General features: G+C 62.1%; 58 protein-coding genes (2 of these 58 only partly in view). 7 read left to right on the top strand and 51 right to left on the bottom strand.

Features of this window, described 5'->3' with window-relative positions:
• The 3 genes from KQI17_RS00435 to KQI17_RS00425 all read left to right on the top strand — a co-directional run.
• Window positions 1-386: the end of a transketolase family protein gene (locus KQI17_RS00435; protein ID WP_216494248.1), read on the top strand. It extends 547 nt beyond the left edge of the window; only the last 386 of its 933 coding nucleotides appear in the window; its start codon lies beyond the left edge, outside the window; the stop codon is at window positions 384-386.
• A gap of 153 nt (window positions 387-539) precedes the next feature.
• Window positions 540-1,508 (top strand): class II fructose-1,6-bisphosphate aldolase, encoded by a 969-nt coding sequence (gene fba, locus KQI17_RS00430; protein WP_022018194.1) that lies wholly within the window; start codon window positions 540-542, stop codon window positions 1,506-1,508.
• Window positions 1,509-1,528: 20 nt separating this feature from the next.
• A complete protein-coding gene (locus tag KQI17_RS00425) occupies window positions 1,529-2,767 on the top strand; it encodes a 6-phosphofructokinase (RefSeq protein ID WP_216494247.1) in 1,239 nt (412 codons plus the stop codon).
• A 69-nt stretch (window positions 2,768-2,836) separates the two neighbouring features.
• Here the strand turns inward: KQI17_RS00425 and KQI17_RS00420 are convergent, their stop codons facing one another.
• The 31 genes from KQI17_RS00420 to KQI17_RS00270 all read right to left on the bottom strand — a co-directional run bounded on the left by KQI17_RS00420 (window position 2,837) and on the right by KQI17_RS00270 (window position 32,626).
• Entirely contained in the window at window positions 2,837-4,021 is a 1,185-nt protein-coding gene (locus tag KQI17_RS00420) for a hypothetical protein (protein WP_216494246.1), read from the bottom strand.
• A 131-nt stretch (window positions 4,022-4,152) separates the two neighbouring features.
• Complete coding sequence (gene spoIVA / locus KQI17_RS00415; RefSeq protein ID WP_216494245.1) at window positions 4,153-5,634, bottom strand: stage IV sporulation protein A; 1,482 nt, start codon at window positions 5,632-5,634, stop codon at window positions 4,153-4,155.
• Between the two features lie 112 nt (window positions 5,635-5,746).
• Window positions 5,747-7,282 (bottom strand): DUF3794 domain-containing protein, encoded by a 1,536-nt coding sequence (locus tag KQI17_RS00410; protein WP_216494244.1) that lies wholly within the window; start codon window positions 7,280-7,282, stop codon window positions 5,747-5,749.
• Window positions 7,283-7,427: 145 nt separating this feature from the next.
• Window positions 7,428-7,580 (bottom strand): hypothetical protein, encoded by a 153-nt coding sequence (locus KQI17_RS00405; RefSeq protein ID WP_022019027.1) that lies wholly within the window; start codon window positions 7,578-7,580, stop codon window positions 7,428-7,430.
• A 111-nt stretch (window positions 7,581-7,691) separates the two neighbouring features.
• Complete coding sequence (rsgA, locus tag KQI17_RS00400) at window positions 7,692-8,567, bottom strand: ribosome small subunit-dependent GTPase A (RefSeq protein WP_216494243.1); 876 nt, start codon at window positions 8,565-8,567, stop codon at window positions 7,692-7,694.
• A complete protein-coding gene (gene pknB, locus KQI17_RS00395; protein ID WP_216494242.1) occupies window positions 8,564-10,294 on the bottom strand; it encodes a Stk1 family PASTA domain-containing Ser/Thr kinase in 1,731 nt (576 codons plus the stop codon). Before pknB ends, rsgA begins: the two co-directional genes overlap by 4 nt.
• Window positions 10,295-10,311: 17 nt before the next feature.
• Window positions 10,312-11,049 carry a Stp1/IreP family PP2C-type Ser/Thr phosphatase gene (locus KQI17_RS00390; RefSeq protein ID WP_216494241.1) on the bottom strand — a complete coding sequence of 246 codons (738 nt, stop codon included), beginning with the start codon at window positions 11,047-11,049 and terminating at the stop codon, window positions 10,312-10,314.
• On the bottom strand, window positions 11,046-12,080 hold the full coding sequence (gene rlmN / locus KQI17_RS00385; protein WP_216494240.1) for a 23S rRNA (adenine(2503)-C(2))-methyltransferase RlmN: 1,035 nt from the start codon (window positions 12,078-12,080) through the stop codon (window positions 11,046-11,048). Before rlmN ends, KQI17_RS00390 begins: the two co-directional genes overlap by 4 nt.
• 8 nt (window positions 12,081-12,088) lie before the next feature.
• Window positions 12,089-13,414, bottom strand: coding sequence for a 16S rRNA (cytosine(967)-C(5))-methyltransferase RsmB (gene rsmB, locus KQI17_RS00380; RefSeq protein WP_216494239.1), 1,326 nt, complete (start codon window positions 13,412-13,414; stop codon window positions 12,089-12,091).
• Window positions 13,411-14,145 (bottom strand): zinc metallopeptidase, encoded by a 735-nt coding sequence (locus KQI17_RS00375; protein WP_216494238.1) that lies wholly within the window; start codon window positions 14,143-14,145, stop codon window positions 13,411-13,413. Before KQI17_RS00375 ends, rsmB begins: the two co-directional genes overlap by 4 nt.
• A 12-nt stretch (window positions 14,146-14,157) precedes the next feature.
• Window positions 14,158-15,075, bottom strand: a complete 918-nt coding sequence (gene fmt, locus KQI17_RS00370) for a methionyl-tRNA formyltransferase (protein WP_216494237.1) — start codon at window positions 15,073-15,075, stop codon at window positions 14,158-14,160.
• Entirely contained in the window at window positions 15,072-15,587 is a 516-nt protein-coding gene (gene def / locus KQI17_RS00365) for a peptide deformylase (protein WP_022019019.1), read from the bottom strand. Before def ends, fmt begins: the two co-directional genes overlap by 4 nt.
• 11 nt (window positions 15,588-15,598) lie before the next feature.
• A complete protein-coding gene (priA, locus tag KQI17_RS00360) occupies window positions 15,599-18,067 on the bottom strand; it encodes a primosomal protein N' (protein ID WP_216494236.1) in 2,469 nt (822 codons plus the stop codon).
• A gap of 32 nt (window positions 18,068-18,099) precedes the next feature.
• Entirely contained in the window at window positions 18,100-18,312 is a 213-nt protein-coding gene (rpoZ, locus tag KQI17_RS00355; protein ID WP_216494235.1) for a DNA-directed RNA polymerase subunit omega, read from the bottom strand.
• 57 nt (window positions 18,313-18,369) lie between these two features.
• On the bottom strand, window positions 18,370-18,960 hold the full coding sequence (gmk, locus tag KQI17_RS00350; RefSeq protein WP_216494234.1) for a guanylate kinase: 591 nt from the start codon (window positions 18,958-18,960) through the stop codon (window positions 18,370-18,372).
• Complete coding sequence (locus KQI17_RS00345) at window positions 18,957-19,220, bottom strand: DUF370 domain-containing protein (RefSeq protein ID WP_022019015.1); 264 nt, start codon at window positions 19,218-19,220, stop codon at window positions 18,957-18,959. The genes gmk and KQI17_RS00345 overlap by 4 nt, the downstream gene beginning before the upstream one ends.
• A gap of 10 nt (window positions 19,221-19,230) precedes the next feature.
• The gene (locus KQI17_RS00340) at window positions 19,231-20,109 is read right to left on the bottom strand and encodes a YicC/YloC family endoribonuclease (protein ID WP_253285622.1); all 879 of its coding nucleotides are present in this window, start codon (window positions 20,107-20,109) and stop codon (window positions 19,231-19,233) included.
• 22 nt (window positions 20,110-20,131) lie between these two features.
• Window positions 20,132-20,755 carry a J domain-containing protein gene (locus tag KQI17_RS00335; protein WP_216494233.1) on the bottom strand — a complete coding sequence of 208 codons (624 nt, stop codon included), beginning with the start codon at window positions 20,753-20,755 and terminating at the stop codon, window positions 20,132-20,134.
• Window positions 20,752-21,660, bottom strand: coding sequence for a DUF5685 family protein (locus tag KQI17_RS00330; protein ID WP_216494232.1), 909 nt, complete (start codon window positions 21,658-21,660; stop codon window positions 20,752-20,754). Before KQI17_RS00330 ends, KQI17_RS00335 begins: the two co-directional genes overlap by 4 nt.
• A 7-nt stretch (window positions 21,661-21,667) precedes the next feature.
• Window positions 21,668-22,075, bottom strand: a complete 408-nt coding sequence (locus KQI17_RS00325) for a SoxR reducing system RseC family protein (RefSeq protein WP_216494231.1) — start codon at window positions 22,073-22,075, stop codon at window positions 21,668-21,670.
• A 10-nt stretch (window positions 22,076-22,085) separates the two neighbouring features.
• The gene (locus tag KQI17_RS00320; protein ID WP_216494230.1) at window positions 22,086-23,351 is read right to left on the bottom strand and encodes a YbbR-like domain-containing protein; all 1,266 of its coding nucleotides are present in this window, start codon (window positions 23,349-23,351) and stop codon (window positions 22,086-22,088) included.
• The gene (gene cdaA, locus KQI17_RS00315; protein ID WP_216494229.1) at window positions 23,338-24,231 is read right to left on the bottom strand and encodes a diadenylate cyclase CdaA; all 894 of its coding nucleotides are present in this window, start codon (window positions 24,229-24,231) and stop codon (window positions 23,338-23,340) included. The genes KQI17_RS00320 and cdaA overlap by 14 nt, the downstream gene beginning before the upstream one ends.
• Before the next feature lie 103 nt (window positions 24,232-24,334).
• Window positions 24,335-25,453 carry an aminotransferase class V-fold PLP-dependent enzyme gene (locus KQI17_RS00310; protein ID WP_216494228.1) on the bottom strand — a complete coding sequence of 373 codons (1,119 nt, stop codon included), beginning with the start codon at window positions 25,451-25,453 and terminating at the stop codon, window positions 24,335-24,337.
• A gap of 4 nt (window positions 25,454-25,457) precedes the next feature.
• Window positions 25,458-25,679, bottom strand: coding sequence for a DUF3343 domain-containing protein (locus KQI17_RS00305; RefSeq protein ID WP_022019007.1), 222 nt, complete (start codon window positions 25,677-25,679; stop codon window positions 25,458-25,460).
• A 108-nt stretch (window positions 25,680-25,787) separates the two neighbouring features.
• Entirely contained in the window at window positions 25,788-26,675 is an 888-nt protein-coding gene (xerD, locus tag KQI17_RS00300) for a site-specific tyrosine recombinase XerD (protein WP_216494227.1), read from the bottom strand.
• 23 nt (window positions 26,676-26,698) lie between these two features.
• Complete coding sequence (locus KQI17_RS00295) at window positions 26,699-27,328, bottom strand: hypothetical protein (RefSeq protein WP_216494226.1); 630 nt, start codon at window positions 27,326-27,328, stop codon at window positions 26,699-26,701.
• Window positions 27,329-27,658: 330 nt separating this feature from the next.
• Window positions 27,659-28,069, bottom strand: coding sequence for a hypothetical protein (locus KQI17_RS00290; RefSeq protein WP_216494225.1), 411 nt, complete (start codon window positions 28,067-28,069; stop codon window positions 27,659-27,661).
• Window positions 28,070-28,201: 132 nt separating this feature from the next.
• A complete protein-coding gene (gene yajC, locus KQI17_RS00285) occupies window positions 28,202-28,603 on the bottom strand; it encodes a preprotein translocase subunit YajC (protein ID WP_216494224.1) in 402 nt (133 codons plus the stop codon).
• 99 nt (window positions 28,604-28,702) lie between these two features.
• A complete protein-coding gene (tgt, locus tag KQI17_RS00280; protein WP_216494223.1) occupies window positions 28,703-29,836 on the bottom strand; it encodes a tRNA guanosine(34) transglycosylase Tgt in 1,134 nt (377 codons plus the stop codon).
• A gap of 71 nt (window positions 29,837-29,907) precedes the next feature.
• Entirely contained in the window at window positions 29,908-30,933 is a 1,026-nt protein-coding gene (queA, locus tag KQI17_RS00275) for a tRNA preQ1(34) S-adenosylmethionine ribosyltransferase-isomerase QueA (protein WP_216494222.1), read from the bottom strand.
• 16 nt (window positions 30,934-30,949) lie between these two features.
• Window positions 30,950-32,626 carry a SpoIID/LytB domain-containing protein gene (locus tag KQI17_RS00270; protein ID WP_216494221.1) on the bottom strand — a complete coding sequence of 559 codons (1,677 nt, stop codon included), beginning with the start codon at window positions 32,624-32,626 and terminating at the stop codon, window positions 30,950-30,952.
• Between the two features lie 135 nt (window positions 32,627-32,761).
• On the opposite strand from KQI17_RS00270, the gene dapA reads away from it, so the two are divergent.
• Entirely contained in the window at window positions 32,762-33,649 is an 888-nt protein-coding gene (gene dapA / locus KQI17_RS00265) for a 4-hydroxy-tetrahydrodipicolinate synthase (protein WP_216494220.1), read from the top strand.
• A gap of 29 nt (window positions 33,650-33,678) precedes the next feature.
• Here the strand turns inward: dapA and ispF are convergent, their stop codons facing one another.
• The 19 genes from ispF to KQI17_RS00170 all read right to left on the bottom strand — a co-directional run bounded on the left by ispF (window position 33,679) and on the right by KQI17_RS00170 (window position 50,099).
• Complete coding sequence (ispF, locus tag KQI17_RS00260) at window positions 33,679-34,164, bottom strand: 2-C-methyl-D-erythritol 2,4-cyclodiphosphate synthase (protein WP_216494219.1); 486 nt, start codon at window positions 34,162-34,164, stop codon at window positions 33,679-33,681.
• Window positions 34,161-34,910 carry a 2-C-methyl-D-erythritol 4-phosphate cytidylyltransferase gene (gene ispD / locus KQI17_RS00255; protein WP_216494218.1) on the bottom strand — a complete coding sequence of 250 codons (750 nt, stop codon included), beginning with the start codon at window positions 34,908-34,910 and terminating at the stop codon, window positions 34,161-34,163. The genes ispF and ispD overlap by 4 nt, the downstream gene beginning before the upstream one ends.
• Complete coding sequence (locus KQI17_RS00250) at window positions 34,907-35,398, bottom strand: CarD family transcriptional regulator (RefSeq protein WP_022018996.1); 492 nt, start codon at window positions 35,396-35,398, stop codon at window positions 34,907-34,909. The genes ispD and KQI17_RS00250 overlap by 4 nt, the downstream gene beginning before the upstream one ends.
• A 205-nt stretch (window positions 35,399-35,603) precedes the next feature.
• Window positions 35,604-36,944 (bottom strand): butyryl-CoA:acetate CoA-transferase, encoded by a 1,341-nt coding sequence (locus KQI17_RS00245; protein ID WP_216494217.1) that lies wholly within the window; start codon window positions 36,942-36,944, stop codon window positions 35,604-35,606.
• A 158-nt stretch (window positions 36,945-37,102) separates the two neighbouring features.
• Window positions 37,103-39,049, bottom strand: a complete 1,947-nt coding sequence (locus KQI17_RS00240; protein ID WP_216494216.1) for a bifunctional 4-hydroxy-3-methylbut-2-enyl diphosphate reductase/30S ribosomal protein S1 — start codon at window positions 39,047-39,049, stop codon at window positions 37,103-37,105.
• A complete protein-coding gene (locus KQI17_RS00235; RefSeq protein WP_216494215.1) occupies window positions 39,046-39,672 on the bottom strand; it encodes a 1-acyl-sn-glycerol-3-phosphate acyltransferase in 627 nt (208 codons plus the stop codon). The genes KQI17_RS00240 and KQI17_RS00235 overlap by 4 nt, the downstream gene beginning before the upstream one ends.
• Window positions 39,669-40,352 (bottom strand): (d)CMP kinase, encoded by a 684-nt coding sequence (cmk, locus tag KQI17_RS00230; protein ID WP_216494214.1) that lies wholly within the window; start codon window positions 40,350-40,352, stop codon window positions 39,669-39,671. Before cmk ends, KQI17_RS00235 begins: the two co-directional genes overlap by 4 nt.
• A gap of 41 nt (window positions 40,353-40,393) precedes the next feature.
• Complete coding sequence (locus tag KQI17_RS00225) at window positions 40,394-41,632, bottom strand: NAD(P)/FAD-dependent oxidoreductase (protein WP_216494213.1); 1,239 nt, start codon at window positions 41,630-41,632, stop codon at window positions 40,394-40,396.
• Complete coding sequence (locus KQI17_RS00220) at window positions 41,625-42,488, bottom strand: MurR/RpiR family transcriptional regulator (protein WP_022018990.1); 864 nt, start codon at window positions 42,486-42,488, stop codon at window positions 41,625-41,627. The genes KQI17_RS00225 and KQI17_RS00220 overlap by 8 nt, the downstream gene beginning before the upstream one ends.
• An 11-nt stretch (window positions 42,489-42,499) precedes the next feature.
• Entirely contained in the window at window positions 42,500-43,210 is a 711-nt protein-coding gene (locus KQI17_RS00215; protein WP_216494531.1) for a pseudouridine synthase, read from the bottom strand.
• A gap of 19 nt (window positions 43,211-43,229) precedes the next feature.
• A complete protein-coding gene (locus KQI17_RS00210) occupies window positions 43,230-44,324 on the bottom strand; it encodes a D-alanyl-D-alanine carboxypeptidase family protein (protein ID WP_216494212.1) in 1,095 nt (364 codons plus the stop codon).
• Window positions 44,325-44,380: 56 nt separating this feature from the next.
• Window positions 44,381-44,773, bottom strand: coding sequence for a GerW family sporulation protein (ytfJ, locus tag KQI17_RS00205; RefSeq protein WP_022018987.1), 393 nt, complete (start codon window positions 44,771-44,773; stop codon window positions 44,381-44,383).
• 14 nt (window positions 44,774-44,787) lie between these two features.
• Window positions 44,788-45,483, bottom strand: coding sequence for a DUF2953 domain-containing protein (locus KQI17_RS00200; protein ID WP_216494211.1), 696 nt, complete (start codon window positions 45,481-45,483; stop codon window positions 44,788-44,790).
• A gap of 36 nt (window positions 45,484-45,519) precedes the next feature.
• Window positions 45,520-46,143: an SMC-Scp complex subunit ScpB gene (gene scpB / locus KQI17_RS00195; RefSeq protein ID WP_022018985.1), complete on the bottom strand. Its 624-nt coding sequence runs from the start codon at window positions 46,141-46,143 to the stop codon at window positions 45,520-45,522.
• Window positions 46,144-46,150: 7 nt separating this feature from the next.
• Entirely contained in the window at window positions 46,151-46,936 is a 786-nt protein-coding gene (locus KQI17_RS00190) for a ScpA family protein (protein WP_216494210.1), read from the bottom strand.
• Window positions 46,937-46,961: 25 nt separating this feature from the next.
• Window positions 46,962-47,621, bottom strand: a complete 660-nt coding sequence (locus KQI17_RS00185) for a site-2 protease family protein (RefSeq protein WP_253285607.1) — start codon at window positions 47,619-47,621, stop codon at window positions 46,962-46,964.
• A gap of 212 nt (window positions 47,622-47,833) precedes the next feature.
• Window positions 47,834-48,751, bottom strand: a complete 918-nt coding sequence (gene tsf / locus KQI17_RS00180) for a translation elongation factor Ts (RefSeq protein ID WP_022018982.1) — start codon at window positions 48,749-48,751, stop codon at window positions 47,834-47,836.
• 21 nt (window positions 48,752-48,772) lie between these two features.
• On the bottom strand, window positions 48,773-49,516 hold the full coding sequence (gene rpsB / locus KQI17_RS00175) for a 30S ribosomal protein S2 (protein WP_216494208.1): 744 nt from the start codon (window positions 49,514-49,516) through the stop codon (window positions 48,773-48,775).
• Window positions 49,517-49,808: 292 nt separating this feature from the next.
• Window positions 49,809-50,099, bottom strand: coding sequence for a YlmC/YmxH family sporulation protein (locus KQI17_RS00170; RefSeq protein ID WP_022018980.1), 291 nt, complete (start codon window positions 50,097-50,099; stop codon window positions 49,809-49,811).
• Window positions 50,100-50,218: 119 nt separating this feature from the next.
• Between KQI17_RS00170 and gltS the strand changes: the two genes are divergently transcribed.
• The 3 genes from gltS to KQI17_RS00155 all read left to right on the top strand — a co-directional run bounded on the left by gltS (window position 50,219) and on the right by KQI17_RS00155 (window position 53,904).
• Window positions 50,219-51,415 (top strand): sodium/glutamate symporter, encoded by a 1,197-nt coding sequence (gene gltS / locus KQI17_RS00165; protein WP_216494207.1) that lies wholly within the window; start codon window positions 50,219-50,221, stop codon window positions 51,413-51,415.
• A 185-nt stretch (window positions 51,416-51,600) separates the two neighbouring features.
• A complete protein-coding gene (sigG, locus tag KQI17_RS00160) occupies window positions 51,601-52,371 on the top strand; it encodes an RNA polymerase sporulation sigma factor SigG (protein WP_022019099.1) in 771 nt (256 codons plus the stop codon).
• Between the two features lie 156 nt (window positions 52,372-52,527).
• The gene (locus KQI17_RS00155) at window positions 52,528-53,904 is read left to right on the top strand and encodes an NAD(P)/FAD-dependent oxidoreductase (protein WP_216494206.1); all 1,377 of its coding nucleotides are present in this window, start codon (window positions 52,528-52,530) and stop codon (window positions 53,902-53,904) included.
• Window positions 53,905-53,971: 67 nt separating this feature from the next.
• Here KQI17_RS00155 and KQI17_RS00150 read toward each other — a convergent pair whose 3' ends face one another.
• Window positions 53,972-55,657: the 3' portion of a glutamine--tRNA ligase/YqeY domain fusion protein gene (locus tag KQI17_RS00150; protein ID WP_022019101.1), read on the bottom strand. It continues 42 nt past the right edge of the window; the window shows 1,686 of its 1,728 coding nt (coding positions 43-1,728); its start codon lies off the right edge, out of view — the gene reads right to left on this strand; the stop codon is at window positions 53,972-53,974.

Here is a 55,657-nt window from a genome sequence, read left to right as displayed (position 1 = left end):
AGGCCAATGTCCTGCGTGAGGGCAAGGATGTCGCGATCTTCGCGACGGGCCTGATGGTCAATGAATCCCTCCTGGCCGCCGACGAGCTCGCCAAGGACGGCATTGACGCCGCCGTCATCAACGTCCACACCATCAAGCCAATCGACGCCGAATGTGTGACTGCGTGGGCGGAGAAGTGCGGCAAGGTCATCACCGTTGAGGAGCACAGCGTCATCGGCGGCTTGGGCGACGCGGTGGCGGACGTCCTCATGGGCAAGGTCAACTGCAAATTCCATAAGATCGGCGTGAACGACCAGTTCGGCCAGTCCGGCAAGGCAGCCGACGTGCTGCGCGAGTACGGTCTGACCGCCGATCAGATCGCCGCGACGATCAAGGCCAACATCTGACGAGAGAAAGAGAGACAAAGCACACACTTTGTCTCTCTTTTTTAAGGAAATATTTTTCACTTTTCTCTTGTATTTTCCGTTTTCTGTGCTACAATACAAGTAGTACCAAATGTACCAATCGTTTGAAATAACTTCACAAAAGGAGACGATATTATGCCACTCGTTACCTCTACCGAAATGTTCAAGAAGGCGTATGACGGCGGCTACGCCATCGGCGCGTTCAACGTCAACAACATGGAGATCGTGCAGGGCATCACCGAGGCCTGCCAGGAGGAGCACGCTCCCGTCATTCTTCAGGTTTCCAAGGGCGCCCGCGCCTACGCGAACCATACCTACCTCGTCAAGCTCGTCGAGGCCGCCGTGGAGTGCTGCCCCGACATCCCCATCGTGCTGCACCTCGATCACGGCCCGGACTTTGAGACCTGCAAGAGCTGCATCGACGGCGGATTCACCTCCGTTATGATCGACGCCTCCTCCAAGCCCTTTGCCGAGAACATTGAGATCACCAAGAAGGTCGTTGAGTACGCGCATGACCACGGCGTGGTCGTCGAGGCCGAGCTCGGCACCCTCGCCGGCATCGAGGACGAGGTCAAGGTCGCGGCGCACGAGGCGTCCTACACCCATCCCGAGGAGGTCGAGGAGTTCGTCTCCAAGACCGGCTGCGACTCTCTTGCCATCGCCATCGGCACCAGCCACGGCGCTTACAAGTTCAAGCCCGAGCAGTGTACCCGCAACGCCGACGGCATCCTTGTTCCGCCCCCGCTGCGCTTCGACGTTCTGAAGGAAGTCTCCAAGCGTCTGCCCGGCTTCCCCATCGTGCTGCACGGCTCCTCCTCCGTCCCACAGGAGTATGTGAAGATGATCAACGACCACGGCGGCAAGATGCCCAATGCCATCGGCGTGCCCGAGGAGCAGCTGCGCGAGGCTGCGAAGCTCTCGGTCTGCAAGATCAACATCGACTCCGACCTGCGTCTCGCCATGACCGGCACCATCCGTCAGTTCATGGACGAGCACCCCGACAAGTTCGATCCCCGTGAGTATCTCAAGCCCGCCCGCGCCAACATCAAGGAGCTCGTCCGTCATAAGCTTGTCGACGTGCTCGGCTGCGCCGGTAAGGCTTAAACCGTCAAAGGAGAAACGATATGAGTGAATTGAAAGGCGCCTGCATCATCGGTCAGTCCGGCGGCCCGACCTCTGTCATCAACGCCAGCGCCTACGGCGTGATCCGCACGGCGCTTGACTCCGACTGCATCACCGCCGTCTACGGCGCGGAGCACGGCATCAAGGGCGTGCTTGCCGACCGCCTGTTCGACATGAGCAAGGAGGACGCGCGCGAGCTGGAGCTGCTGAAGTACACCCCCTCCTCCGCGCTCGGCTCCTGCCGCTACAAGATCGCCGATCCCGATGTGGACGACACCGATTATAAGCGTATTCTCGAGGTGTTCAAGAAGCATGATGTCCGCTATTTCTTCTACAACGGCGGCAACGACTCGATGGACACCTGCAACAAGATCTCCAAGTATATGCAGAAGGTCGGCTATGAGTGCCGCGTGATGGGCGTTCCCAAGACCATCGACAACGATCTCTTCGGCACCGACCACTGCCCCGGCTACGCCAGCGCCGCGAAGTATATCGCCACGAGCTGCATGGAGGTCTATCAGGACGCGCGCGTGTACGACACCGGTATGATCTGCATCATCGAGATCATGGGCCGCCACGCCGGCTGGCTGACCGCCGCCGCCGCGCTCGCCACCGAATACGGCGCGGGCCCCGACCTCATTTACCTGCCCGAGCGTGACTTCGATATGGATAAATTCCTTGCTGACGTCGAGCGCGTCTACAAGGAAAAGGGCAACTGCATGGTCGCGGTCTCCGAGGGCATCCACTATGCCGACGGCAGCTTTGTTTCCGAGGCCAAGACCAGCGCGACCGACGGCTTCGGTCACGCCCAGCTCGGCGGCCTTGCCGCACGTCTTGCCGACGTTGTGAAGCAGAAGACCGGCGCGAAGGTCCGCGGCATCGAGCTTTCCCTGCTCCAGCGCTGCGGCGCGCACCTCGCCAGCGAGACCGACATCGAGGAGGCCGTCATGGCCGGACGCGCCGCGGTGGAGAATGCCGTCGCGGGCATCACCGACAAGATGGTCGCCTTCGAGCGCGGCACGGTCAACGGCCGCTATGCCTGCAAGACGAAGCTGCTGCCGCTCACCGAGGTGGCGAACGCCGAGAAGAAGGTGCCGCAGGAGTGGATCAACGCCGAAGGCAACGGCGTGACGCACGATTTCATCGACTATGCCCTGCCACTCATTCAGGGCGAGCCGAAGCTGCCGAAGGAGGATTCCCTCCCCCGCTTCGCCAGGCTCAAGAAGGTTCTGGCAAAGTAAGACCGCCTCGTGCAACAAAGAACAAAAGGAACCGCTTTCGATAGGCGGTTCCTTTTTGTATCGTTTCCGTCAGTCGTTCGCATGCCACTCACCCAAAATGTCTGTGGTGAGCGGCAGCGTGACCTCTCTTGTGCCGCCTTCCGTGTAGAGCGTCAAGGTGACGGTGTTATCCTCCGCGTGATAGGTCTCCGCCCGCGCGACCGAGCCAAGCGGCGCGCTCAGCTTCGCAAGCTGTGCATCCGCTTTCTCCCAGACAATGCCGCTGTGCTGCGAGATTCCCTCCGCAGCGTTCCAGCGGTAGACAAAAACATACGGTACGCCGGTGCCAAAGGTGCTGCGCGTGACCAGTTCACTGCGCCCGTCGCCCGTGAGATCGAGCATCCATACGCCGTCGCCCCACGCCGTATCATCAAAGTCATGACCAAAGGCTTCTCCCGCATAGACGAAGCCCTGCTCCGTCAGCGCATAGAAGTAACGAACTGTCATGCGCCCGCCTTGGATCGTTTCAACCTCAAAGCCCGGGAAGCCGAGCACATCGTCCCGCGCGGTCAGAGCAAAGCTCTCGGAGGCTTCATGCTCTCCCAACGAAACGCTGTCCGTCTCAAGCAGCACACCATCCGCGTCGAACAGTGCATAGCGTGTGAATCCATTATCCTTTGGTTCATAGACCTTCAGCGTGACGACTTGGCTGCCGACCTCCTCGGTCAGCGTGAGGATCTCGGAGCCGGTGCGGCTCTGCAATTTCTGATCCATCGCGATGGTATAGTCAAGACCGGTGAACGGCAGCGCGCCGATGAGCCGGAAATCCTTATTTTCATAGCTTCGGCTTCCGTTATGCACAAAAAGCAGGGTACGGTCATTGCCGCGGTCGTTCAGGATATAGCAGCGCGGCGTTTCTGCCGTGCCGTCCGCCGTCGTCAGTTCCTCGCTGCCATGGCCGGAAAGCAGCACAAAGGACGCCTTGGAAAAAAGATACTGTTCCTCCCCGGCGGGCCACTCGACACCCTCCGCCGGCTCGATCCGCCGGAGCAGGGCGCATATCTCCTCCACATATTTCGCGTCGGTGACAATGCCTTCGGCGTGATTGCTGTCGAGACGGTCGGGCTGATAGGAAACAGCGTCGGCCGAATCCAGCGCGTCGATAAGCTGCTCCCGCAGCGATGCCGGTGTCGGCTGCTTCGCTTCGATAAAGGACCATACGGCGCACAATACGGCAGCGAGCAAGAATACGGGCAGGGCGAGCTTTCGACTCATGGCAAACTCCTCCGGTTATCGTTATGTAAACAGCATAGCAGTCGGCGGAGGAAAAAGCAAGTTACAAAGCGGAAACATTTTGGTTACAAAATGTAAGAAAGAGAGGGGTATCTCCCCTCTCTTCGCAATTTTCAGAGAATGATGCAGATGAGGCCGCCGCTGCCCTCGTTGATGATGCGCTCGAGCGTCTGGCGGAGCTTGGCGCGCGCGTCGTCCGGCATCCGCTTGAGCTTGGCCTGCAGGTCCTCGCTGACGATCTCGTGAAAGCTGCGCCCGAAGATGTTCGACTGCCAGATCTTCGCCGTGTCGCCCTCAAACTCCTGCAGCAGATAATTGACCATGTCCTCGCTCTGCTTTTCGTTGCCGACGATGGGCGAAACGGTCGTTTCGATGTTCGCGCGGATCATGTGGATGCTCGGCGCGCTGGCCTTGAGCCGCACACCGTAGCGGCCGCCCTGCTTCATGATCTCCGGCTCCTCCAAAATGAGCTCGTCGACCGTCGGCACGACCACGCCGTAGCCCGTTTCGCGGGCGTCCCGAATGGCGGAGGATACCTTGTCGTAGTCCGCCTTGACGGCGGAAAGCTCCGTGAGCAGACGCATGAGATCGCCGTCGTCCGCCACATCAAAGCCGGACTGCTCGCTGAGCGTCTGATAGAACAGCGCCCGCGGAAGCTGAAGCTCCGCGCTGGCGGTGCCGCTGCCGAGCGAGATGGCGTTGACCTTTGCGCCGCTGATGCCCTCGTAGGCGCACATGGCGTCCACCGCGGGCGCGACCTCGCGGATGCGGTGCAGTCCCTTGGCGCCCTCGCGGATGCTGCGGTAAAGGCCGAGCTTGATGGCATGGTCGGCGGGCAGCGCCAGAACCCATGCCGGGATATGAAGCTCCAGCTCGGTCAGCGGGAACTCGTAGAGAATCGCCTTGAGGATATCCCCCACCGCCGCGTCGTCCAGCTCCAGGCAGTTGACCGGCAGACAGCACACGCCATAGTGTGAAGCAATATCGCTTGCCATCGCCTGAACTCTGCTTGATTTCGGGTCAACGGCGTTGAGCAGCACGAGAAAAGGCTTGCCGATCTCCTGCAGCTCACGGATGACGCGGCCCTCGGCCTCGAGGTAGTCCTCGCGCGGAATGTCCGTGATACTGCCGTCGGTCGTAATGACGATGCCGATGGTCGAATGCTCGCGGATCACGCGCGTCGTGCCCAGCTCCGCCGCCTCCGTCATCGTGACCGGATGGTCGGCCCACGGCGTTGTGACCATGCGGGGACTGTCGCCGTCGAGCTGTCCCGCCGCGCCGGGGACCATGTAGCCCACGCAGTCGATGAGCCGCACGGAGCAGCTCGCGCCCTCATCGAGCGCGATGTCCACGGCCTCCTCGGGCACGAACTTCGGCTCGGAGGTCATCACCGTGCGGCCGCTGCCGCTCTGCGGCAGCTCATCCTTGGCGCGCTCGCGGCGGTAGACATTGTCGATGTTCGGGATGATCTGCGTTTCCATGAAGCGCTTGATGAAGGTCGATTTGCCGGCGCGCACCGGGCCGACGACGCCGATATAGATGTCGCCCGCCGTGCGCGTGGCGATGTCCTGATAGATGCCGGTATTTGTGGTCATAGCGATCTCCTCCGAATCCTCACCGTTCTTGCTTCACTATATGAGCGCTCCGCGCGGGGTATGACAAGCCAAAAAAGAAAAAGAGCCTCACGGCTCTTTTCCCGGGAAATATTCAGCGGCGACACGGAATGAGCAGCATCTCGCCGCCCGGCGCGTCAGCCTCGGCGGAAAGCTCGTTGGCGGTGAGGATCTCGGCAACCGTCGTGCGGTAGGCCTTGGCGAGATCCCAGAGCCGTTCCTGCGCGCCCATGGCGCGCAGCACGAGCGTCGGCTGCCTGCCGCCGCTCTCCTGCTGCGGCTCCGCCTTGAGCGCGCACAGGCAGGCGCAGCGGCAGCGGCTGGTACATTCGAGGGTAAAGAGCGCCGGGAAGCGCACCTCGATGCCGCCCGCCGTCGCGGCGGCGCTGACCTCGCAGGCCGTCACGCATCGCACGGCGGCGGTACAGCCCTCTGGGACGGCAATGCGCACGGCGACCTCGGTGCGGCGCTCGACCATCAGCGGCGCGCCGCCCTCGTCGAGATAGAGCACACGGAGGATCGCCGTGCAGCGCACGTTTGCCGTGCTCTCCTCCTGCACCAGACTGACGCTGCCGAAATGGACCTCGGCGCACAGCACCGCAGATACCTCCACGCCGGTCTCGATCTGCTCGCGGACGTTCTGCTCCTGCGTGACGGTCTCAACGCCGCCGCACAGCTCAAGCGTCTGCATCTGTGCGGAGAGCTCACAGCTCGTGCTGTAAAGGTCGGTGATGCAGCGCAGGCAGAGACTTTGGCGCAGCACGACAAAGGCGTGCAGAAAGAGCTTTGCGGAGATGGTGCGCGCGTCGCCGCTCTCGCCGCCGATGCGCAGCTCCGCGCCGGTCAGGCACAGCATCGCCTCGGCAGAGGTGTTCTCGTCCGCATCCTCGATGCCCTCGACGATTTGGGAAAAGGGCAGCTCCGCAGCGGCGCTGCAGATGGTCCCGCTCTCCGAGAGATAGAGGACCTCCACGCAGACAACGCCTTTGAGGATGATCTTGCCGCCGATCAGGCGGCACTCCGTCGTGCGGACGGACGCGCTCTCGCGCAGCAGCTCCGCCGCAGGCTCCTTACTGCTCGAGAGCACGAGGTCGTCAGAGAACACGAAGTCCTTGCTGCGCAGCGCCTTGATGATCGAGACCTCCTGCGTCTCGCACAGCGTCTCAATGCCGTTTTCCGCCCGCTGCGTCACATCGCCGCAGGCCGTGAGCTGCGCGGCGCAGTAAGGCGTAACGGTCAGCTCGACAGCGGCGCGCGTCATGATCTTGCGCGGATTGAGCGCGCGGACCTCCAGCGCGCTGACGCAGCCGCTCACGCTCGCCTCGGTGCAGCCCTCGCGCAGCCGTCCGTCCAGCGTCTCCTCGATGGGAAGCGTGTACGAAAAGCTCTTGAGCCCGCCGCTGCCGTCGGCTATGTACAAAAGCGTCACGCGCAGCGAGCCGGAAACGCTCACGCGCCCGTCCGCAATCTCGCGGCTGCGCACGAAGAGGCAGCCGCTGCCCTCCACGATGCGCGCGATGTCGGGGCAGTAATCGGGGACGATGGTCTCGGTGCTCTGCTCGCGCGTCTCCACAAGCGGCGGCAGAGCCTCATAACAGGAATACGTTTCTTTGCACAGTTCAAGCTCCATGGCAGTCCTCTCCTTTGGCACGGTTTTGCTTCACTCTATGCGCCAAAGGACCGCTTTATTCCTGCCCGTCTTTGATCCCGAACAGCAGCCGCAGCACACCGCACAGGGCCTTGGGCGACTTCCACACCACGATCTTCAAATCCGCTCACCTCCTCCGGATACAGCCCCAGCCGCAGACGACGAGAAGCAACGCGACCAGAAACATCAGAAAGCCCACCGGAAAAATGGCAACGATGAAGATCGCCAGTCCCAGCGCCAGCGCGCAGATGCCCAGACAGCACCAGTTCCTGCCCCACATGGCCGCACCTCCTTCCCGTCACGCCTGATGCTACAGTATATACCGCGCGGCGTTGTCCCGTGCCCTGCGGGCGTGGAAAAAGCGGCGGGATTTCCCGCCGCTTTCGCTTCTTCATTTGCTGCTCCACTCCCGCAGGTCCTTGAGCTCGTTGTAGAGCCGCAGATAGCTCGCGTGCCGCGAGGCGGAGAGCTTCCCTGCACGCACGGCCTCCAGAACGGCGCAGCCCTTTTCCTTCGTGTGGCTGCAGCCAGCGAAGCGGCAGCCGTCCAGATAGGGCGCGAAGTCCAAAAAGGTCTCCGGTAGCCGCTCCTTCAGCGCAAGCCCAAGCTCGTCGGTATCAAAGGAGGAAAAGCCGGGCGTGTCGATGATCTCCGCGCCGCCGGAGAGGGTATACAGCTCCACATGGCGCGTGGTGTGGCGTCCGCGTCCGAGCGCCTGACTGACCTCGCTGACCTGTACGGAAAAGCATGGGTCGAGCGCATTGAGCAGGCTCGATTTTCCAACGCCGGAATTACCTGTAAAGGCAGACAACTTGCCGGAAATACGCTCCCGCAGCTCGGCAATGCCCTCCCCCGTTTCGGCGCTTGTGAGCAGAAACGGAAGCCCCGCCTTTTCATAGATGGCGCACAGCTCGTCGGCATGGTCAAGGTCCGATTTGTTGATGCAGATCAGGACTTCGCAGCCCTTCAGCGCAGCGATGGCGGTCATGCGGTCGATGAGATACGGATCGGTCTGCGGGATGGCGTTCGACGCCACGATCACGAGCTGGTCGATGTTGGCGACCGCCGGACGCGAAAAAACATTGCGCCGCGGCTCGATGGCGTCGACCATGCCCTCCGTGCCGGATACCGTGATCTCCACGCGGTCGCCGACAAGCGGCGAAACGCCCTCCTTACGGAAGCGCCCGCGCGCGCGGCAGGTCACGATCCCCTCGCCGGTATCGACATAGTAAAAGCCGCTGAGAGCCTTTTTGATCCGTCCTCTCACGCCGCCTCCGGGGGGATCCCCTCTGTGCCGGAAACGGAAGGATCGGGCCCGTCGCTGACGGTGAGCACGATCTCGGCGCCGGTGGTGACGACCGTATCCTGCGCGATGCTCTGCTCAACGACGGTGCCCGCAAGCGCGTCGCTGTAAACGTGCTTCACGGTGACCTTCAAGCCGAGCGTCTCGGCCTCCTCCACCGCCGTCGTCTGTTCGTAGCCGAGATAAGAGACTACGGTGACGGGCCGAGGCTCCGGACCCTTGCTGCGGTAAAGCAGCAGTACATCGCCCTGTCGGAGCAGCTCTCCCTTTGCCGGCTCCGTGCGGATCACGCAGCCGGAGGTGATGGAGTCGGAATACTCATCCTTCCAGTTATACTGCAGGTCCAGCCCAAGGTCGTCAAGTATGATCTTCGCGCTGCGCCACTCCAGTCCCGTGACGCTCGGCATCGGCTCGGTCTTTTCGCCGGTGCTGACAAAGACCTGGATCTCGCGGTTGCTGCGCACCACGTTGTCGGCCGCAGGCGTCTGATCAACGATCTGACCCTCCGCGTACTCGCTGCTCGCGCGGCTGCCCATCTCCGTAATGGTGAAGATGCCCTTCACCCGCTCGTCGGCCTCAGCCTCCTCAATGGTCATGCCGAGAAGATTCGGCACGGTGAACTCCGTCTGCACAGGCTCCTTTCGGAAGCTGCCCATGATGACGTTCCACAGAGCGAACACGATCACCGCGGCCAGCGCGATGCCGCCGGCCAGCAGAAGCATTTTCTGCGTTTTTTTCTCGTCGACCGGCTCGTCCTCCTGCGGCTCCTCCCGCTTCGGCGTGACTGCCTGCACGGCGGGGATATACTGCGTCGGCTCGTCGGTATCGGGGCGGCGCAGGTCCTCGATGCTGAAATCAAGGTCTACGTCGGGGTTCTTGCGGAACTCCTCCAGGTCGGCAAGCATGGCATCCGCCGTCGGATAGCGGCGGTCGATGTCCGAGGCCATCGCCTTCATGCAGATCTTTTCCAGCGCCTCGGGCACGTCGGGGTCGATCTCCCGCGGGGAGAGCGGCACGCTGCTTAAATGCTGGATCGCGACGGACACGGCGCTGTCGCCCTCAAAGGGCAGGCGGCCCGTGAGCATCTCATAGAGCACGACGCCGGCGGAGTAGATGTCCGAGCGCGCGTCGGGGCGGTTGCCCTTCGCCTGCTCGGGCGAGATGTAGTGGACGGAGCCGAGCGCCTCCTGCGTCATGGTGTTGGCGGAGTTGGAAAGACAGGCGATGCCGAAGTCCGTGACCTTGACACTGCCGTCGCGCAGCACCATGATGTTCTGCGGCTTGATGTCGCGGTGGACGATGCCGCGCGAATGCGCGTGGCTCAGCCCCTTCATAATCTGTGTGATGAAATGCAGCGACTCGCGCCAGTTCAGACGCCCGCGCCGCTCCATATACTGCTTGAGTGTGATGCCGTCGATGAGCTCCATGACGATGTACTCCGGCGAGGAGCGCGATACGTCATAGACCGAAACGATGTTCGGGTGGGAGAGCATCGCGATGGCCTGGGATTCATCGTAGAAGCGGCGGCGGAAATCCGCATCGCTCGCGAAATCGCTTTTCAATACCTTGACCGCCACAAGGCGGTTGAGCCGGTGGCACTTGGCCTTATAGACCATTGCCATGCCGCCGCTGCCGATCAGCTCAAGCAGCTCATAGCGGTTGTCCAGCATTCTGCCGATCATTTGATCCATCTATGCGCCCTCCTTTCTCACTCGTGATAGAGCAGCACAGCGGTAACGTTATCCGGCGCGCCGCGCTGTTTGGAAAGCTCGAGCAGGTGCTCAAGGCTCTCCGCCGGCTTTTCGCCCCGGGCGACCGCCTCATACATCTCCTCGTCCGTGGCGGTGACGACCAGCCCGTCCGAGCAGAGCAGCAGCCGCTCGTCCGCGCCGAGCGTCACATCATACACGTCGCACTCGATATGCTCCTCGGGGCCGAGCGCACGGGTGATGAGGTTGCGGTTGGGGTGTGTGCGCGCCTGCTCGGCGGTGATATTGCCGCTTTCGATCAAGCCCTCGACCACCGAATGATCGCGCGTGATGCGCTCGAGCCTCTCCGCGCCGACGCGGTAGGCACGGCTGTCGCCGACGTTGCAGATGACCGCGCCGGAGCCGTTCGTCACGGCGGAGACGAGCGTTGTCCCCATGCCGTGACACTCCGTATGCTCCTGCGCGTGGCGGTTGACGGCAGCGTTTGCTTTGGAAACGCAGAACGACACCGCTTCGCGCAGCTGCTCCGTCGTCATATCCGCGCGCAGGACCGCGTGAAGCTCGTCGAGAAAGGCGCGGACTGCAAGGCTGCTGGCGATCTGCCCGCAGTTCTCGCCGCCCATGCCGTCGCACACGACCGCAATGAGCTGACCGTCCGCCACGCCGCGCTCCACGGCAAAGGTATCCTGATTTTCGTGACGCTGCAGTCCAACGTCCGTGATGCCGCAGGCTTTCATTGTCCTCTCTCCTTTGCCTCCATCTCCTTGCGGCGCAGCTGGCCGCAGGAGGCATCGATATCCCCGCCGAGACTGCGGCGCACCGTCGCCGTCAGGCCGTGGGACTCCAACCGCTTCTGAAACGCCGCGACGCGGCGGCTGGGCTTGAACTCGCTTTCGACCACGTCGTTGAGCGGGATCAGATTGACGTGCCCCGGCATCCCGCGGATGCGCTCGGTGAGCAGGTCGGCCTGCCAGTCGTGGTCGTTCACGCCGTCGATCATCGCGTACTCAAACGAAATGCGGCGGCCGGTTTTCTTAAAATAGCGGTGGCAGGCGGCGAACAGCTCCTCCACGTCGTAGGCGTTGTTGACCGGCATGATGCGGCTGCGCGTCGCGCTGTCCGGCGCGTGGAGCGAAACGGAAAGCGTGAGCTGCAGGTTTTCCTCCGCAAGCGCGTCGATGCCGGGTACGACGCCGCAGGTGGAAAGCGAGATGTGGCGCATTCCGATGTTCAGCCCCTCCGGGTGGTTCACAAGCTGCAGAAAGCGCAGCACGTTCGCGCGGTTGTCCAGCGGCTCGCCGATGCCCATGAGAACGATGTTGGAGATGTCCTTTTCCGAATCCAGCTGGGTAAAGAGCACCTGGTCAAGCATCTCCGAAGGTGTTAAGTCTCTTACCTTGCCAGCTATGGTGGAGGCGCAGAATTTGCAGCCCATCCGGCAGCCGACCTGCGAGGAGATGCAGACGGTGTTGCCGTGGTGATAGCTCATGAGCACCGTCTCGATGCAGTTGCCGTCGCGCAGCTCCCAGAGGTATTTAACGGTGCCGTCGAGCCGGGAAACCTGCTTGCGGGCGACGGTCGGCGCTGTAATGGTAAACTCCTTGCCGAGCTTTTCTCGCAGGGGCTTGGAGAGGTTGTTCATCTCCGCAAAGTCGGTCGCACCCTTATGGAGCCAGGAGAACACCTGCTTGCCGCGGAAGGCAGGCTCGCCCATCGCGCGCAGCGCGTCGGTGATCTCCTCTTGTGTCATGGATTTGATATCGGTCATCGTCATCCTCATTCCTTGCGCGTCATGCGGCAGATGTAAAAGCCGTCCGTCCCTTGGCGCTGCGGCCAGAGCGTGATGTGTCCCTCAACTGTGCCGATGGGGGCGGGCAGCGCAAAGACATCGTAAGTAAAGTCCGGGTGCGCGCGGAGAAACGCATCCGTCACCCGCTCGTTTTCCTCGGGAAGCACCGTGCAGGTGGAGTAAACGAGCGTCCCGCCGCGCCGGACATAGCGTGAGGCATTGTCCAGAATGGCGCTTTGGATCGCGGGCAGACCCGCGAGCGAAGCCATGTCCTTATAGCGGATATCCGGCTTCTTGCGGATGATGCCGAGTCCGGAGCACGGCACGTCGCAGACGACGATGTCCGCCTTCTCCGCAAGCTCTTCATCGCAGACACGGCCATCGGCCAAGCGGACCTCCATGCACTCGATCCCCAGCCGCTCCGCACCGGCCTCCATGAGCCGCAGCTTGTGCTCCTCCACATCGCAGGAGAGAATGTGTCCTTTCCCTTCCATGCACATCGCCATGGCGAAGGACTTCCCGCCGGGGGCGGCGCAGGTGTCGATGACAAAGCTCCCCGCCTTTGGCGCGGCAGCCAAAGCCGTCAGCTTCGCCGCGGCATCCTGCACCGTGAACCAGCCCTCGCGCCACGCGCGCAGACCTTCCAGATCGCCGGTGCCGGAAACGGTGAAGCAGTCCGCGAGCCAAGGGTGCGGCTCCACGGTTACGCCCTCATCCTCCAGCGAGGCGCGAAGCTGCTTCGCGGTCGTTTTGAGCGTGTTGGTCTGAATGGTGGTCGGAACCGGCTCATTGTCCGCGCGGAGAAAGGCTTCCGCCTCCTCCGCGCCGAGCAGGCCGACCATGCGCTCGACGAGCGCACGCGGGTGGCTCGTCTGTACGGAGAGCGCTTCAAGCTCGTCCGCAAAGGCAAGCGGCTCTCCCCTTCTGCGGTCCACATTGCGCAGCACCGCGTTCACCAGTCCCGCCGCGCGGGATAGCTTGTGCGCCTTCGCCATCTCCACCGCCTCATTCACGGCGGCGTTGACTGGCACCTTATCCATGAGAAGGATCTGATACGCACCGACGCGGAGAATATCCAGCAGCAGCGGCTCGAGCTTTTCGGGCCTCTGCGTCAGGCAGCGCGCCAGACAGCGATCAAGGTAAATGCGGCTTTGCATCACGCCGTAGGCAATGCGGCTGGCAAAGGCTGCATCGCGGCCGGAAAGCCCGTCCCGCTTGAGCACCTGCTTGAGCGCGCCATCGATCCACGCGCCGTTCCGGCGGCAGGCCGCCAACGCGTCCAGCGCCGCTTCTCTTGCACGGTCGACTCTCATCGGCGCCCTCCGCGGCGATTCCCGGAGCGGTTGAGGAAGATCAAAACGTAGCGCAGGAGCTGCAAAAGCGATGAGAGCAGCGCAGCGACATAGGTCAGCGCCGCGGCGCGGAGCACCTTTCGCGCACCGGCCATCTCCTCGTCCTCCAGGATATGCTCCCCCTCCAGCGTTTCGAGCGCGCGGTGGGAGGCGTTGAACTCCACCGGCAGCGTGACGAGCTGGAAGAACGCGACCACGCCAAAGAGGACAATGCCGAGCAGCAGAATCGGCTGACTGTAGAGCACGAGGCCGAGCATCAGAATGATGAACGAGGCCTGCGAGCTGAGCTGCGTCGTCTTCACGATGGCGCTGCGCAGCTTGACGGGACCGTAGCCCACGGCGTACTGCACCGCGTGCCCCGCCTCATGCGCGGCAACGCCGACCGCCGCGACCGTGGCGGCATCGTAAACGGAGTCGGAGAGAAAGATGGTGTTATTGCGCGGATCGTAGTGGTCGGTCAGCTTGCCTGAGCAGCGGGCAATGCCGACGTCTGTGATGCCGTGCGCGCGCAGCACACTGGCCGCCGCCTGCGCGCCGGTCAGTCCGCGGCGATTCGTCACCTTACTGTAACGCGAGAAATTGCCGCTGACCGCCGCCTGCGCATAGAGCGACAGCAGCAGGACTGGGACCAGCAGAATGAGGTAGATCAGGTTGGCCGAATCGTAACCGTAGCCGTAAGAATAGTAAGGCATAAGCTCTCCCCTTTAGCCGTTTGTTTTGAGCGGGTGACCGCGCAGATAGTCGGCAGCCGCCATGCGCTTGCCGCCCTCCGCCTGAAGCTGTGTGATGATGAGGCTCCTGCCGTCGCCGCAGGCAACGGAAAGGCCGCGCTTGACCGCGTGCATCGTGCCGGGCGCGTCGGCGGTCATTTCCCCGGAAAGGGTCTCGTAGACCTTGACGCTCTTCCCGTCCACACTCGTCGCGGCACAGGGCCACGGAATGAGACCGCGCACCTGACAGTCGATCTCCCGCGCGCTCCTCGTCCAGTCGATGGGCGAAAGCGAGCGGTCGAGCATGGGCGCATAGGTGAATGCCGACTCGTCCTGCGGGGTGCGCTTTGCCGTGCCGTCCGCAAGCGTCGGGATCGCCTCGCTCAGCGCCTGCGCGCCGAGCTCAGCAAGGCGCTCTGTCAGCGCCGCGGCATCCTCATGCTCACCAATCTCGGTCGAGACCGTGCGGATGACATCGCCCGCGTCGAGCGCCGCGACCATATACATGATGGAAACGCCGGTAATGCGCTCGCCGTTCAGGATCGCCCAGTTGATGGGCGCGGCGCCGCGATACTTCGGCAGAAGCGAGGAGTGAACGTTGATGCAGCCGTATTGCGGCAGGTCCAGGATCTCCTGCGGCAGGATCTTTCCGTAGGCCGCGACCACGATCAGCTCGGGCGCAAGCTCCCGCAATATGCCGAGCGCTTCCCCGTCGCGCATTTTGAGCGGCTGATAGACCGGCAGGTCTTGTGTTAAGGCATATTCCTTCACAGGTGAGAAGGTCAGCTTCATGCCGCGGTTTTTGGGCTTGTCCGGCTGGGTGAATACGCCGACGACCTCATGCCCGTCCTCCACCAGACGGCGGAGCGACGCGACTGCAAAGTCGGGCGTTCCCATGAATACGATCCTCATTCGTCGTCTTCCCTTTCGTACTCGTCCTCGTGCTCCTTGAGATACTGCTCCAGCTCCTCGTCGGTGAGCAGGCGGTCGCAGTGCTCGCTGAACAGGTGTCCGTCCAGATGCTCGATCTCGTGGCAGAAGCAGCGGGCGGTGATGTCTTCATCCTCGACCTCGAAGGTCGCGCCGTCGCGGTCCTGCGCGCGCACGCGCACGGTGTAGGGACGGGTGACAATGCCCCAGCGTCCGGGCAGGCTCAGGCAGCCCTCCAGGCCGGTCTGCTCGCCCTCAGCCTTGACGATCTCGGGGTTCACGAGCTCGATGATCTCGCCTTCGCTGTCCTCCACGATGCACACGCGGCGCAGGATGCCGACCTGCGGCGCGGCAAGCCCGACGCCGCCGGACTCCTCCAGCGTTTCACGCATATCGTCCAGCAGCAGGTGCAGACGCTCATTGAATTCCGTCACCGGGTGGCAGACCTTCTCCAAACACGGGTCGCCCTTTTTTCTGATCTCACGAATGGCCATAGCAGTTCCTCCTATTGTATCGCATTGCAGTCGGCAAAAATGTCGAGACCGCGGTTTTCCTTGTGTTGATAAAACGCATAGAGATATTCCGCCACCAGACGGCGCAGCGCCGGACAGCCCTTGCCGACGAGAAAAACACGGTAGCGGTAGCGGTTGTTGACCTTCACCACGCTCGCCCCGGCAGGACCGAGCACCTCGATGCTCAGCGGCTTGAGCTCCTCGCGCCGTTCGACGGCGTAGCCAAGCGCGTCGCGCAGCGCCTTTGCCGCGCGGATGACGCGGCTCTCGTCCGCCCCGGTCACGGTAAAGGAGAAGAGGTCGGCGAACGGCGGATAGCGGCGCAGGCGCCGCATCCGGATCTCGCTTTCGTAGAACGCGTCGTAATCCTGTGCGGCCGCCGCGCGGATGACCTCGTTTTCCGGCGTGAAGGTCTGAATGATCGCTCTGCCCTGCTTGCTGCCGCGGCCCGCGCGGCCCACGACCTGCGAGAGCAGGCTGAAGGTGCGCTCCGGCGCACGGTAGTTGTCGATATAGAGCGAGGCGTCGGCGCAGAGGACGCCGACCAGCGTGACGTTCTCAAAATCCAGGCCCTTGGCGACCATCTGGGTGCCGAGCAGGATCGGGATCTTTTCTTCTTCAAACTGCCGCAGGAGCTTTTCGTGCCCATGCGACGCGCCGACCGTGTCGGTGTCCATACGCAGGACCTTCTCTCCGGGGAACAGAGCGTGCAGCTCCTCCTCGACCTTCTGCGTACCGGTGCCGATGTGCTTCATGATGCCGCCGCATTGCGGGCAGCGGTCATAGGCCGGCTCGCTGTGACCGCAATAGTGGCACATCAGCCGTCCGTTCGCACTGTGATAGGTCATCGGAACGCTGCAGCGCGGACACTCGGGCACCTCGCCGCACTCACCGCACAGCAGCATCCGGCTGTTGCCGCGGCGGTTGAGAAAGAGAATGCTCTGCTCGCCGCGCGCGAGATTTTCCTCCAGCGCGGAGCGGAGCGGCTCGCTGACGGCGGTCTCGTTCCCCGCGCGAAGCTCGTCGCGCAAATCGGCGATGAACACCTCGGGGAGCGCTTTTTCATTGTAGCGTCTGTAAAGCGGGAAAACTTGATAGCGCCCTTCCCGCGCGTAATACATCGTCTCGACCGTCGGCGTCGCCGAGCCGAGCAGCAGCAGCGCGCCGCTCTGCGCGCAGCGGAACTGCGCGACATCGCGCGTATGGTAGCGCGGCGGGTTTTCCGAGCAGTAGGTCGGCTCCTGCTCCTCATCCATGATGATAAGTCCGAGATCCGGCAGTGGCGCAAACACCGCGCTGCGCGTGCCGAGCACGACCCGCACGTCGCCGCGGCGGATGCGCTTCCACTGGTCGTAGCGCTCCGTCAGCTGGAGACCGCTGTGGAGCATGGCGACGTTCTCGCCGAAATAGGCGGTAAATTTCGCCATCATCTGCGGCGTGAGCGCGATCTCCGGCACGAGCAGCATCGCCGTGCGGCCCATCGCCAGAGCTTCCTCAATGAGGCGGATATACACCTGCGTCTTGCCGCTGGCGGTCACGCCATGCAGCAGCGCCGCTCCCGCCTCGCGGCGGGCAATGAGCGGCAGCAGTCCGTCAAAGGCTTGCTGCTGCTCGTCGTTGAGCACGATGGGCAGGGCCATCTCAACGGGCTCATGCCTGCTGACACGCAGGACCTCCTGCTTGGCAAATGAAACGATGCCCGCCTTTTCCAGCCCGCGCAGCGTTTGCAGCGACGCGCCGGTATAGTAGCAGATATCCGACGAGGAGAGCGTGCCCTGCGCGCAGAGCATTTCGACCGCCGCATAGCGCAGCGGCGCGCTGCGGCGTTTTGGCTCGACCGCGGCGAGCGCGTCCTCCGCGCTCACGGCAAGGCTCACCATACGCACCGACTTGTCGCTGATCTGCCGGATGGCCGTCGTCTCGGAGTACAGCACGCCCTGCTCGCACAGGAGCTTGAGCCGCTTCATCGTCTGTGCGCCGCCGAGCTCCTCGAGCTCGCTGCGCTCCAGCTCGCCGCGGGCGGTGATGGCCTCAAGCAGCAGCTTATCCGTTCGGTTCGCCGCGGCAAGTGCTGACAAGTCGCTCTCCTGTACACCGTCTGCTAAGCGGTAGGTCTCGCGGTAGCGGAACCAGATGCCCGCGGGCAGAATGGTCTTGAGCGCGTCGTAGACCGTGCAGAAATAGCGCGCCTTCATCCATTTGGCAAGGCGCAGCAGGGACGTGTCGAGCAGCGGCTGCTCGTCCAGCACGGTAAAGACCGGCTTGAGCGGCTTGTCCGCCGCTTCGCACAGCGTTTCGAGCACGAAGCCCTCGGTGCGGCGGTTGCCGCGGCCAAACGGTACACTCACACGAACGCCCGCGCGGCAGGCGTCAGCCAGCTCGGGCGGGACGAGGTAGGAATACAGCTTGTCCGCACTGTAGGGTACGCCAGAGAGGGCGATCCTTGCGATCTGCTGTTCCATGCTTCTCCCCCTCTCCGGCGAATCGTTCGTTCTTACTTATTGATGTGCGTATCAATGTCCGCCGCGGTGATCTCGCCGTCGGCGACCTCATTGATGGCTTCGGTAACGGGCTTTTCGGTCAGGTGGATCCCCTCCAGCTCGGCGTCCTCCGCGATCTGACGGGCGCGGCGCGCGACCACGTTGACCAGCAGGTAACGGTTGGGGACATTCTTGGTGAGGGTGTTCATAGCGGGATAGAGCATCATAGTCGTATACTTCCTTTCGCCGCGGCGCGGCATGATTGATAAATTAAATTAGATATCTTACTGCAATATCTCCATGCGCTCGCTCGGGCGGCAATGCTCGGCGAGCATGATGGCGTTGATCTCGCGCACGGCATTTTCCACCGTGTCGTTGATGACAAAGTAATCGTAGGTGTCGGCGGTCTGAAGCTCGACCTTGGCGCGGACAAGGCGCTTCTGGATCTTCTCGGGGCTGTCCGTCCCGCGTCCGGTCAGGCGCTGCTCCAGCGCGTCCCACGAGGGAGGGGCGATGAAGATGCGCACGGTATCGGGCCGCTTGCCGATGACCTGCAGGGCGCCCTGCACCTCGATATCGAGGATAACGTCCTTCCCCTGCGCCATGGCTTCGTCCACATAGCGCTTGGGCGTGCCGTAGAAGTTGCCGACATACTCGGCATACTCAAGGAATTCATCCTCCTGGATCATTTCACGGAATTGATCGACATTGATGAAATGATAGTGCACGCCGTTGACCTCCCCCTCACGCGGCGTGCGCGTTGTGGCGGAGATCGAAAAATAGAGGTCGTCGCGGTCCCGCAGCAGCTCACGGAGCACAGTACTCTTGCCGACGCCGGAGGGGCCGGAGATGATAAAGGTCTTCCCTGTTTTCATTCGTTTTCTTCCAATCCTCCCAAAATTTCAAGGCCGAGCCGCTGCGCGAGCTTCTCCGCCGCGATGGCGCTGAGCACCACATGGTCGCTGTCCATCACGAAAACGGACGCGGTCTTTCGGCCGTAGGTCGCGTCGATCAGCATACCGCGCTCGCGCGACTCCTGAATGAGGCGCTTGATCGGCGCGGAGTCGGGGCTGACGATGGCCAGCACACGCTCGGCGGAGACCAGATTGCCGAAGCCGATGTTGATGAGCTTCATCGTCCCCTCCTCACTCGATGTTCTGCACCTGCTCGCGGATCTTTTCGACCTCCGCCTTCAGGGCGACCACATCGCGCGCGATGGTAATATCGTTGCACTTGGAGCCGATGGTATTGCTCTCGCGGTTGACCTCCTGAATGAGGAAGTCCATCTTGCGGCCCATCGGCTCGTCGGAGACGAGCATGGTACGCAGTTGGGAAACGTGGGAGCGCAGGCGGACGGTCTCCTCGTCGACGGCGATCTTATCGGCAAAGATGGCGGCCTCGGTGAGAATGCGGGCCTCGTCGATGGTGGTCGATTGCAGGACCTCCTCCATCTTGGCGGTCAGGCGCGCGCGGTACTCCGCAACGGTCTGCGGCGAGCGCTCCTCGACCATGCCGGTGATGTGCTCGATGGTATCGAGCCGGCTGCCAATGTCGGCGGCAAGACGCTCGCCCTCGGTCGCGCGCATCCGATTGTACGCGGCAAGCGCGTCATCGAGCACGGCGCAGAGGTCGGCGGCGACGCTCTCCAGGTCCTCCTCCGCCTTGGTGACGGTCAGGACGTCGGGAAAGCGGGCGATGGTCGACGCGGTGATCTCGCTCTCAAGACCGCAGGCCTCGTTGATCTCGCACAGCGCCTTGTAGTAGCCCTGCGCAAGCGGGCGGTTGAGCTTGACGACCGCCTCGTCCGCCGCCGAGGTGTCGATGGTGATGAACACGTCTACCTTGCCGCGCGAGACGGCCTTCTGCACCCGCGCCTTCACGGCGTCCTCGGCGAAGATGTAGGCGCGCGGCATCTTGACGGCGCAGTCAAGATAGCGGTTATTGACCGAGCGGACCTCGACGGTGATATCGCGGCCGCTGCGCGTTTCGCGGGCTCTTCCGTAGCCCGTCATGCTTTTGACCAATGTGATCTCCTCCTCATTCAAATCAGAACATACACGGCAGGCAGAAGTAGCCTCCGCCGCCGAGAAGATTGCAGCACAGTGCCGCGAGGCACCAGTTCGAGCAGGCGTCGTTGCCGCAGCTCGTGGAAACGGTCTGATAGCCCTGCGGACGGTAGCCGCGGTTGTTGAAGGCCGCGAGCGCCTGCCGGTACTCGGGATTCTCCGGGTCCATCCGGCAGGCCGTCTCGAAATAGCGCTTTGCCTCGTCCAGCCAGCCGCGGCGGTAGCAGACGTTGCCCATGAGGAAGCTCCACTCGGCATTGTGGTCGCTGACCGCGTTCAGCAGGCGCTCCGCCTGCGAAATGTCGCCGCGGGCGATGGCGAGACGGATCTGCTGCATGGTCGGGTCGGCGCTGGAATAGCCGTTGCTCGTCGTGCCGTAGTAGCTCTGCCGCGGCGCACCGTAGCCGCTGCCCGCCCTGCGCTGCTTCTGGATCTGCTCGTAGGCCTCGTTGATCTCCTTCATCTTCTCCTGCGCGAGATCGGCAAGCGGGTTATCGTGATAATTGTCGGGATGATACTTCCGCGCAAGGTCACGATAGGCCTTCTTTACCTCCTCGTCCGATGCGGAGGGCGAGATGTTCAATACTTTGTAGGGGTCGTTCATAGTGCTTCCTCGTTGCTTTTCTTCTTGCGTTCACCGTACCGCGTCCGCGTGCGGCGGCGGTAGGTCCCGTCCAAAACGGCTTTGCCGATGCCGTAAAGGCTCTCATAAAATATACTGTCCAGGATCGGCGTCCATACGCCGTAGTCGTAAAGTGCGTAGGCGCTCGCCATGCGCTCGATGGAGGCGTCCAGCGTTTCGGCCAGCGCGAGCCTGTCCGCGTCGCCGAGAACGCCGTTTTCCGTATGATAACGGTAAAGCAGTGGGTTATAATTCCCACTTTCGGTATCCTTTTTCAGGTCGTCCGCCGCGTCGATGAGGTAGATCCAGCGGCCGAGCTGATATAGGATCTGACCGAGGATGCGCCGGCGCTTCTCGTCCGTGAGGTCTGCCGCCGCGTCCGCCATCAGCGCCGCGAAGGGCTCTGCCGCCATATCAATAGAGGCGCAGCGCGCATCCTCCAGCGCCGCGAGCGCTTGGAGATGCAGCCGCACCGCCGCGTCGAAGCGCGGCAGCCGCTCCCCTGCCCTGCGGTAAGCACCGCGCAGAAAGAGCGAAGCAAAGCGGTATTTAAGTCCGCTCCAAAAGCCGTGGTCGGCGATGTGATCCCGCAGCTGCCACCAGGAGAGGATCACGGTCCGGTCCGCCGCGGCCTCGAGCGCCGGCGTGCTTGTCTGTGCGCGGCAGCCCTTACAGGGATGCACGGCGCAGCGCCGCACGGTGCAGGACTCCTCGTCTCCGCTTGAGAGCAGAATGGCTAAAAGGGTGAAATCGTAGTTGAGCAGGAGGCTCGCGGCAAAGCCGTAGCGCTCCCGGAGCGTGTGGCACAGTCCGCAGTAGACGGCGCGGAAGCGCTCGCGTTCCCGCTCGTCGAGCCGATCCCGCGAGGGCAGAACGTAGCCGAACATATCTGCGCTACAGGGTTCGTATGATGGTGAACGCCAGCCCGCCCTCACGCTTCAGCTTGCGATCGTAGAGGATCGCCGGCACGATGCCGAGGCAGAACGCCGCAATGGCGATGGCATAGCGCAGGCTTTCAGAGGTCAGCGCGTAGGAGGCAAAGTAGCCGATCAGAAACAACACGATGGGCACCGCGTAGACCAGCAGCATCACGCCATAGAGCCGCTTGTTGCTGCTCTCGACCACGACCTTCTGTCCCGCCTGCGCGCCGATGGGATTGAGCGCCACCGCATGGGTGGACGAGCCCTGCATCCCGCAGCCCGAGCAGCTCTCGCAGTCGTGTCCGCAGGCGGACTTGCGGGGAACGGAGATCTCCGCCCTGCCGCCGCGCAATATTTTTTCAACCGTTGCTATCTGGGTCATAGGTTCTCCTTCAGTTATGCTCTGTACTGTTTTCCGCTCCGCCGCTCAAACGCACGGTCACCTGATAGCTGCCGACGGCGCCGACGTCCAGCCCGTCCACATAAACCGTTGCAGGGACGGTATAGACGCCGTCCGCGTCGGAAACGTTCGTCAGGTCCGCCACCACGCGGAGGTTTTCTTCATTCACCCGCGCGAGCGCCGTGCTCGTGCCGCGCAGCGTCACGCTCAGCGTCGAGGTCACGACCGTCACATCACGCTCGGTCGTCAGGTTCTCGTAGCCGAACTGCGTGGCGTCCACCGTCAGGGAGTCGATGTCGTCGAACAGGATGGTCAGCGTCACGCTCGTCACGCCGCTGAGATTGTCCACGCCGTCAGGAAGCGGAATATCGTAGGTAAAGGTCTCCGCCGCCTTGAGATCGGCGAGCGAGAGCGTATCGAGCTTGATCTCGTCGATGGCAGCCATCGTCGAGGCGTCGCCCGAAAGCGTGATCGTGTCGATCGGCGTCAGCGCCCACTTGACGTTCTCGAGCCGCGAGCCGGGCGTTTCGACAAATTCGACCGTGAGCGGGACCTCCTTGACCGTCATCACCGGCATCGTCACCTGGATGCTCTCGCTGGCCGGATGGATGCGGTTCGAACGGATGAGCTGGTCGCTGAAATCGTACAGCTCAAAGCCCAGCAGCTCCACGACCGTGGAGGTCGCGTTTTCAATGTTCAGCGTGACCTGCGCGTAGCTCACCTGCATGATGTCGACCTGCTGGCCGCGCACCTCAAGCGTCTCGGGCAGCATACGGACCGTGCCGGCGATATAGCCCTCCGCCACGTTGCCGACGACCTTGCAGCGGATCTCCACATTCTTGCGGAACAGCTCGCCGATCTCAATGACGGTCGAGCGGACGGCCGGCTCCTTCTGCGTGATGCTGCTCGAAAGCAGCTCGTCGCGCGGGCCGCGCGGATAAATGACACTGTATGTGATAGACTGCTTGCCGGTCGAAGTGACCGAGCTGAGGTCAGCCACAATGCGGATCTTATCTGGATCAAGCTTAAAATAGGTGCTGCGAGGCATCCGCAGCGTAAGGTCGACCGTTTCCTCTTCACTGGAGAGGAGCATGAGCCCCTTATCCGCCAGCGTGGTGTCTTCGTTGGTAAATTCTATCGGCACATCGTTGACGGAGATCTCGATCTCCGTGTCGTCGTTGGCGTAGAACCAAACGAGCAGCGCAATGAGGATCGACAAGCCGATGCAAAACGCCCTGCGGCCTTTAGTTTGCTCCATTTTCTTCGTCGTCCTCCTTCCGCTTTTTCAGGATACGCGGCAAATGCAGCTGCGGCTTGTCCGCTCCCGGTTCCTCTGTCTGCGGCATCAGCTCGTTGAGGAGCAGCTTCTCGAGCGTCTCCGGCTTGAGGTGACGCTTGAGCAGTCCGCCGATGGCGACGGAGATGGTGCCCGTCTCCTCCGAGACGATGACGACCACGGCGTCGGAATTTTCGCTCATGCCAATGCCCGCGCGGTGGCGCATACCGAGGTCGCGGCTGAGGTTCACATTCTTCGACAGCGGCAGCATACAGCCGCCCGCCAGGATGCGCCCGTCGCGGATGATGACCGCACCGTCGTGCATCGCGGCCTTGACGAAGAAGATGTTTTTCAGCAGCTCGCTGCTCACCTGCGCGTCCACGATGGTGCCGGTGCGCGCCATCTCGTCGAGGTTGATCTCACGCTCAAAGACGATCAGCACGCCCGTGCGGGTCTTGGACATCTCGGTGCAGGCGAGCACCGTCTGCGCGATGGCGTTTTCAATGGCGCTCGACTGCTGCTTTGCGGCAAAGGGAATGAACGAGCGCAGCTTACTCGAGCCGACCTGCTCTAAAATGCGGCGAATCTCCGGCTGGAAAAGGACGATCAGTGCGAGGATGCCGACATCAAGCATGTGGTTGAGGATAAAGTAAATGCCATTGAGCTTGAATACATGCGAGATCCACAGCGCCAGCAGAAACACCATAATGCCCTTGACCAAGCTCTCCGCGCGAGTGCTGCGCACAAGGCGGAGCAGCAGATAGCAGCAATAGGCCATCAGCGCGATATCCAGATAGTCTGCGATGCGGATGGTCGTCACATAACGCCACGCACCCTCGAGTATGGTCATCACAAATTCCATGGCATATCCCTCTTAAGCAATAGTTATTCATATTCTAATATAATCCGCAAAAAAAAGCAACCGAAAGAGCATGAATTTTCCATGAATTTGTGCAGCGCAGCCTTCAGCCGCGCACGATGCTCCGCAGCGCATGGGTAAAAGCGTCGATATCCGCCGCCGAGGTAAAGGCGGAGACGCTCAGGCGCACCGTTCCGTTCGGCAGCGTTCCCGCCGTGCGGTGGGCGTAGGGCGCGCAGTGCAGTCCGCCGCGCAGGGCAAAGCCCCGCTGCGCCAGCGCGTCCGCGGTCTCCTCCGGCTCCCTGCCATCCAGGTTGAAGGACAGCACCCCGACCTGCTCCGCGGCGTCCCGCGCGGCATAGACCGTAACGCCGTCCATTCCGCGCAGCGCAGCGGCGGCCTGCTCGATCAGCGCGCGCTCGTGGCGCTCGATACGCTCCCGTCTTTCCCGTACGAAGCGCAGCCCTGCCTCCAAGCCCGCGATGCCGGGCATATTGTGCGTACCGGCCTCCAGCCGGTCCGGCAGAAAGTCCGGCATGGTCTGCTCGAGCGACGCGCTGCCCGTGCCGCCGTAGAGGAGCGGCGCGGCGTCGTGCGCGCACAGCAGAAGTCCCGTCCCCTGCGGGCCGTAAAGCCCCTTGTGTCCCGGCATGGCGATAAAGGCCGCGCCGAGCGTGTCCAGCTCGAACGGCAGGATGCCCGCGGACTGCGAGGCGTCCACGATCAGGGGAACTCCCTCCGCTCGGCAGAGCGCAGCGATCTCCTCGATCGGCAGAACGAAGCCGAACACATTGGAGACGTGCGTGCAGACGACGGCGTCAAGCTCCGGCGAGATGCTGTTTTCAAAGGCGCGCAGCAGCGCGGCGCGGTCAAAGAGCGGCGAAGCGGCGACCTTGATCCTCGCGCCCAGCGCGTGCAACGGCCGCGTGACGGCGTTGTGCTCATAGCCGGAGACGGCGACGCGCCCTCCCTCCGGCACGAGCGAACGGATGGCAATGTTCAGGGCGTGCGTCGCGTTGGAGGTAAAGACGACCTGCTCCGGCGAGGGTACACCGAACAGCTCGGCAGCAAGGCTTCGGCAGCGGAAGGCCGTCTCCTCCGCTGCTCTGGCCGCGGCATAGCCGCCGCGCCCCGGCGAGGACATGGTGCGCATGGCCCTCTGCATCGCATAGGAAACGCTCAGGGGCTTTTGGAAGGTCGTCGCGGCGGAGTCCAGATAGATCATGGCCCTACCTCCGAACGATCTTGACCGGCTCGACCTGCGCGTCCTGCAGGCGGCGGATGGCGGCGGCGTAATTCCGCTCCGCGACCTCCAGCGTGTAGCCGCAGCCGCGGCCCGTCAGCTCGGCGCTCGCGCGCAGCACCCGTGTGCGGATGCCCGCACGGTCCAGGACCTTCATCATCTGCTGGGCGTGCGTGATGGAGCGTGCAACCAGTAAATAGCGTTCCATACTCTCCCCTCCTCGCAGCATACTATGCGACCGCGCCGGAAGCGGTGCATTGCGCCGGAGGGCAAAAAGAGAAGGACGCCAAAACGTCCTTCCCGTTTCCTTTTTCTATTACGCGCGCGGGTGCGCCTTCTGATAGATGTCCCGCAGCTGCTTTTTCACAACGTGGGTGTAGATCTGCGTGGAGGAAATATCCGCGTGACCCAGCATCTCCTGAATGGCGCGCAGGTCCGCGCCGTTTTCCAGCAGATGCACCGCAAACGAGTGGCGCAGCGTGTGCGGCGTGATGTCCTTGTCGATCTGTGCCATCTCCTGATAGTGCTTGACGATCTTCCAGAAGCCCTGACGGCTCATGCGCTCGCCGTTCATGTTGACGAACAGCGCCGTCTCCTCGGGATCGGCCAGCAGCTGAGGGCGGACATCCTTGATGTAATCCGAAAGCGCCTTGACCGCGGCGGGATAGAGCGGAATGATGCGCTCCTTGCCCTTGCTCTCGCAGCGGATGAAGCCGGCGGAAAGGCTGCAGTCGCTCTCGTCGAGCGAGATAAGCTCGCTCACGCGGATGCCGGTGGCATAGAGCAGTTCGAGCATCGCGTGATCGCGGTAGCCCTTGGCGTCCACGCACTGCGGCTGGTCGAGGAACAGCTCGACCTCCTTGCCGGTCAGGATCTCCGGGAACCTGCGCTCGACCTTGAGGGCGGCGACGCCCTTGGCGGGATTGGTCTTGATCTCGCCGCGCTCGGCAAGGAAGGCATAAAAGGACTTGATGGAGGCCAGCGCGCGCGTGACCGTCGCGGCGGACTTCCCCTTGCCGCCCATCCACGCGACGTAGTCGCTGATGGCGGCGGTCTTGACCTTGCGCAAATCGGTCACCCGCTGGGCGGCAAGGTGCTCGGAAAACTGGCGCAGGTCGCGAAGATAGGAGCTGAGCGTATTTTCGGAGGCGTGCTTTTCCTCGCGCAGATAATCCTCATAGAGCTTCAGATAATCGGACGCCATCCGGCACACCTCCTTCCGTAAGATCAGCGCAGCAAAAGCGACAGGATGCGTGGAATGAACCACAGCTCCAGCGCCGCGCCAAAAAATAAACACACACACGCGATCCCAAAGCGGGACCAATACCGCTTTCCGTAGGTCACGCCCTTCGCCCGCTTTCCGCCGCCGACCGATAAGGCCGCAAGACCGCGCGAGGTCTCCCACGCGGCGCTGCCGAGCAGCAGCGTGCAAGGCAGCACAAGCATCAGCCGCAGCGCGAAGAGAACAGGCAGCAGGAAAAATCCATCCTGCCCCAGACCCGAGGCGAAGCAAAGAAGCGAATAGGCGTACAGGAAGCCCTGAGCGGCACACACCGCCGGAATGAGCGCCACGCCGACGGAGGCAAAGCCCAGCAGGAACACCGCCACGCTCGCACGGAAAAAGCAGACCATCGTCTGCCAGACCGCCGCGGAGGAGGGCGCGCCCTCGATGCGCAGGGCAAGGTAGCCCTCAAGATATCGGCGCAGCTCGCCGCCCATTGCCGACGCGCCGCGCGCGGCGACCATGCCGCCGAGGACCGCGCCGAGAAGAAAAAAAGCGGCAAGCGCCAGCATGGAAAGCGGTATTTTTCGCAGACTGACGCATCGCAGACGCGCCGCCGTTCGTCTTTGCTTCAATGTAAATCCCTCACTGTTTTCCGCCGAGGAAATTCGCAGGGCGCAAAAAGCGAGGGAGCGAAAGCACTTATAAATATAGGCTATTTGTCCCCGTTTCGCAAGCGGATTTCCTCAATTTCCCGAATTTTGTCAATTATGTCAAAATATTATGTAAACACCATTATGTAAACTTCATACACCGAGCTTTTTCGGAACAAGATATGGTATCGTGAAAAACCGCCGTTTACAAAATCTGGAAACCGTCTTTCAGGCCGCCCTCATTCCCCACCAGGCCATATTTGTGCAATCCGTTCACGCCGCGCAGAATGCGCCGTTTTTCGATCTTTATGTTTACCGTCGGGAACGAGGCGTTTTATGTCGCTTTGCCCGTTTTCCCTTCTCCCGCCGCGCAAGTCCCGCCGCAAGCAGCCCGCCAAGTGCAGACGCCGTGAGCAGCCCCAGCACCCCATTCAGGTCCGGCGCATCCGACGCGAGCAGCCCGAGCAGCGACACGCATACCCAGAACGCCGCAGCAGCAAGCAGCGGCAGCGCCGCTGCCCCTCGTTTCCCTCGCAATGTCATCATCGCACCGCCGAAGGCCGAAAGGCAGGCACACGCCCATACTGCTTGCCCTATTCGCACCTCATCCAGTCTGCCGCTCACCGTCAGATAGGCCGCAAGCGTCAGCAGCACCAGATATGCGCCCATCGCCGTCGCCAAGCCGAGCATGATCGGCCTCACCGACAATCGCTTCTTCTCCATTCCATAGTCCTCCCCATCCCGGTCGTTCAAAAGAGCGTATGCCGCAAGGCTGCATTTTATATCCAGGCCCTCGAAAAAAGTGCGCAAAAAAGCGCCGACCATTCGGCCAGCGCTTTCGCGTCAGGATATGATTTACTTGATCTCGGGATCGTAGGAGGGCTTTTCTTCCGCAGCAGGAGCCTCGACCGTCTCAGTCGCTTTCTCCTCGACAGTAGGAGTCTCCTCCACCTTTTCTTCGACCTTGTCAGCCTTCTTGCCGCTCTTCTGCGCGGCAGCCTGCTCCATCGCGCCGGTGGACTGCACCGCCCACTTGGTCACCTCGATGCGGACGCGGTCCTCGCTCGTCTCAAAGACGATGGTAGAGTCGTTGACCTGCACGATCTTGCCGACCATACCGCCGATGGTGGTGACGCGGTCGCCCTTTTTCAGGCTGCTGCGCATCTGCTCCGCCTGCTTTTTGCGTTTGTTTTCCGGACGAATGATGAGGAAATAGAAGACCGCGATCATCGCGACCATGAGAAGAAGGGATTCCATAATTGTTAAAGTTCCTTTCGTTTTTAAGGTTCCGCCATAACAGCATTGCTGTCATTATAGCCGAATCCGTCCTAATGTGCAAGAGTTTTCTGCGGCAAATTACGCTCTTTCCGAAAGCTTTTCGCTGTATTCCGCGCGGAAGGCCGCAAACTCGCCGGCATCCAGTGCGTCGCGGATGTGTTCCGTGAGCTTGTTGTAGAAATAGAGATTGTGCATCACCGCAAGGCGCAGCGCCAGCATCTCATCCGCCTTGAAGAGGTGGCGCAGATAGGCGCGCGAGAAATTCCGGCAGGTCGGGCAGTCGCAGCGCTCGTCGATCGAGCGCTCGTCGAGCTTGTATTTCTCGTTTTTCAGGTTGATCGCGCCACCCCATGTAAAGAGCTTGCCGTGGCGCGCGTTGCGCGCCGGCATCACGCAGTCGAAGAAGTCCACACCGCGCGCCACGCCCTCAATGATGTTCGACGGCGTGCCGACACCCATCAGGTAGCGCGGCTTGTCCTGCGGCATATAGGGCTCGACCGCGTCGATGATGTCGTACATCACCTGCGTCGGCTCGCCGACCGCAAGACCGCCGATAGCGTAGCCATCGCAGTCAATCTTTGCGATCTCCTTCATGTGCCAGATGCGCAGATCCTCAAAGGTCGCACCCTGATTGATGCCGAAAAGCATCTGCCCCGGGTTGACGGTATCCGGCAAGGAGTTTAACTTGTCATGCTCTGCCTTGCAGCGCTCCAGCCAGCGCAGCGTGCGCTCGCAGGAGTCCTTCGCGTACTTGTAGGGCGCCGGATTCTCCACGCACTCGTCGAAGGCCATCGCAATGTCGCTGCCGAGGTTGGACTGGATGCGCATACTCTCCTCCGGTCCCATGAAGATGTGGTGGCCGTCGAGGTGAGAGGCAAAGGTGACGCCTTCCTCCTTGATCTTGCGCAGTCCCGCAAGGGAGAACACCTGGAAGCCGCCGGAGTCCGTCAGGATCGGGCCGTCCCAGTGCATGAACTTATGCAGTCCGCCCATTTGGCGCACCACGTCGTCGCTCGGGCGGAGATGGAGATGGTAGGTGTTGGACAGCTCGATCTGACAGCCGAGCTCCTTGAGGTCCAGCGCGCTCACGCCGCCCTTGATCGCCGCCTGCGTGCCGACGTTCATGAAAACCGGCGTCTGCACCTCGCCGCCGTGGGCGCATTGGAATTTGCCGCGCCGGGCCTTGCCCTCGTATTTGATGACCTTGAACATAGCTCGTTCCTCACATTTTGTATATACAGAATATCGAATCGTATATGCAATGCATATACGATTCGTATGCATCAGGAGATAAACATCGCGTCGCCGAAGCTGAAGAAGCGGTAGCGTTCGCGCACCGCCTCCTCATAGGCGGCAAGAACGTGCTCGCGCCCCGCGAGCGCGCTCACCAGCATGATGAGCGTAGACTCCGGCAGGTGGAAATTCGTGACAAGCGCGTCCATCACCTTGAAGCGGTAGCCCGGATAGATGTAAATATTCGTCCAGCCGCCGGTCGCGGTCATGGTGCCGTCCTCCCCCGCCCAGCTCTCGATGGTGCGGCAGGAGGTCGTGCCGACACAGATCACACGCCCGCCGTTCGCCTTCGTGCGGTTGATCAGATCCGCCGTCTCCTGCGGAATGGTGCAGTATTCGCTGTGCATATCGTGCTGCTCGATCTCGTCCTCCTTGACCGGTCGGAACGTGCCGAGCCCGACGTGCAGCGTCACATAGCCGACGCCGACGCCCTTGGCAGCGATCCTCTCCAGAAGCTCCGGCGTGAAGTGCAGACCCGCCGTGGGGGCCGCCGCCGAGCCGTTGACCTTGGAGTAAACAGTCTGGTAGCGTTCCTGATCCTGCAGCTCCTCCTTGATGTAGGGCGGCAGCGGCATCTTGCCGAGCCGCTCGAGCACCTCAAGGAAAATTCCCTCGTAGTCGAAGCGTACCAGGCGGTTGCCGTCCGGCAGGACCTCGGCGATCTCCGCCGTCAGCTCGCCGTCGCCGAAGCTCACCCGCGCACCCTCGCGCAGGTGCTTGCCTGGACGCACAAGGCACTCCCACACCTTATCGCCCTTGTCTTGCAGCAGCAGCACCTCGCAGGCTCCGCCGCCGGGCAAACGGTGTCCCAGCAGGCGCGCCGGCAGAACGCGGGAATTGTTCAAAATCAGGCAGTCCCCCGCCCTCAAAAATTCCGGCAGCTCATAAAAGTGGTGGTGCGACCACTCCCCCGTTGCCTTATCGAGACACAGCAGGCGCGACTCGTCGCGTTTTTCCAGCGGCGTCTGCGCGATCAGCTCCGGCGGGAGGTCGTAGTAAAAATCACTTGTTTTCATCTTGCTTCTTTCCGCATCAGCTCAGCGTGATGCCCGTGTAGTAGAAATTCAGAATGTCGCGATAGGTATAGCCCTGCTCCGCCATGGCAAACGCGCCCCACTGGCTCATGCCGACGTTGTGGCCCCAGCCCGAGCCGGAGAAGGTGAAGGTGTTGCTTGTGTTCGCACTCTTGCGCTCGAGCGACTGCACGCCGCCCGATGTAATGACGTAGGTATCCTTCGCGCCGGCATTGTTCGGCGTGACCGTGCCGTCGCCGTCGATCACATACAGCCCGCCCGTGCCGGTCACCGAGCTCTGCGCATCGTTGACGTAGTAGGTGCTCGCGTCGCCGCCGGTGACGGTATAGCGCATACTGCGCACGTTGATATGGTCGTACACGCCGTTGAGGAGCGTGCGGCACTTCTCGCGCCGCGCGGTGTAGCTGCCCCGGGTCCCCTCATAGGTAATGGCAATGACGTTGCCCGTGTCGCTGTATTCGGACACATAGACGTTCTGCACCTGCCCGATGTCGGTATTGGCCTCGGACTTGAGCACCTCGCGCAGCTCGTCGCCGGTCGCGGTGAACGACCAGTAGTAGCGGGAGAAGCGCCACGCGACGCTTGCCTCGTAAGGATCGAGCTTGCCCTGCAGATACGGCACCTCGCTGCCCCAGACGTTCTTGCAGCTCTCGCTCGCGCCGCCGTTGCAGGAGTAGTAGACCGCGTTGGTCACCAGCTCGCCGTTGTAGTAGAGATAGACGCCGCGCGTCTCCTCCGCCGCCGCGTCGGAGCGCTCATTGGAGAGTGCCGCGCCGCGATAGGCCTGACAGTCTGTTGTTGAACAGACATCAAAGCCTGCGCTGCGGTGCCGCGTCTGAGACGCGGCATAGGTGCGCGCGCAGACTGTCTGCGCCTTGAGCGCCTCGAGCGGCCAGTCGTTCGACATTTCCGCCGCAATGACGCACTTGACGTAATCTTCGATGTCCAGCACGTTGATGACGCTGATGTAGCCGCCGGTCGTGCGCTGGTATTCAAAACCGCCGTAGTAGCGGTAGCCGGAGAACCACGTCACCGTCTTCTCTCCGCTCACCGAGCGTGGGCGGACACCGAGACTGCGAAGGCCCGAACAGTCGAACTCAAAAAGAACGGTGTCCGTATCCGTGACCGACACGACCACGCCGGTGCTGCTCGGCGTTACGATCTGCGCGCCATAGGCCAGCACATCTGTTTCCGACAGCACACGCGCGGACTCATCGTAGCTCGCGTGGTTGCCGACGCGCACACGATACTCCCCGTCGATGTAGGCGACGAAGCCCTTCGGGTAGCTCTGCGCCACCGCAAGCGCCTCCTCGTAGCTACCGAACGCTGTGAGCAGCTCAATGTGGTAGGCGCCGAGGATGGTGGAGTAATTCGTCGGCCGCGTCTCATAGCACACGCCGCCGGAAACGTAGGCGTTGCTGTCCACCGTAACGGTGATCCTCTGCTCATCCGTCGCGGCGAGCGGAACGAAGCTGCGGCCGGCATCGTAATAGCCGAACTCGTAGCCGGAGCCGCTGAGCGTATCGTTGTAGTTTTGCAGCCGCGCCGTAAAAAGAGCGTTCGTGCCGTATTTTAAGCCGACCTTGAGCATAGTATTCTCTGTGGCCTGCGCGCCGACGCACAGCGTGAGCGCAAGCAGCATACTCAAGATGATCGTTTTCCAGAATCGTTTCATAGGGGTCCTCCATTGGCCGCATTTCCCTGCGTTTCTACATTATAGGATAAAATGCGCAAGGATTCAAGGAAAACCGTTCTTTTTCTCCCGGCAATATTTTCCACGCTGCTATCAAAAAAGAGAGGAGCTTCCATCATGTCCCAATCCTTATTCCGCGGCTCCGGCGTTGCGCTCGTGACGCCAATGACGCCCGACGGCATCGACTTCCCCGCCCTTGAGCAGCTGATCGAATGGCATATCGCCTCCGGCACCGATGCGCTTATCCTCTGCGCGACGACCGGCGAGGGCGCGACGCTGACCTATGCCGAACGCGCCGAGATCATCGAGCGGTCCGTCCGGCAGGTAAACGGCCGCGTCCCTGTCATCGTCGGCACCGGCTCGAACAACACCGCCTCCGCCATCGCACTCTCGCGTGAGGCCTGTGCAGCGGGCGCGGACGGCGTTCTGGTCGTCACGCCCTACTACAACAAGGCGACGCAGCGCGGGCTCGTGCGCCACTTCACCGCCGTCGCCGACGCCGTCGACCGCCCGCTCATCGTCTACAATGTCCCCTCCCGCACCGGCGTGAGCTGCACCGCCGAGACCTACGCCGTGCTCGCGCAGCACCCGAACATCGTCGGCGTCAAGGAGGCCTCCGGCAGCTTCGCCCTGATCCAGGAGGCCCTTAACCTCTGCGGCGACGGCTTCTCCGTCTGGTCCGGCAACGACGAGGACACCGCCGCCGTCTGCGCGCTCGGCGGCGCAGGGGTAATCTCCGTCGCGGCAAACATCGTTCCGCGCGAAATGCACAGGCTGGTGGAGCTGTGCCTTGCCGACCGCATTTTGGAGGCAGGACGTGAACAGCTTCGCCTTGCTCCGCTCATCCGGGCGCTCTTCTGCGAGGTCAATCCCATTCCGGTCAAGACCGCGATGGCGCGCATGGGACTGTGCAGCGATCTTCTCCGTCTGCCGTTGTGCGAAATGAGCGAAGAAAACCGCGCGCGGCTCTTCGCTGCGATGGACGCCTGCGGCGTAGACGCATGAAAAAAAGGACGGCTCAGCCGTCCTTTTTCTTATTCTATTTTCTCAAGCAGCGCGACCGCGTGCGCCGCGATGCCAAGTCCCTCTCCGGTAAAGCCGAGTCCCTCCTCGGTCGTCGCCTTGACGCTGACGCGGGAGATGTCAAGCGCAAGCACGCGGGCAAGGTTTTCCCGCATCCGCTCACGGTAGGGCGCGAGCTTCGGAGCCTGCGCCAAAACCGTCGCATCAAGGTTGACGACGGCATATCCCGCCTCACGCAGCCGCTCCGCCACACGCTCGAGCAGCAAGATGCTCGAGATCCCGGCGTAAGCCGCGTCCGTATCGGGAAAGAGCTTGCCGATATCGCCCAGCGCCGCCGCGCCGAGCAGAGCGTCCATGACGGCGTGCGTCAGCACGTCGGCGTCGCTGTGGCCGAGCAGGCCCTTTTCATACGGCACCTCTACGCCGCCGAGAATGAGTCTCCGCCCCTCCGTCAGGCGGTGGACGTCATAGCCGTGTCCGATGCGCAGACCCGTCATTTCTCCGCCTCCCGTTCCTCCCGTCGGCGCAGGATCGCCTCTGCGACGATCAGGTCGAGCGGTGTGGTGATCTTGATGTTTTCCTCGTCGCCATCTGTCAAGTAGACTGCCTTGCCAAGGCGCTCTACCGCGGAGCAATCGTCCGTCAGCGCCGCGTGCTCCGTCAGCGCGGATTGCAGCGCTGCTTTCAGAAGTCCGGCGTCAAAAACCTGCGGCGTCTGCACCGCAAAAAGCATGGAGCGATCCGGCGTTTCCGTCACGCGGCGATCCCGTGCGAGCTTGATGGTGTCATGCACCGGCACAGCGGGAGCCGCGGCGGCGCACACCGCCGCGCGCAGTACCACCGCGTCGAACAGCTCCGGCGTCACGAGCGGACGCGCTCCGTCCTGAACAGCAAGCAGCTTCGCGTCGGCTCTTGCCTCCAGCGCCGCGCGCAGCACAGATTCCTGTCTTGTCGCGCCGCCCACGACCACCTTGACCGGCTTGCGAATGCCATAGGTCTTGCAGAGCTCCGCGTAGGTCAGCAGGTCCTCCTCCCGCGCCGCGATCACGATCTCGTCCACGCTCTGCGCCGCGTCGACCGCGCGCAGCGTGTGCGCCAGCACCGGCATCCCATCCAGCGGCAGCAGGAGCTTATTTTCGCCGCCCATCCGCTGCGAGCTGCCCGCCGCGGCAAGGATCGCCGTGCAGGTCGGACGAACGGTGGAAACGCCTTTGCCCAGCAGCCTCCCAAGCAGCTTTTTCATGCGCTCTCCTCCGCCATCATGGCCGCATTGACACGTGCCTCCGCGTCGGCGTACTCCACATCCTCGGCCAGCACGACCTCCGAAAGCAGGATCTGTCTGGCGTTGTGCAGCATCTTGCGTTCGCCGGTGGAGAGCCCGCGCTCGCCGTCGCGGTGCATCAGCGCCTTGATCACGCCTGCGACCTCCAGCAGGTCGCCGCTCTTGATGCGCTCCATATTCTCGCGGTAGCGGTGGTTCCAGTTCGTCGTCATGTCCACGCTCAGCTTCGGGAGCTCCGCAAGCACGCGCTCGATCGTCTCTGCTGACGAGACTGCGCGGACTCCAATCATCTCGCTGTTCGCCGTCGGAATCTTGAGCGTCAGGCCGGAGACAGGCATCCGGAACACATAAAACCGGACAAGGTCCCTGCCGATCTTCTCGTCCACGATGCTTTCGATCACACCGGCTCCGTGCATCGGATGCACGATCTTATCCCCTACGCAGAACATGACGCCCGCCTCCTGTCAAAAATTTTCAGTCACACAACATAGAAAACCGCAAAAGGGTCATTTCCCCTCTGTATATAGTATAGCTCAAGTCCGAATATTTTTCAAGTTTTTTCTGCTTCCTGCTCAAAAATCGCGCCCGATCCCGCACCTACGGCAGGAAAAAGGACGGCCCCTTCGGGCCGCCCTTTTGTATCAAACAGCAGGCTTACTTGTTGCTTCTGCGCCAGATGTGCATCTTCTCCGCGTCGGCGATGAGCTGCTCGCGGAAGTCGGGATGCGCCACGGAGATCAGCGCCTCGGCGCGCTCCCAGGTGGACAGGCCCTTGAGGTTGACCATGCCGTACTCGGTGACGATATAGTGCGTGCAGGAGCGCGGATCGGTGCAGATGGAGCCGGGCGTCAGCGTGGGAACGATGCGGCTCTTGACCGTGCCGTCCTTGCCGGTGACGGTCGAGGACATGCAGATGAAGCTCTTGCCGCCCTTGGAAAGATATGCACCCATGGCGAAGTCAAGCTGGCCGCCCGTGCCGGAGATGTGCTTGATGCCGGCGGATTCGGCGTTGACCTGACCGAAGAGATCGCAGTCGATGGCATTGTTGATGGAAATGAAGTTGTCGATCTGCGAGATGACATGAACATCGTTCGTGTAATCGACCGGCGCGCCCATGACGTCCGGGTTGCGGTCCATGTAATCATAGAGCTTCTGCGTACCGGCGGCAAACGCGAAGACCTGACGGCCCTTGTCGAGCTGCTTGTGCTTGCCGGTGATCTTGCCGGCCATCGCCATATCCACAAAGCCGTCCACATACATCTCGGTGTGAACGGAGAGATCCTTGAGGTCGGACTGCGCGATCATCGAGCCGATGGTGTTCGGCATACCGCCGATGCCGAGCTGCAGGCAGGCACCGTTCGGGATCTGCGGCACGACGAGGTTCGCCACCGCGGTGTCTACCTCGGTCGGTGCGCCGCCCGCGCCGAGCTGAGCCACGGGCGGGTTCTCGCCCTCAACGACCATACCGACGTCGGCAATGTTGATCTCGCAGCCGTTCAGGCCGTAGACCCACGGCAGATTCTCGTTGACCTCGACGATGACCATCTTGGCGTTATCGAGCATATCCGCCAGATGCGAGCAGGCCAGCGCATAGCTGAAGTTGCCGTGCTTGTCCATCGGCGTGACCTGGATCATCGCCACATCCACCTTGGCGTTGCCGTCGCGATAGAAGCGCGGCAACTCGCTGTAGCGCATGGGAGAGAAATAGCCCATGCCCTTGGCGATGATCTTGCGGTCGATGCCGCTGCAATGCCAGGAATGCCATGTAAAGTGCTCGCCGGCGTCCTCCGCCTTGCAGATCTCGGGCATCCACATCGTCACGCCGCCGCGGACCTTGACGTCGCGCAGCTCGCTCTGACGGGCGGCAAGCGCCTTGTCAAGCGTGTAGGGATGGTTCGTGCACCAGCCGTAATCGACCCAGTCGCCGCTCTTGACGGCCTTGACCGCCTCGGCGGCGGTGGTCAGCTTCTTCTGATAGAGTTCCTGAACGTTCATCGTTGGTCTCCTCCTGAATGAATATGGTAAAGGGGTTTTGTTAAAACTTTGTCAACAGGAGTATTCTACCACACATCTCCCCGCTTGAAAAGCCTAATTTCCGAAAGAAGACAGAAAAAAGGACAGGCAGAGCCTGTCCTTTTTCATTCGGTATGGATTTACTCCTCGACGGGAGTCTCTTCCTCCGCAGCGGGCGTGAGCAGCGCACGGATGCTCAGAGAGATCTTCTTCTTATCCTCGTCGATGGCGATGATCTTCGCATCGACCTTGTCGCCTTCGGCCAGAACGTCGGAGGGCTTGTCGATGCGGCGGTCCGCGATCTGGGAAATGTGGATCAGACCATCCACGCCGGGAACGACCTCAGCAAACGCGCCGAAGGTCATCAGCTTGACGATGCGGACGTTGGCCACGTCGCCGACCTTGTAGGTGTTCATGAACACATCCCAGGGATTCTGGGTGCGGTCCTTCACGCCGAGAGAGATCTTGTGCTTCTCGGGATCGAAGGAGAGAACGTACACGTCGAGATGATCGCCGACAGAGACGACCTCGGCGGGATTCTTGATGCGGCTCCAGCTCAGCTCGGAGATGTGAACCATGCCGTCCACGCCGCCAATATCAACGAACACGCCGTAGCTGGTCATGGACTTGACCACGCCGTCATAGTGCTTGCCGACCTCGATGTTGGCCCAGATCTCAGCCTGCGCAGCCGCACGGGCCTCGTTCTGCACGGCCTTGATGGAGCCGACGACACGGCGGCGGGCACGGTTGACCTCGGTGATGCGGAGCTGAACGCGCTGCTTGATGAGCTGGCTCAGATCGCTGTCCTTGGGCAGACCGCTCTGGGAAGCGGGAACGAACACACGCACGCCCTTGACGGAAACGACGATGCCGCCCTTGTTTTCTTCGGTGACGATGCCCTCGAGAACGGTCTTGTTCTCAACGGCATTCTCGATGTCCTCCCAGACCTTGACCGCGTCGAGGCGCTTCTTGGAAAGGGTGGCATAGCCCTCCACGTCGTTGACGCGGACGATGTAGGTCTCGATCTCGTCGCCGACATGGACGATGTCCTCGACCTTGGCGTCGGGATCGCTGGAAAGCTCGCTGACGGGAATATAGCCCGCCTGCTTGCAGCCCAGGTCGACCTGAATCTCGGTCGTACCGATGGCCGTGACGATACCGGTCACCTTATCTCCTGTATTTAAAGTCTTAAAAGATTTGTCGAGCATTTCTTCGAAGGTCTCGTTACCTTCAATGGTCTTGATTTCTTCCGTCATGGTTGCATATACCTCCTTAATGATGCCCGCAGGAGTGGAGGCACCAGCCGTCAGGCCCGCAACAGTACAGCCATGAAACATGTCCGGCGAGAGCTCGTCGGCGTCCTCAATCTGATAGACGCGCGTGCAGTTCTCTTTGCAGATTCCCGTCAAATGTCTGGTGTTAGCGCTTTTCCGGTCTCCGACCACCACCATCACGTCCGCCGAAGAAGCGATCTCCGCCGCCTCCGATTGACGCTTTTGCGTAGCATTGCATATTGTATCATCAATTTTCAGATTTGTACACTCTTTTTTTAGAAATTTCACGCAACTTTCCCAAAGCGCACGAATACAGGTGGTCTGCGCGACCATCGTTATGGGCAAATCGGCAATTTCCGCCGTTTCCTCCGCCCAATTTGCAACTTCTTCGGCATTTCCGAAGATCCTTGCGTCCCGGCACCAGCTTGCGATGCCCTGCACCTCGGGATGGTCGTGCTCGCCGATGATGACGACCTGCCGCCCCGCGGCCTCGGCCTCAGTGACAAGTATTTGGATGTGCCGCACGTTCGGGCACGTCGCGCTGACGATCTCCGCGCCGCGTGCCTGCAGCTCCTCCAGCACCTCCCGGCTCTCGCCGTGGGAGCGGATGAGCACCGTCTCCCCCGCTGCCGCCTCCCCGGGCGACGCGATCAGACGCATTCCCTCGCGCTCCAGCTCCGCGACGACATTGGCGTTGTGGATAACGCTCCCGAGCATCGCGCCGCCATGCGCCTTGGCCGTTTCGTGCGCGAGCGCGACCGCGCGCTCTACGCCGTAGCAGAAACCTGCGGTCTTAGCAAGAATGACCCTCACAGCGGCGCGCCTCCCACCGCCTGACCGCCGAGCGCATACGCCTCGCGCAGCACATCGTCCGCGACCTTCTGCAGCTCCTCGGAGGTCCCGCGCCGTCCCGTGATCTGCGGCACATACGGCTCGCCGAAAATGATCGTCGTCTTGCGGAGCATTCTCTTCTTCCCGTCCGCGAATACCGGAACGAGCGTCGCGCCCGAGCGCACGCCGATCATCGCGATGCCGGAATGGGCGTGCGCCGGCAGACCGTCGTGGTAGCCCACGCCATCGTGAATGGTCGTTCCCTCCGGGAAAATGAGCAGATTCTCGCCCTCGTGGATGACCTTCATCGCGGTCTTGACCGCTTGGATGTCCGCTCCCTCGCGGTTGACCGGAAACGCCCCCAGCGCGCGGAGGATGCGGCCGAACAGGCGGTTCCGGAACAGCTCCTCCTTCGCCATGAAATGCAGGCGGTAGTTGATCGGCAGGCAGACGCCGATGAGCACGGGGTCGAGGTCGCTCGCATGGTTCGGGCAGAGCAGCACGCCGTTCCGCGGCAGGTTCTCCAGTCCCTTCACCTCGATGCGGTACAGCAGCCGCAGTATCTGCGCGAGCACCCAGATGATGCCAAAAAAAACATGGTTCATTGCAGCTTCTCCCGGATCAGGGCGAGCAGCGCTTCCCTGCTCGCGTCGAAATCGAGCGCGGAGGTATCGACGACCATTGCGTCCTCCGCCGCCCGGAGCGGCGCGGCGGCGCGGTGGGAGTCGTTGTAGTCCCGCTCATTGAGCTCACGCAGCACCTCGTCGTAGGGCTTCGGCGTGCCGCGCTGTTCCAGCTCGAGGCAGCGGCGCTGCGCGCGCACCTCGGCGGACGCCGTCAGAAAGATCTTCACCTCGGCGTCTGGCAGCACCACCGTGCCGATGTCACGCCCGTCCATAATGACGCTGTGCTTCCGCGCCAGATCGCGCTGCATTTCCAGCAGGAACGCGCGCACCGCCGGCAGCGCCGACACGGCGCTCGCGTACATGGAGATCTCCGGCAGCCGGATCTCGCGCGTCACGTCCTGTCCATTGAGCAGCATGTGCTGCTCACCGTCCGCCTCATAGCGCATACCGATCTCCAGCTCTGGCAGGATCGCGCGGACAGCGGCTTCGTCGCGCGGCTCAATGCCGCGCCGCTTCACCGCGTAGCCGATCGTGCGGTAGATCGCGCCGGTATCCACATACAAAATGCCGAGCTTAGCCGCGATCGCCTTGGCCAGCGTGCTTTTCCCCGCGCCGGAGGGGCCGTCCACCGCGACGGCAAAGTGCTTTTCGGGTATCATCGTCTGCTTTTCCCTCACTCTATGTGTAAAGTATATTTCCTTTATTGCTCCGTCAAATACTCCGCTGCCGCTTCGCCGGCAGCCTTGCCGGTCGCCCACGCGATCTGCAGATTGAAGCCGCCCGTATAGGCGTCCACGTCAATGATCTCACCGGCAAAATACAGCCCCGGCACCTTCTTCGACGCCATCGTTTTCGGGTCGATCTCCCCGACCTTGACGCCGCCGGAGGTGATGATGGCGTTCTCCACCGGCATGGGCGATAGAACGTCGATGCTCCAATGCTTCAAAAGTGTCCGCAGCGCGGCGCGCTGCTCGCGCGTGAGATCGTGTACCTTCTCGTGCGGCGGGATGCCGGAGCGCTCCACCGCCGCAGGAATGAGCTTCTGCGGCAGAAGCTCGCCGAGCGCGTTGCAGAAGTCGCTGTTCGCGTGCTTCTGAAAATCCGACAGCAGGCGCTTGTCGAGCTGCTGCTCATCCAGCGCCGGCTTGAGGTCAAGCTCCAGCCGATAGCTCTTTTTATCAAAGTGCCGCATATGCGCCGAGGACGAGAGCACCAGCGGGCCGGACACGCCGAAATGCGTGAAGAGCAGCTCCCCGAAATCAGTGTAGATCCTCTTTCCGTTCTCGTAGACCGTCAGCCCCACGTTCCGCAGGCTCAAGCCCTGCAGCTCCGCGCAGCCGTCCGCGCGCAGCGGCACGAGCGAGCCTGTGAGCGGCGTGACCGTATGCCCGAGCATCGCCGCCATGCGATGCCCCTCGCCGGTCGAGCCGGTGCCCCGATAGCTCACGCCGCCGGTCGCCAGCACGACCGCCCGCGCGGGATATGTACCCTTCTCGCCCTTAACGCCGCGCACCGCGCCGGTCTCGTCCGTCAGCACGCACACCGCGCGGTCGCGCACAAGCGTGACGCGCAGCCGTCTGAACTCCCGCTCCAGCGCGGCGGACACATCGAACGCGCGGTCCGACACCGGGAACACGCGCCGCCCGCGCTCGACCTTGAGCGGCACGCCGAGCTCCTCAAAGAACGCCATCGTGCCGCGCCCGTCGAAGCGGGAGAACGCGGAATACAGAAACCGCCCGTTTTGCGGCACGTTTGCCAGCAGCTCCTCACAGCCCGCGTCATTCGTCACATTGCACCGGCCCTTGCCGGTGATGTTGAGCTTCTTGCCCAGCCGCTCGTTCGGCTCGAGCAGCGTGACGGCTGTTCCTCTGCGCGCCGCGCAGATCGCCGCCATCATTCCGGCGGCCCCGCCGCCGATCACCGTGAGCTGCTTATTCATCCTCGACCTTCCCGAAAATGCCGAAGCGATCCCAGACGTGCTCCAGCTCGTTGAAGGTCGCGGAGATATCCGTTCCCTGCTTGTGCGCGGCGGCAAGGATCAATGCGTTGAGCATACTCATCGGCGCCGCGAGCGAGTCCACGAACGAGATCATCTCGTTGCGCACCAGCAGCGAGCCGGAGGACATCTGATACACCGGCGACATCTCGCTGTCGGTCACGCCGATGATGGTCGCGCCCCGATCCTTGGCATACTGCACCGTCTTGAGCGCCAGCTCGGAGTAGCGCGGGAAGCAGATGGCGATGACCACATCGCCGGGACCCACGCGGAAAAGCTGGTCGAAGGTGCCGGCGGCGCCGCCCTGCACCTGCGTCACATTGTCGTAGATCAGGCGGAAATAGAAATTGAGATAGCCCGCCAGGAACGACGAGGAACGGAAGCCCACGATGTAGATATGCTTCGCCTGCGCGATGATGTCCACCACATGGCTGAACTCCGAGCCGTCGGTCTGGTCCATCGCCATACGGATCTTTTCCATATCGCGCTGGAGCACGTTCGTCACCAGGTCGCTGCCGCTCAGCTCCCCCTCCGACGCCTTGATGCGCTGGATGCTCGTGAGCTTGCCGCGGATCATCTCCTGCAAAGCTCGCTGCATACTCGGGTAGCCGTCGTAGCCGAGCTGCGTCGCAAAACGCACCACGGTCGACTCGCTCACCTGCACGGTCTTGCCGAGCTTGCTGGCCGTCATGAACGCCGCCTTGTCGTAATCCTCCAGTATAAAACGGGCAATGAGCTTCTGCCCCTTGGAAAAGCTGCTCATGTTCTTCTCGATGGTATGTAAAATGTTCTTCGGCATGGGTGTTTTCCTCACTTCTCTTGCTCAAATGCGCGGACCTCGTCCGCGGTCAGCTCGCGCCAGCCGCCCTCCGGCAGCGCGCCGAGCGATAGGGTGTGCTCCCGCACGCGGCGCAGGCGCTTGACGTGCAGCCCGACCGCTGCACACATCCGCCGGATCTGGCGGTTTTTCCCCTCGTGGATGGTGACGGACAACTCCGCTGTTTCCTTCCCCTTTCGCAGCAGACGCACCCTCGCGGGCGCGATCGGCTCTCCGTCGATGGAGCGCACCGCGGCAAGCTCTGCCGCCGCGTTCTCGACCGCTCCCGCCACCGTGACCTCATAAGTCTTTTCGATCTCATGGCTCGGGTGCAGGATGCGCTGCATCCATGCCCCGTCGTTGGTAAAGAGCAGCAGTCCCTCGCTGTCGAGGTCCAGCCGCCCGACCGGATAGACGCGCGTCCCGCAGTCCGCCACCAGCTCCGCCGCCGTGGGCCGTCCCCGCTCGTCGCTGAGCGTGGTGACATAGCCGCGCGGCTTATTGAGCATCAGGTAGACCCTCCGCTCCGGCGGCGTGAGCGGCACGCCGTCCACGCAGATCGTATCCGTTTCCGGGTCGGCGTTCTGTCCGACCGTCGCCGTCTCTCCGTTGACGCGCACGCGCCCCACGGCGATCCATTCCTCCGCCGTCCGGCGGGAGCACAGCCCCGCCGCGGCGATCAGCTTCTGCAAACGCTCTGCCAGCGCAAAGCACCTCTTTTCCTCAGCCCGTCCGGTCAAACAGCCGCTCGAACAGGCTCTGCTTTTTTTCGGCCGCCGCGACCGGCTCCGCGCATACCAGCGGCACCCGCGCAAGCTCCTCTCCGTCCATGGAAACGATCAGCTCGCCGACCGCCTGCCCCGCCGCGAGCGGAGCGGTCAGCTCCTCCGGCAGCCTGGCCGATACGAGCAGTTCCTCCCCCGCCGTCACCGGATAGAAGAAGCTCTCCCCCGCCGCGAGCGACACGCTCGTCTGCGTTCCGCCGCGCACCGGCGCGAGGGTGTATTCCTCGCCGCGCGCCACCGCGCGCTTGCGCGCGAAGGCGGCGAAGCCGTACTCATACAGCGCCGCGTGATCCGCCCAGTCGCTGCGGTCGTTGAGCGTCACGGCGATGAGACGCATCCCGTCTCTTTCGCAGCAGGTCACGAGCGTGCGGCCCGCATTGTCCGTATAGCCGGTCTTGAGACCGGTGCAGCCCTCAAGCGACGCGAGCAGCTTGTTGTGGTTGCCCAGCATCCGCTCGCCCACCGCCGCCGTTCTGGTCGCGGCGATGCGCGCAAAGGTCGGCTCGCGCATGGCATACGCCGCAAGCCGCGCCATGTCGAGCGCGCAGGAATAGTGTCCCTGCGCGTCCAGTCCGCTCGGGTTCGCGAACGAGGTGTGCGTCATGCCGAGCGCCGCGGCCTTCTCATTCATTCTCGCGACGAAGCGCTCTACCCCGCCGCCGCAATGGTCGGCGATGCACTCCGCCGCGTCGTTTCCCGACGGCAGCAGCAGCCCGTAGAGCAGCTCCTCGAGCGTCAACACCTCGCCGGCGCGCAGGTACATGGACGAGCCTACCTTCAAGTGGTTCTGCTTTACAGTCACCTTGTCCGAAAGATCTCCCGTCTCAAGCGCCACGAGCGCCGTCATGATCTTCGTCGTGCTCGCAATCGCAAGCTCCCGTTCGGTGTTTTTTCCGGTCAGCACCCGGCCGCTGCCGGCATCCATCAGAATGAACGCCTCCGCGCCGGTCTGCGGCGCGCTCTGCGCCGCCGCGCAGTCCACGCAGCCGAGCAGGCTGCATACCATCAGCACAAGCGCCGCCTTTCGTTGCACGACACGAGTCAACTTCCATCACCCTTTTTTACAGAATGACTTCAGTATGCCCGCTTTTACACAAATTCTTTCTCTTCCTTTTTCTTGTTGACGAAGCCCTCGACGCGGTCGATGAGCTGCGGCGCCATCTCCAGTACGCGGTCCACCGTCGCGGTTGCCGGCACGGCGACCGGCATCATGCGCGTCTGCCCGTCCTTGATGACGAGGAACGCCACGGGGTCGATCTTCACGCCCGCTCCGCCGCCGCCGCCGAAGCGCTCGCTGGTCTGGCCATAGGTCCCGCCGCCGCTGCCGAAGCCAAGGCTCACGCGGGACACGGGGATGAGCGTCACGCCGTCCGGCGTGGTGATCGGCTCACCGATGACGGAATTGGAATCCACCATTTCGCGGATCTTCGTCATCGTAGTCTCCATCAGCTCGCTTACCGAATTTTTTTCCTTGTTCTCCATCGTGATCTTCCTTTCTATGCAGTCCGTTTTTCCGGTTCATTCGTTTTCGGCACAGCCGCGCGCTCCGCCGGCGGCTCCGCTTTTGCCTCGCTCCGGCGCCTCCTGCGCCAACGCAGGAACCATTTTCCCACCGGCACCGCCAACGTAAAGAGAATGGCAAAGAGGTCGCACACGCGCAGCGATACGCCGGCCGTCCCCTCCGCCGAGGTCTCCGCCTTTGTGAAGTCCATCCCCAGATAGACGGACGGCTTCGGGATATAGAACAGCTCCTCGAGCTTCGGCATCAGGGTCCACAGCGCGGCGTTGGCATAGCCGTAGGTCTGCGCCGTGTCCGCCGGATCGTCGCCCGCAAAAATCACGCCGACCTCCAGCGGGTCGATGCGCGTGCGGCGGCAGGTGCGGCGAAGCGTCCGCTTCAGCGCGCCGAGCACCGTCCCCGCAAGCTCGCGCAGCTCGGGAAAGCTGAGCTTCGGCAGGCGGTGTCCGCCCGCCGCCTTCGGCTTTGTCTTCTCCTCCGGCGTTTTCCCGGCTGCTTCCGCTGCCTTCTTCTGTGCTTTCTTTTCCTTCCTCGGCAGGACCGTCAGCTTGACCGGACCGACGCGCAGCCGCACGCGCAGCTCCCCGCCGAAATCGACGATTGCGCCCACGCGCAGCAGCGAAAGGAGAAGAAAGAGCAGCAGAATCATGCCGATGATCTCCAGCGCCGTCATGGTCAAGCCTCCCTTCCCGTTCGCTGTCCGGTCCGCTTATTCCTCCGCGTCCGGCTCGCTTTCCGCCGCAGCCGTGAGCTGCGTCGGGTCAAGGATCGCACCGTCCGTATCCAGCCGCAGCTGGCCGTCCGCCTCAAGTCCCGGCATCTCGGGCAGCTCCTCGAGCGAGCTCAAATGGAACACGCGCAGGAATTCCTTCGTCGTGCGGTAGAGCCTGGGCCGTCCCGGCACCTGGAGCCGTCCGCACTCCTCGATGAGCTTACGCTCCTGCAAAAGTCCCATCGTGTACGAGCTGTCCACACCGCGCACCTGATCGACATAGGCGCGCGTGGTCGGCTGATAATAGGCGATGATGGTCAGCACCTCCAGCGCAGGCTGAGAGAGCTTCGCGGGCTTTCGGATCTCAAACGCCTTGCGGATGATATCCGCGTAATCCGGCGCGGAGCAGAGCTGATAGCAGTTCTCCATCCGCACCAGACGGATGCCGCGGCGCTCGAAGGCGTAGTAGTCGCCGAGCTCCTGCAAAACCTGCTCCGCCGTCGGCTTGTCCAGCTCGAGCGCCAGACAGATGCGGTCGATATTCACCGGCTCGCCGGCGGCAAAGAGGATGCCCTCCATCGCCGAGCGGACCTCATGTAAGTCCATCGTTTCCAGTGCCATACGTTCCTCACAATGTAAAAGTTTCCGGTGCGTCCTGCTCGCAGTCCACCGTGCAGTCGGTCTCGCCGCCCGCGAGACGGATCACGCTCGCGCGGCACAGCTCCAGCACCGCCATAAAGGTCGCCACGATCTCGCTGCGGCTCTTCGCGCCGCGGAACAGCAGCAAAAAGCGCGTGATGCCGAAGCTCTTGAGCCGCCGCACGATCTCGCCCGCCTTGTCGGAGACGGAATACGGCTCGCGCTGCACGATCTGCTCAAAGGCCGCGCGCGGCGGCGGCGCCAGCTTCTCCGCGCGATCGAAGATCGACTGCATGGCCAGCACCAGGTCTGCCTTCTCGTGGTCGTATTCGTAGATCTTCCCGCGCTCCATCGGCTCGGGATTCTTCGTCATCGTGTTGCGTCCGAACTCACTCATCGGCCCCAGCGTCTCGGTCAGCGTGCGGATGCGCAGATAGGTGTCCTTCTGCTGGCGCTCCTTCAGGGATTGAATGAGCTGCTCCATCTCGTTCTGCGCTTCCTCGTCCTCGATGGACAGCAGCATCCGCGTCTTGATGTACATCAGGTGCGCCGCCATCGTGATGAACTCGCTCGCCACCTCAAGGTCAAGCTGCTTGCGCTGCTCGAGGTAGGCAAGATACTGCTCTAAAATGAGCGCGATGGGAATGTCCTGTATTTCGATCTTATTTTTTGAGAGCAGGAAAAGGATGAGGTCGAGCGGGCCTTCAAAATCCTGAAGCGTCTCCGCCGAGCGCTCATGCACCACGCCCTCGAGCTTAAAAATAGGGTTGTCCATTCGTTTCTCCGTTCACTCTCCGCGCTTAAACAATGCCGCGGAAAACGAAATTGATCATAGCAGCGTACACGTTATAGATCGCCGTGCTGAGCACATTGTCGCCCACGCCGAGCCACACGAGGATCAGCAGCGCGATCATACCGTATTTTTCGTAGTGCATCAGCTTCTCATACGCGCTGTCCGGCAGGAAGGCAAAGAGTACCTTTGAGCCGTCGAGCGGCGAGATGGGAATGAGATTGAAAAGCCCGAGACCGACGCTCAGATACGCCGTCGTCAGCAGCAGGTCAAAGATGAAATCCCACAGCGCGCCGTATTGATGATAGATGAGCCGCGCGCACAGCAGAGCAAGCAGCGCCAGCACAAAATTGGATACCGGTCCGGCCAGCGCCGTGAGCGCCATGCCCTGCTTCGGCTTTTTGAAATAGCGCATATCCACCGGCACGGGCTTCGCCCAGCCGAAGCCGAGCATCAGCATACACGCAAGGCCCACCCAGTCGATGTGGTGCAGCGGGTTCAGGCTCAGCCGATGCTCCCGCTTCGCGGTCGGGTCGCCGAGCGCATAGGCCGCAAGGCCGTGGCAGGTCTCGTGGACCGTCAGGCATAAAAATACGGCAATCAGGCGCATCAGCGCCGACAGCATTGCCGAAAAATCAAGTGAATTCCAAAGGTCGGACAGGGTACCCAACGCAATCTCTCCTGCGAAAAAATTCATTCTCGGGTGGATTTACCCGATAAGTTTAATTATTATAGCATTTTTCGCGTCTCTTTACAAGGATTTTTGCAATTTTTGTTGCATTGCTCCTGCAAAAATAAACCTGCGTTTTTTCGTCGTTCTGCACAAGAAAAGAGGCCGGACACTTCCGTGTCCGGCCTCTGTGTTATTTGCTCTCGGGAGCCTTAGCCCTTGATCATGGAAGCGATCTCTTCGGCGAAGTTCTCCTGCTTCTTCTCGATGCCCTCGCCCTTCTCGAAGCGGACGGCGTCCACGAAGTCGATCTTGCCGCCGAGCTTCTTGGCGGCGTCAGCAATATACTGCTCGACCGTGCCGGTGAACACGTCGCCGCGGACGAACTCCTGCTGGAGCAGGCAGTTCTCGGAATAGAACTTGTTGAGCTTGCCCATGACGATCTTCTCGCGGACCTGCTCGGGCTTGCTGGCCATCTTGGGGTCGTTGGCCATCTGAGCCATCATGATCTTCTTCTCCTCGTCGAGAACGTCCTGAGAGACCTGGCTCTTATCCCAGAAGCGGGGATTGAGCGCCGCGATCTGCATGGCAACGTCCTTGGCGATCTCGGTGGCGTCGATGCCGCCGTCGACCTTGAAGTTGACGAGCACGCCGATCTTGCCGCCGGCATGGATATACGGGGTGGAGGTGTTGGCCGCGAAGCGGGCAAAGCGGCGGACCTGGATGTTCTCGCCGATGACGAGGACCATCTCCTGACGCTCCTGCTCAACGGTACGGCCATTGCCGTAGGGAGCCGCCATCAGAGCCTCGAGATCCTTGGGGTCTTCCTTGGCGACGACAGCGGCGACGCCCTTGACGAAGTTCTGGAACTTCTCGTTCTTGCCGACGAAGTCGGTCTCGGCGTTGACCTCGACCACGACGCCCACGCCGTCGATGACGGTGGCGTAAGCCATACCCTCGGCAGCAATGCGGCCGGCCTTCTTCGCGGAAGCGGCGAGACCCTTTTCGCGCAGGTACTCGATCGCCTTGTCGATGTCGCCGTCGCACTCGGTCAGAGCCTTCTTGCAGTCCATCATGCCCACGCCGGTCATTTCGCGCAGGTTCTTCACATCAGCAGCACTAATAGCCATATTCTTGTCCTCCTCGTAAAATTAGGCTTCGGCCTGAGCCTCGCCCTCGGCCTTCTCCGCCGCGGCGTCCTCGGTGACTTCGCCCTGCTTGCCCTCGATCATGGCGTTGGCCATCACGGAGGCGATGAGCTTGATGGCGCGGATAGCGTCATCGTTGCCGGGGATGGGATAGTCGATCTCGTCGGGATCGCAGTTGGTATCGGCGATGGCGACAACGGGGATGCCGAGCTTGTGGGCCTCAGCGATGGCGTTGCGCTCCTTGCGGGTATCAACGATGAACAGGGCGCCGGGCAGCTTCTTCATGTCCTTCACGCCGCCGAGGTACTTCTCGAGCTTCTCGATCTCGCCGAGGTGCTTCATGACTTCCTTCTTGGGCAGCATATCGAAGGTGCCGTCCGCCTGCATGGTCTTGAGCTGGTTCAGGCGATCCACGCGGGTGCGCATGGTCTTGAAGTTGGTCATCATGCCGCCGAGCCAGCGGGCGTTGACATAGTACATATTGCAGCGAAGAGCCTCATCCTTGATGGCCTCCTGCGCCTGCTTCTTGGTGCCGACGAACAGCAGGGACTGGCCGCTCTCGGAGATGCTGCGCACGAAGTTGTAGGCTTCCTCGAGCTTCTTGACGGTCTTCTGCAGGTCGATGATATAGATGCCGTTGCGCTCCGTGTAAATGTAGGGAGCCATCTTGGGGTTCCAGCGGCGGGTCTGATGACCGAAGTGGACGCCTGCCTCGAGCAGGGCTTTCATGGATACGACGTTTGCCATTGCTTGTAGTTTCTCCTTCAAATTTAGTTTTACCTCCGGAGCCTTCATCCCCCCTGCCAACCTTTGGCACAGACAGGAAGTCGGGTCCCCGTGCGGAATACCCGAGCATTATACCGTACATTACTATAGATTGCAAGCACTTTTTTCAGAAAAGTGCCTGTTTCCCGCGCATTTTTTCAAATTTCCGTGTGGAACGGCAGGTTGTGAAGAAATTTTAAACAATTTTCATTTTTCGCACCCCGCTCTTGCATTTCTTAACATTTTCTTTATAATAAAAAACTCATCCTGCGCATCATAAACGCCGACGGCGTGCGCGCCGTTCGCGGCGCGGCGGCTCGCGCTGCGGGAACGGCTTATCGACCAGAATGATGTCGTCCCCCACTTGTCGGATGCAGTCCCACGGGATATAATATTCCTCGCCGCGGCCGAACAGGCCGAAAAAGCGGAACGGCCCCGGCACGATCAGCGCGGTCATCTGCCCCTCGGGCAGCTGACATTCCACGTCGCCGACATAGCCCAGACGGCAGCCGTCGCAAATGTTGATGACCTCCTTGCAGCGCAGGTCTGTAAATCGGCAGTTCATCGCGCTCCCCCCTGTTCCCTGCCATTCTATTCGCACCGCAGGAAGTCCTATCCCACCTTCCGCCGCAATGCGGCGTATTCCGTCCCAGCGAAAAAACAAAGAACCGGAGGAACCACCCCATGCAAGAGATCCAGCTCAATATGTACCATGCCCTCGCGCTCGGCGCCGTTATGTACTGGCTCGGCGCGGCGCTGACGCGAAAGCTCCCGGCGCTCCGGCGCTTCTGCGTGCCCGCTCCGCTTGTCGGCGGACTGTGCTTCGCGCTGTTCAACACCCTGCTCTATGCCTCCGGTCTTGCGGTCATCACCTTTGACGAAACGCTCGAGACGGTCTTCATGATCCTGTTCTTCACCACCGTCGGCTTCACCGTGAGCATCCCCATGCTTGTCAAGAGCGGCAGATCCGTGATGCTGCTGCTCGCACTGAGCATCGTCATCATCCTTCTGCAAAACGCCGTCGGCAGCGGCGTGATGGCGCTCATGGGCAAAAACCCGCTCTACGGCCTCGGCTGCGGCTCCATCTCCATGATCGGCGGGCCCGGCACCGCCGCGGCCATCGGCCCCGACCTCGACGCCGCGGGTGCGGTCGGCGGCACGACCGTCGCCGTTGCGGCGGCGACCTTCGGCCTCATTTTCGGCTCCGTCCTCGGCGGCCCCATCGCCCGCCATCTTATTGTCAAAAACCATCTGCGCGAGGAGCTTCCCGAGGGCCGCGAGCACGAGGAGGACGCCGACGACGCGCACTTCACCACGCACTCCAACCGCTTTGTGCTCGGCTTTCTGATGCTCGCGTTCTGCGTCGGCCTCGGCAGCTATGTTACCACGGGACTCACGAAGCTCTGCGGCTTCAATTTCCCGGCCTACATCGGCCCCATGCTCGTGGCTGTCGCGGTCCGCAACCTCATCGACCGCACCGGGCGCATCGAGTTCCCCGCCGCCGAGATCGGCACGATGGGCAATATGTTCCTCGCCATCTTCCTTTCCATGGCGCTCTCCGGCCTCAAGCTCTGGCAGCTCGTGGACCTGGCGCTGCCGATGCTTGTCTGCCTTGCCGCTGAGGTCCTTCTGATGGTGTTCTTCTCCATCCTCGTCGTCTTCCCGCTCATGGGCCGCAATTATGACGCCGCGATGATCACCGCCGGCTTCATCGGCTTCGGCATGGGCGCGACCTCCAACGCGATGGCGAATATGCAGGCGGTCGCCCGCCGCTACGGGCCCTCGCCCTCGGCTTACTTTATGATCCCGATGGTCGGCGGTCTGTTCAACGACTTTTTCAACGCCGCCATCATCGCCCTGAGCATCGGACTTCTTTCCTGAACGAACCCCGGCAAAAAGCAGCCAGAAAAAACTCCCGCGCCCGCGTCCGCGCACCGCGAGAACCGTCCTCCCGCGCGAAATCCATCGCATTGTGCCGAACGATTAAAAATATCTCCGCCGCCGCGCGGTATGTTTCGCACCGCCGCGGAAATAATGAGAGCATCCAGTGCAAGGAGGACGGTACGATGCTCGGCAAGGTGGAGATCTGCGGTGTAAACACGGCGAAGCTGCCGACGCTCAAGTCGGACGAAATGACGGAGCTGCTGCGGCGCAGCCATTTGGGCGACGAGCGCGCGCGGGAAACGCTCATTCAGGGGAATCTGCGGCTCGTGCTGTCGGTCATCCAGCGCTTTGCCAGCCGCGGCGAGAACGCCGACGACCTCTTTCAGGTCGGCTGCGTGGGCCTCATCAAGGCCATCGACAATTTCGACGTCTCGCAGAACGTCCGCTTCTCGACCTACGGCGTGCCCATGATCATCGGCGAGATCCGCCGCTATCTGCGCGACAACAGCGCCATTCGCGTCAGCCGCTCCATGCGCGACACCGCCTACCGCGTGCTGCAGGCGCGGGAAAAGCTCCAGCGCGAGAACCAGCGCGAGCCGACCGTCGAGCAGATCGCCAAGGAGCTGGACCTTCCCCGCGAGGAGGTCGTGTTCGCCATGGACGCGGTGGTCGATCCCGTCTCCCTCTTCGACCCCGTCTACTCCGACGGCGGCGACACCGTCTGCGTGATGGATCAGGTGCGCGACACGCGCAACACCGACGAAAGCTGGCTCGACCGGATCGCTCTGCGCGAAGCGGTGGACAAGCTCTCGCCGCGCGAGCAGCGTATTTTAGCCATGCGCTTTTACGACGGCAAGACGCAGATGGAGGTCTCCGGCGAGATCGGCATTTCGCAGGCGCAGGTCTCGCGGCTGGAGAAAAACGCCATCAGCACCATCCGCAGGAACCTTTGACTGCTCCATAGCACAGCTTATGATAGGCTGTGCTATTTTTAATAATACTTCTATCGCCGATCTGCTTGACTTTCTCCGTTTCCCATGTAGAATGTTTAAGGCTCGGCAGTCTCTGCCGCGCCGCTCACAGCAAAACACAGAACAGGAGTTGTTACCATGAAGTACGACGTTGCCATCATCGGCGCGGGCCCCGGCGGCATCTTCTCCGCCTACGAGCTGACGAAGCTCGCCCCCTCGCTCAGGGTCGCCGTTTTTGAAGCCGGCCACAGCCTTGAAAAGCGCCATTGCCCCATCGACGGCAAGAAGGTCAAGAGCTGCATCGGCTGCAAAAGCTGCTCGATCATGAGCGGCTTCGGCGGCGCGGGCGCGTTTTCCGACGGCAAGTACAACATCACCAACGATTTCGGCGGCACGCTCTATGAGTACATCGGCAAGCAGCAGGCGCTCGATCTGATGCACTATGTCGACGAGATCAATATGCTCTACGGCGGTGAGGGCACCAAGCTCTACTCCACCGCCGGCTCGCAGTTCAAGAAGCTCTGCATCCAGCACAAGCTCAAGCTGCTCGACGCCTCCGTGCGCCACCTCGGCACCGACATCAACTATGTCGTGCTCGAGAATCTCTATAACGACCTCAAGAGCAAGGTCGATTTCTACTTCGACACCCCCGTGCAGGCGCTCGAAGCCAAGGACGGCGGCTTTACCGTCGTGTGCGCCGACGCGCAGTACGAGTGCGGCAAGTGCATCGTCTCCGTCGGCCGCAGCGGCAGCAAGTGGATGGAGGGCGTGTGCCGCGCGCTCGACATTCCCACCAAGTCCAACCGTGTGGACCTCGGCGTGCGCGTCGAACTGCCCGCCGTCGTGTTCTCCCACCTCACCGATGAGCTGTATGAGAGCAAGATCGTCTACCGCACCGAGAAGTTTGAGGACAACGTGCGCACCTTCTGCATGAATCCGCACGGCATCGTCGTTAACGAGAACACCAACGGCATCGTGACCGTCAACGGCCACAGCTACGAGGACGCTGCCATGCAGACCGAGAACACCAACTTTGCTCTCCTTGTCGCCAAGCACTTCTCCGAGCCGTTCCACGATTCCAACGGCTACGGCGAGAGCATCGCCCGCCTTTCCAATATGCTCGGCGGCGGGGTCATCGTCCAGCGCTTCGGCGACCTCGTGCGCGGCCGGCGCAGCACGGTCAAGCGCATCGAGGAGGGGCTCGTCACCCCGACCCTCGCGGCGACGCCGGGCGACCTGAGCCTCGTGCTGCCCAAGCGCATTTTAGACGGCATCATCGAAATGATCTACGCCCTCGACAAGATTGCCCCCGGCACGGCGAACGACGACACGCTCCTCTACGGCGTGGAGGTCAAGTTCTACAACATGGAGGTCGCGCTCGACGAGCACCTTGAGACCGCGCACCGCGGCCTTTACGTCATCGGCGACGGCAGCGGCATCACCCATTCCCTCTCCCACGCCTCGGCCAGCGGCGTCTTTGTCGCACGCGATATCCTCGCGCAGAACGCCGGTTAAGCGGCTCTCCGAAACGCAAAAAATTCCGACCGTGAGAGCGGTCGGAATTTTTTTCATGGCATTTTGCTCAGACCTTGAAGCTGTCCTTGAGCGTGACGGAGCGGTTGAACACCAGATGGTCGGCGGAGCAGTCCTTGTTGTCCAAGCAGAAATAGCCCAGGCGCATGAACTGGAAGCTCGGCGCGGTCTTGCCCTGCTTCTCGGTTTTGTCGTACTCCGCTGCCACATCGCGCATCCGCGCCTCGACCTTGCAGCCGGTGAGCGTTTCGAGGGAATCGGGGTTCATGCAGGCGAGGAAATCCTTGTCCGCACCGTCGGGCGCGGGATCGCTGAAGAGCTCGCTGTAAACACGCACCTCGGCGTCGATGGCGGTGGCGGCATCCACCCAGTGGAGCGTCGCGCCCTTGACCTTGCGGCCGTCGGCGGGGTCGCCGCCTCGGGAGTCGGGGTCGTACTCGGCGGCGATCTCGGTCACATTGCCGTTTTCGTCCGTCTCGTAGCCGACGCACTTGATCAGATACGCGCCCTTCAGGCGGCACTCGGGACCGCCGGGGAACAGACGCTTATACTTGGGGATCGGCTCGGCCATGAAGTCGTCCGCCTCGATCCAGCACTCGCGGGAGAAGGTGATCTCATGCGTGCCGGCGGCGGGGTCGGTCGGGTTATTCTCGACCTCGAAGGTCTCGCTCTTGCCCGCGGGATAGTTCGTGATGACGAGCTTCACCGGATGCAGCACGCCCATCGTGCGCTCGGCGGAGGCATTGAGGTCCTCGCGCAGGCAGTGCTCGAGGAAGGCGTACTCCACCACGCTCGCGCTCTTGGCGACGCCGATGCGGTCGCAGAAATTGCGGATGGACTTCGGCGTGAAGCCGCGGCGGCGCAGGCCGCAGAGCGTCGGCATCCGCGGATCGTCCCAGCCGGAGACGATGCCCTCCTCCACGAGCTTGCGCAGCTTGCGTTTGCTCATCACCGTGTGGTCGATGCCGAGGCGGGCAAACTCGATCTGGCGCGGCTTGCAGGGCACGGAGACGTTGTTCACCACCCAGTCGTAGAGCGGACGGTGCGCCTCAAACTCCAGCGAGCAGAGCGAGTGCGTGATGCCCTCAAGCGCGTCCTGAATGGGATGGGCGAAGTCGTACATCGGGTAGATGCACCACTTGTCGCCCTGACGGTGATGGTGCATATAGCGGATGCGGTAGATGACCGGATCGCGCATATTGAAGTTGCCGGAGGCCAGGTCGATCTTCGCGCGCAGCGTGCGGCTGCCCTCGGGGAACTCGCCGTTCTTCATGCGCTCAAAGAGGTCGAGGTTCTCCTCCACGTCGCGGTCGCGGTAGGGGGAGACGGCGGGCTTGCCGATGTCGCCGCGGTACTCCTTTGCCTCCTCGGGCGTCAGGTCGCAGACGTAGGCAAGACCCTTCTTGATCAGCTCGACGGCGTACTCATAATCCTTTTCAAAGTAATCGCTGCCGTAGAAGAAGCGGTCGCCCCAGTCGAAACCCAGCCAATGGATATCCTCCTTGATGGCGTCGACAAACTCGACGTCCTCCTTGGTGGGGTTGGTATCGTCCATACGAAGATTGCACAGGCCGCCGAAGCGCTCGGCGGTGCCGAAGTCGATGGTCAGCGCCTTGCAGTGGCCGATGTGCAGATAGCCGTTCGGCTCAGGCGGAAAACGGGTGTGGACCTGCTGACCCTGGAAGCGACCACCCTCCGCAATATCCTCTTCGATAAAGGCGTCAATAAAGTTCTT

The sequence above is a fragment of the Oscillibacter sp. MSJ-31 genome, from assembly GCF_018918025.1.
In the GTDB taxonomy this organism is placed as follows: domain Bacteria; phylum Bacillota; class Clostridia; order Oscillospirales; family Oscillospiraceae; genus Hominicoprocola.
The sequence above is the reverse complement of the archived record's forward strand: the minus strand, read 5'-3'. Positions and strand labels throughout refer to the sequence as shown.

Coding starts and splice junctions, on each gene's coding strand:
- fba (WP_022018194.1), top strand. CDS start 540: ATGCCACTCGTTACCTCTACCGAAATGTTCAAGAAGGCGTATGACGGC.
- KQI17_RS00425 (WP_216494247.1), top strand. CDS start 1,529: ATGAGTGAATTGAAAGGCGCCTGCATCATCGGTCAGTCCGGCGGCCCG.
- KQI17_RS00420 (WP_216494246.1), bottom strand. CDS start 4,021: ATGAGTCGAAAGCTCGCCCTGCCCGTATTCTTGCTCGCTGCCGTATTG.
- spoIVA (WP_216494245.1), bottom strand. CDS start 5,634: ATGACCACAAATACCGGCATCTATCAGGACATCGCCACGCGCACGGCG.
- KQI17_RS00410 (WP_216494244.1), bottom strand. CDS start 7,282: ATGGAGCTTGAACTGTGCAAAGAAACGTATTCCTGTTATGAGGCTCTG.
- KQI17_RS00405 (WP_022019027.1), bottom strand. CDS start 7,580: ATGTGGGGCAGGAACTGGTGCTGTCTGGGCATCTGCGCGCTGGCGCTG.
- pknB (WP_216494242.1), bottom strand. CDS start 10,294: ATGGATCAAATGATCGGCAGAATGCTGGACAACCGCTATGAGCTGCTT.
- KQI17_RS00390 (WP_216494241.1), bottom strand. CDS start 11,049: ATGAAAGCCTGCGGCATCACGGACGTTGGACTGCAGCGTCACGAAAAT.
- rlmN (WP_216494240.1), bottom strand. CDS start 12,080: ATGACCGATATCAAATCCATGACACAAGAGGAGATCACCGACGCGCTG.
- rsmB (WP_216494239.1), bottom strand. CDS start 13,414: ATGAGAGTCGACCGTGCAAGAGAAGCGGCGCTGGACGCGTTGGCGGCC.
- KQI17_RS00375 (WP_216494238.1), bottom strand. CDS start 14,145: ATGCCTTACTATTCTTACGGCTACGGTTACGATTCGGCCAACCTGATC.
- fmt (WP_216494237.1), bottom strand. CDS start 15,075: ATGAGGATCGTATTCATGGGAACGCCCGACTTTGCAGTCGCGTCGCTC.
- def (WP_022019019.1), bottom strand. CDS start 15,587: ATGGCCATTCGTGAGATCAGAAAAAAGGGCGACCCGTGTTTGGAGAAG.
- priA (WP_216494236.1), bottom strand. CDS start 18,067: ATGGAACAGCAGATCGCAAGGATCGCCCTCTCTGGCGTACCCTACAGT.
- rpoZ (WP_216494235.1), bottom strand. CDS start 18,312: ATGATGCTCTATCCCGCTATGAACACCCTCACCAAGAATGTCCCCAAC.
- gmk (WP_216494234.1), bottom strand. CDS start 18,960: ATGAAAACAGGGAAGACCTTTATCATCTCCGGCCCCTCCGGCGTCGGC.
- KQI17_RS00345 (WP_022019015.1), bottom strand. CDS start 19,220: ATGAAGCTCATCAACATCGGCTTCGGCAATCTGGTCTCCGCCGAGCGT.
- KQI17_RS00335 (WP_216494233.1), bottom strand. CDS start 20,755: ATGAACGACCCCTACAAAGTATTGAACATCTCGCCCTCCGCATCGGAC.
- KQI17_RS00330 (WP_216494232.1), bottom strand. CDS start 21,660: ATGTTCGGCTACGTTCTGCCCTCGCGGGATCGGCTCGACGAGCGGGAA.
- KQI17_RS00325 (WP_216494231.1), bottom strand. CDS start 22,075: ATGACCCAGATAGCAACGGTTGAAAAAATATTGCGCGGCGGCAGGGCG.
- KQI17_RS00320 (WP_216494230.1), bottom strand. CDS start 23,351: ATGGAGCAAACTAAAGGCCGCAGGGCGTTTTGCATCGGCTTGTCGATC.
- cdaA (WP_216494229.1), bottom strand. CDS start 24,231: ATGGAATTTGTGATGACCATACTCGAGGGTGCGTGGCGTTATGTGACG.
- KQI17_RS00310 (WP_216494228.1), bottom strand. CDS start 25,453: ATGATCTATCTGGACTCCGCCGCGACGACCTTCCAAAAGCCCCTGAGC.
- KQI17_RS00305 (WP_022019007.1), bottom strand. CDS start 25,679: ATGGAACGCTATTTACTGGTTGCACGCTCCATCACGCACGCCCAGCAG.
- xerD (WP_216494227.1), bottom strand. CDS start 26,675: ATGGCGTCCGATTATCTGAAGCTCTATGAGGATTATCTGCGCGAGGAA.
- KQI17_RS00290 (WP_216494225.1), bottom strand. CDS start 28,069: ATGGAGAAGAAGCGATTGTCGGTGAGGCCGATCATGCTCGGCTTGGCG.
- yajC (WP_216494224.1), bottom strand. CDS start 28,603: ATGGAATCCCTTCTTCTCATGGTCGCGATGATCGCGGTCTTCTATTTC.
- tgt (WP_216494223.1), bottom strand. CDS start 29,836: ATGTTCAAGGTCATCAAATACGAGGGCAAGGCCCGGCGCGGCAAATTC.
- queA (WP_216494222.1), bottom strand. CDS start 30,933: ATGAAAACAAGTGATTTTTACTACGACCTCCCGCCGGAGCTGATCGCG.
- KQI17_RS00270 (WP_216494221.1), bottom strand. CDS start 32,626: ATGAAACGATTCTGGAAAACGATCATCTTGAGTATGCTGCTTGCGCTC.
- dapA (WP_216494220.1), top strand. CDS start 32,762: ATGTCCCAATCCTTATTCCGCGGCTCCGGCGTTGCGCTCGTGACGCCA.
- ispF (WP_216494219.1), bottom strand. CDS start 34,164: ATGACGGGTCTGCGCATCGGACACGGCTATGACGTCCACCGCCTGACG.
- ispD (WP_216494218.1), bottom strand. CDS start 34,910: ATGAAAAAGCTGCTTGGGAGGCTGCTGGGCAAAGGCGTTTCCACCGTT.
- KQI17_RS00250 (WP_022018996.1), bottom strand. CDS start 35,398: ATGTTCTGCGTAGGGGATAAGATCGTGCATCCGATGCACGGAGCCGGT.
- KQI17_RS00245 (WP_216494217.1), bottom strand. CDS start 36,944: ATGAACGTTCAGGAACTCTATCAGAAGAAGCTGACCACCGCCGCCGAG.
- KQI17_RS00235 (WP_216494215.1), bottom strand. CDS start 39,672: ATGAACCATGTTTTTTTTGGCATCATCTGGGTGCTCGCGCAGATACTG.
- cmk (WP_216494214.1), bottom strand. CDS start 40,352: ATGATACCCGAAAAGCACTTTGCCGTCGCGGTGGACGGCCCCTCCGGC.
- KQI17_RS00225 (WP_216494213.1), bottom strand. CDS start 41,632: ATGAATAAGCAGCTCACGGTGATCGGCGGCGGGGCCGCCGGAATGATG.
- KQI17_RS00220 (WP_022018990.1), bottom strand. CDS start 42,488: ATGCCGAAGAACATTTTACATACCATCGAGAAGAACATGAGCAGCTTT.
- ytfJ (WP_022018987.1), bottom strand. CDS start 44,773: ATGGAGAACAAGGAAAAAAATTCGGTAAGCGAGCTGATGGAGACTACG.
- KQI17_RS00200 (WP_216494211.1), bottom strand. CDS start 45,483: ATGACGGCGCTGGAGATCATCGGCATGATTCTGCTGCTCTTTCTTCTC.
- scpB (WP_022018985.1), bottom strand. CDS start 46,143: ATGGCACTGGAAACGATGGACTTACATGAGGTCCGCTCGGCGATGGAG.
- KQI17_RS00190 (WP_216494210.1), bottom strand. CDS start 46,936: ATGGACAACCCTATTTTTAAGCTCGAGGGCGTGGTGCATGAGCGCTCG.
- tsf (WP_022018982.1), bottom strand. CDS start 48,751: ATGGCTATTAGTGCTGCTGATGTGAAGAACCTGCGCGAAATGACCGGC.
- rpsB (WP_216494208.1), bottom strand. CDS start 49,516: ATGGCAAACGTCGTATCCATGAAAGCCCTGCTCGAGGCAGGCGTCCAC.
- KQI17_RS00170 (WP_022018980.1), bottom strand. CDS start 50,099: ATGAACTGCCGATTTACAGACCTGCGCTGCAAGGAGGTCATCAACATT.
- gltS (WP_216494207.1), top strand. CDS start 50,219: ATGCAAGAGATCCAGCTCAATATGTACCATGCCCTCGCGCTCGGCGCC.
- sigG (WP_022019099.1), top strand. CDS start 51,601: ATGCTCGGCAAGGTGGAGATCTGCGGTGTAAACACGGCGAAGCTGCCG.
- KQI17_RS00155 (WP_216494206.1), top strand. CDS start 52,528: ATGAAGTACGACGTTGCCATCATCGGCGCGGGCCCCGGCGGCATCTTC.